Source organism: Micromonospora sp. NPDC047762 (genome assembly GCF_043204655.1).
Lineage (GTDB): Bacteria > Actinomycetota > Actinomycetes > Mycobacteriales > Micromonosporaceae > Micromonospora.
This window is the reverse complement of sequence record NZ_JBIDCQ010000004.1, coordinates 286517-343301: the sequence shown is the minus strand read 5'-3', so window position 1 is coordinate 343301 and position 56785 is coordinate 286517. Positions and strand designations below refer to the sequence as shown.

Sequence of the window (56785 nt, the reverse complement as noted above, 5' to 3'; positions counted from 1 at the left end):
GAGCCGGGCGTCGCTGGCGTACCGGTCGGCGAGGGCCTTATCCGCGGTCTCGTCGCCGTCGTCGGCGGCGAGCAACAACGCGGCGATCTCGTCCACGAGCGTGAGGTCGGCGGTGGTGATGTCCTCGGTCATCGCGCCGAAGCGGTCCCAGAGCAGCAGTTCGTCCTTCTGCCGGTGGGCCAGCTCGATCAGGACGTAGTCGTGGATGAACCAGTCGCCTCGGATCGGCAGCTCCGGGCTGACGCCGTAGCGCTCGGGGTCGATCGTCCCGGCCCGGTACGCCGACCACACCCGCGCCGCCGAGTCGAAGAGCCCTGCCTTCGGGTCGATGTCGTAGCCGTCGAACCCCCAGTCGCCGGCTGGGTCGAGCTCCGGGTCGGCCCAGACCCACCGGTCGCCGTTCCAGTACTCCACCAGCACGTGGTCGTGGTGCCAGTCGGGCGCGAAGTACGAGGCGAAACCGACCCGGCTGCGGCTGGGAATGCCGTGCTGACGCAGCACCGCGACCGAGAGCAGCGTGTGGTCCCGACAGCAGCCCGCCACGCGGTCGACGGCCGGACGCTCCGCCGCGAGGGGCAGCGGAAAGCGGGACTGGTCAGTGTCGAGGATGCGGTCCACCCAGCGGCAGTTCACCTCGTCGAGCCGATCGTCGGGCAACTCGACGCCACCGGCCCGGTAGTGAACGATCACGTTGCGGGCGGTCGCCGCCACGGTGGGAAAGTCGGTCGCCACGGCATCGAGGAGCCCGCTGTGCCGACCCGGGTCGCTGTACGTGGAGTGTTTCCGGTAGTCATCGAGGTCCATGCGACCAGTCTCCGGTCCGCCACCGTGTCAGGGTCAAGGCGCTCTTCCCGACTAGTGTCGACTGCTGTGACGACGCCCGAGATCACCATTGCCACGCCCGCCGACCGCGCCAGAGTTGTCGACACGCTCGTCGCCGCGTTCGTCAAGGATCCGATCCTGCGGTGGCTGTTCCCCGATGAGGAGACCTATCCCCGGTACTGCGCCGCCTTCTTCGGGCACCTCTTCGACAAGCGGGTGCACCAGAAGTCGATCTGGACGATCGGCGGGGGTGCGTCGGTCGCCCTCTGGGACCCGCCGACCGGGCAGCCGGCTGCCGGCACGGCTGCCGGGCCGGCCGCTGCGCACGGGGTGCCGGAGGTTTCTCCGTACCCGGCCGACGTGCTGGCCCGCGTGCAGGGCTACGACGACATCGTGCACGACGCCCTGCCGGCGTTCCCGTTCTGGTACCTCGGTGTCCTGGGCACCCACCCGGACAACGCCGGACGCGGTTGGGGTCGTGCCGTGATGCGGGCCGGGCTGGACCGCGCTGCCGCCGACGGCCTGCCGGCGATCCTGGAGACCAGCAAGCCGGGCAACGTCGAGTTGTACCGCCGGGCCGGCTGGGAGGTGATGAGCTTCCTGCCGGAGCCCGTACCCACCTGGCTCATGATGCAGCAGCCGCCGCGCTGATCAGACGGCGCGCCTCACCCGAGGGTGAGCGGGACCGGTTGCCCTTGGCGTACGTCGAGGACCGCTCGCTTGCCCAGCGGCTGTGCCAGGTTGAGGGTCGCGTTTCGCGGGGAGCCCAGAAGGGGGCACACCTCGCCGCTGTTGTGGTGCTGCGCGATGACGATGACCACGACGGCGTTGGCCGACTCGACCGACTCCGCGTGGTAGTCGGCGCCACAGCGTCCGGTCGCCGGCCCGAAGGCGCCGGTGAAGTCGACGGCCAACTGCGTACCGGCCCCGCTTGTGGTCGCCGACTCGATGGCGATGCCCGGCGGGGAGTTCCATGGTGGTGGTGTCGGGGTGACGGCGCCAGCGCCGCCTGCGTCGACGACCGCCTGGTCGTATCGGGCCAGAGCCTCCCGTGCCTGCTGACGCAGCTCGCCGAGGCTCTCACCGCGGGGTAGCGCGGCGTCGACAGTGGCGTTCGCGTCGGTGTCACAACCAGCAAGCATCGACACCGCCACAACCCCGACGACCCAGTGCCAGCGCGCCATCGACGACCCCTTTGTCCGGCAGAGTGACCGCCAGGATTATCAACCCTCGGCCCGGGACGTTCGGCCCTCCTGCTCGACCTCGGCGTCCGAGCCGGCGAAGATGCGCGCGTAGATCTCGTCGATGACGTCGTTCTTCGCGAGGCTGTAGTCGCGGGGCCGGTGCGCGGTGTCCCGCACGAGGCGGCGCTTGGTCGCGGCGTACCGCTCCCGGTCGTCCGGATGCGAGCGCAGCCAGTCGCGGAAAAGCTGGTGCCGGACCGGTTCCGGAGCACCCTGCGGCCAGACGTGCAGGTTGACGTCCTCGGCGGGGCTGAGCAGCATCCGGTGCCCGTGCCACCAGGGTTCCCGAAGGACAAGCCGGTACCCGAGCCGTTCCAGGGCGGGGAGATAGGTGGCCTCGTCGGCGGTGTCCTCGATGACGAGGTCGACATCGATGACGGGCTTGGCGGCGAGCCCCGGCACCGCCGTCGATCCGACGTGTTCCACCCCGATGATCAGATCACCGAGCGCCTCGGTGAGCGACGACCGGACGTTGACGAACCGCTGCGCCCAGGACGGGTCGTACTCCTCGATGACGACGGACTCCCACGTCCGCGGTGGCTCGCCCACCAGGCCGGCGTCGACCTGTTCGGGGGTGCCGTGGAAGCGCTGCACGACGTTCTGCGGGTACTCGGCCACGTCGACCTCCTCGGGAAGCGAAGTCCGCCAGGCTACGACACGGCGGTCGCTGTGGCCGCACCCGACCGATGCGGGCATCGGATGTCGGGTGGGCGACCGACCCCGCGACCTAACGTCGGTGTTCGAAAGGGAAGGAGGCCCGGGTGCTGGATCGGCTCAACGAGGCCATGACGTACATCGAGCGTCACCTCGACCGGAAGATCGAGGTGGCGGAGCTGGCGCGGATCGCGCTGACGTCGGAGTACCACTTCCGGCGGCTGTTCTCCGCGTTGGCCGGAATGCCGCTGTCGGAGTACATCCGTCGGCGTCGGCTCACCGTCGCCGGTGCGGACGTGCTGGCGGGGGAGCGGACGTTGCTCGACGTCGCTGTGCACTACGGCTACGGCTCGGCGGAGGCGTTCGCCCGGGCGTTCCACGCCGTGCACGGCGTGGGGCCCGGAGAAGCTCGGCGTACGGGGGCAGCGCTGCGTGCCCAGCCCCGGATGTCCTTCCGACTCACAGTCGAAGGGAGCGGCAGCATGGAGTACCGGATCGTCGACAAGGACGCGTTCGCACTGGTGGGGCGCAAGGCCCGGGTCCCGCTGGTGCACGAGGGGATGAACCCGGCGATCGTCGCGTTCATCAGGAGCATCGACAAGGAGACGACCGAGCGGATCGAGGCGCTCTCCGATCAGGAACCGAAGGGGATCGTCAACGTCAGTGACAACCTCGCCGACAGTCGGCAGGAGGGCACCGAGCTCGACTACTGGCACGGGGTGGTGACCGGCACCGAGCCGCCGGAGGACCTGGACGCACTGCCGGTGCAGGCGGGGTCGTGGGCGGTGTTCACCACCTCCGGCGCGTTTCCGCAGGCGGTGCAGTTCCTGTGGCGTGACGTGTTCACCCAGTGGTTTCCGTCCAACCCGTACCGCAGCCGACCTGGACCGGAGATCTCCCGGGTCCGGGTGTCGGCGGACGGAACCCAGGCGGACGCCGAGCTGTGGATTCCCGTCGAACGGGTACCCACCCCTATGTAGAGTTCCGATACAGTGGTCGGATGCGGATGACCATTCCGGTCGCGAAGGTGCTCGCGGCGCTGCTCGCCGACCCCGACGAGCAGCGCTACGGGCTCGACCTGATGCGATTGACCGGCCTGCCCAGCGGCACCCTCTACCCGGTGCTGCACCGGTTGCAGGGGGCCGGCTGGCTGGCCGCCGACTGGGAGGCGATCGATCCCGTCGCGGCCGGGCGGCCGGCCCGCCGCTACTACCGACTGACCGCCGTCGGGGTGACGCAGGCCCGCCAGGCGCTCGCCGACCTGCGGGCCGCTATCCCCGACGGCCGTCGCTCGTGGGGCGGCACCGAGCCCACCGGAGCACCGGCGTGGTGACCCGCCGGGCCGCCGAGCTGCTGTTGGAGTTGGCCGCGCGCCGCTGGCCGGCCGAGGTTCGCGACGACCTGCGCCGCGAGTGGGCCGCCGAGCTGCACGTACTGGCAAAGAGCGGTCACCGGACGAGGATGCTGGGCTTCGCGGTGAGCCTGGCCGCCAGTCGGACCGGCGCCCCGATCGTCGACCGCCGCCTGATACGCGGTCGGATCGGTCGCACCGCCGCCGCCTTGCTGCTCTCCCCGATCGCCTGCGTCGGAATCGTGCTCGCCAGTGCCTTCGCCCTCATGCCGATCGAGCGGATGGTGACCCAGGACTGGTCCCAGCGGGTGCAGAAGCCGATCTGGACGGCACTCACCATCGGGTTGGCGGTGCTGCTGGCGGTGTTCGCCGCGCGCTGGGCCCGGCACACCGCACTCGACGGCCCGCTACGCATCGCGCTCGGCGTGGTGCTTCCCATCGGCGCGGTCGGTGTCGTGTTCCTCTCTGCCATCTCCCCGGACCACCCGGTCACCTTCGTACCCGGGCTGCTGCTCTGGTTGGCCGGCCTGACGCTGGCCCTCTGGGCCGCGGCGAGCCTCGCCTCCCGCAACCGCCTCCGGGTGGCCTGGTGGGTGGGCATCCTCGGCGCACTCGCCGCCGCCGACCTCGCGGTGATTCTCGCCGTCGTCGACGTCATCGCGGCGGGCCGTCGCGCCGGCCCCGTCAGCAGTCCGACGCCACTGGGCGGCGTCGACTGGATCTCCTCACCGCTGTGGCTCCTCGCCACCTGGACGGAATGGAACATCAGCCTGCCCCGACCCACCATCTCGTGGGAGATCTTCCACATCGTCATCAACGAGGTGCGGGCGGAACCCATGCTCTACCTGGCCTGCACACCGTACGCGCTCGCGTACACCATCCGGGCGGCCCGATCGGCCCCCGCCGAGCCGGTCGCCCTCGCGCCGACCCCGGCGTGAACCTCAGTCGGGTACGTCGTCCCACGTCGTACCCGGCTCCAGGTAACCGGCCACCTGCTTCTCGCGCAACGCGTACGCGATGACCAGCAGGGCGTGCTTGTCCAGCTCGGGCAGCCGGTCCAACGGGAACCACCGCACGGCCAACGACTCGTCGTCGTTGACCCGGGCGGTGCCGCCGATCGCCCGGCACAGGAACCCCATGTTCAGGTATTCACAGCGGTCCCCGTTCGGGTACGTGTGCGGGTGCGACACGGCGCTGGACATCCGCACCGGCGCCACGTCCACGCCCGTCTCCTCGCGCACCTCGCGGACCAGCGCGGTGGCCGGCTGCTCGCCCGGCTCGACGAAACCGCTGATCACCGACCACCGCCCGTCGTCGGCGCGTTGACCGAGCAGCAGCTCACCGGCCTTGTTGCGGACCACCGCGCTGACGCTCGGCAGCCAGAGCAGGTCGTGGCCGACGTGCTTGCGCAACCCCAGGATGTAGTCCGGTATCGCCATCCCGCGATCATAGAGGTGCCCACAGCGGGGCTCACCTGCGCATCTTCTGGTGTTCCAGTCCCACGCGTTTCGCCATTTCGGCCCGACGAACGCAATGCATATCTACTGTGGAGATCGTCGGCGACTTGTGCGATCCGGTGGCGGCCGGCCGGTTCGCGGTGCACAGTGATTCCCATGAGCGACAGCGGACGTGGTGGGCAGTTCTACTGGTGCACCCGGCATCACCGGGTCGAGACGGACTCCAACGTGTGTCCGGCGAAGCACGTTCTCGGTCCGTACGACTCGGCGGCCGACGCGGAGAACGCCCTGCAACGAGTGCAGGAGCGGAACGAGGCGTGGGATGCCGAGGACGCTCGTTGGGCCGGGGACGACAGATAGGCGGCGCGGGACGGCTCGCGCCGAGGTTTTCGTGCTCCGCGAGGACGCACGCGAGAGCACGTCCCCCAAGGAGGGAACCACGATGGCCGAAGCACAGCAGGCCACCAAGCGCCCGGCCGCCCGACGCACCACCGCGAAGAAGACCGCCGCGGCGGAGCGGAACACCGCGGCGAGCCGGACCACCCCCGTGCGCAAGTCCACCACGGCTGCCGCGAAGGCACCGGCCCGCAAGGCCGCCGGCGGGGCGGGCCGCGCCCCGGCCAGGAAGACCACCACGGCGGCCACGAAGGCCCCCGCGAAGAAGACCACGACCAAGACCACAGCAGCGGCCAAGAAGGCCCCCGCGAAGGCCTCGACCACCACCCGCAAGACGACCGCCGCCGCCAAGCGGGCCCCGGCGTCCACCGCGCGCAAGACGACCACCGCCGCGAAGAAGACCACAGGCGCGGCGAAGAAGACAGCGAGCGCGGCGAAGAAGACCACCACCGCCGCGAAGGCCTCGGCGCGCAAGACCACCACCGCGGCGAAGGCCCCGGCGCGCAGGACCACCACCGCGGCGAAGGCCCCGGCGCGCAGGACCACCAGCGCGGCGAAGGCCCCGGCGCGGAAGGTGGCGACCACGGCGTCCGCCGCCAAGAAGACAGCGACGAAGAAGACGGCGGCGGCGAAGAAGACCGCGTCGACCCGCCCCAGCGGCGGCGCCCGCAAGGCTCCGGCCAAGAAGGCCCCGGCCGCGAAGGCGTCGGGTACCTCGTCGACCACTGCCCGTAAGGCGGCGGCGAAGAAGGCACCGGCGAAGAAGACCGTCGCGGCCAAGGCCCCGGCCCGCAAGGTGACCGCCCGCAAGTCGCCGGCCCGCCCGGTCGCCGCCCGAGCCACCGCCCCCAGGGGGGCCCGCAGCGCCGCCCGCAAGGCGACCGGCTGAGCGCGGAGCATCCCCTGAGCGGGCGGATTTCCGGCCGGTCACCGGAAGCGGATCACCCGTGGCGCTGTCAGGATTGACCCGTGGTCATCCGACGCGTACTCGCGCCCCGCATCGACTTCGGCGCGTTGCGCCGCGAGCTCGGCCTGCCCGAGGAGTTCCCGGCCGACGCCCAGCGTGAAGCCGACGAGGCGGCTGCGGCACCGCCGCAGCCGCCCGTCGACCGCACCGACATACCGTTCGTCACTGTCGACCCCGCCACCTCGCGGGACCTGGACCAGGCGATGCACCTCGCCCGCCGCCCCGGTGGCGGCTACCGGGTGCGGTACGCGATAGCCGACGTCGCCGCGCACGTCACCCCGGGTGGGGCGTTGGAGGCGGAGACCTGGCGGCGGGGGCAGACCATCTACCTGCCCGACGGCAACGTGCCGCTGCACCCGCGCACCCTCAGCGAGGGTGCGGCCAGCCTGCTGCCCGACGACGACCGGGCCGCGGTGCTCTGGACCATCGACCTGGACGCCGACGGCGGCACCGTCGCCGTCGAGCTGGAACGCGCCCTGGTCCGCAGCCGCGCCAAACTCGACTACACCGGGGTGCAGGCGGCAGCCGAGGCCGGGCGGCTACCCGACCCGATCGCGCTGCTACCGGAGATCGGCGACCGGCTGACCGCCCGTGGGCTGAGCCGGGGCGCCATCAACCTGCCGCTGCCCGAGCAGGACCTGGAACCCGACGGTGAGGGCTGGCGGCTGGTGCTGCGCGCGCCGGTGCCGATGGAAGAGCACAACGCGCAGATCTCCCTGCTGACCGGAATGGCCGCCGCCGACATCATGCTGGCCGGCCGGGTGGGTCTGCTGCGGACGATGCCGGCGCCCAAGCCGGAAGCGGTGCAGCGGCTCCGGGCCGCCGCCGCGCCGCTGGGCGTGCACTGGCCGGACGACGTGGGCCCGGGTCAGGTCATCGCCGGTCTGGACGCCGCCCAGCCGCGCGCCGCCGCGTTCATCGACCAGGCGGCGGAGCTGATGCGCGGTGCCGCGTACACCGCCTTCGACGGGGAGCTGCCGGAGCATCCGGAGCACGGTGGCGTGGCGGCCGCGTACGCCCACGTGACGGCACCGTTGCGGCGGCTGGCCGACCGGTACGCCACCGAGGTCTGCCTGGCTCTGCACGCCGGCCAGGCGGTGCCCGACTGGGCCCGCGCCGCGTTGCCCCGACTGCCCGAGGTCATGGCGAGCACCGACCGGGTCGCCTCGGCGGCGGCTCGCGGCGCCGTCGAATTGGCCGAGGCGGCGGTGCTGGAGCACCGGGTGGGCGAGACCTTCGACGCGGCCGTCCTCGACGTCGACGCCCCGCCCAACGGCAAGTCCCGGCCCCGACCGCCCGGTGGCACCGTCGCGCTGGACGCCCCGCCGGTCCGCGCCCGCTGCCTCGGCCAGCTGCCGCTCGGCGAACGGGTCCGGGTACGCCTGGTCACCGCCGACCCGGCGGCCCGTACCGTCCTGTTCGAGCTGGCCTGACCGGGCCGCCGTCGCGGGCCCGATCCTCCCCGTGGGCGCGGTCGCCCGCCGTGGCTCGGTCCTCGGCGGTGCTCTCGCCCGCCGTGGCTCGTCCTCGGCGGCGCTGTCGCTCACGGCAGCGGGGATTCTCACAGGGCTCGGCGCTGCTGACGGGCCGGGCGGTTTGCGAGGATGAGGCCATGGCATACGACGCGAGCACGCTGCCCGACGTGTCCGGGCTGACGGTCGGCATCATCGGCGGCACCGGCGACCAGGGGCGGGGCCTCGCCTACCGGTTCGCGCGGGCCGGCCAGACGGTGCTGATCGGATCCCGATCGGCTGAGCGGGCCGCCGAGTCCGCTGCCGAGATCGCCGCCCTGCCCGGGGTGCCGACCGGCGGCAGCGTCACCGGCGCTGCCAACGACGAGGTGGCCCGACGCAGCGACGTGGTGATCATCGCGGTGCCGTGGGACGGGCACGCCGCCACCGTCGCCGCCCTCGCCGAGCCGCTCGCCGGCCGGATCGTCGTCGACTGCGTCAACCCGCTCGGCTTCGACAAGCAGGGCCCGTACGCGCTGACCGTCGCCGAGGGCAGCGCCGTGCAGCAGGCCGCCGCGCTGCTGCCCGACTCGCGGGTCTGCGCCGCGTTCAACCACGTCAGCGCCCCGCTGCTGGCCGACCCCGAGGTCGACCGGATCGACCTGGACGTGCTGATCTGCACCGAGGACCGTGAGCTGGTCGACATCGTGGGCGCGCTCGCCGCCCGGATCCCCGGCATGCGGGGCATCTACGCCGGGCGGCTGCGCAACGCCCACCAGATCGAGGCGTTCACCGCCAACCTGATCGCGATCAACAAGCGCTACAAGGCGCACGCCGGTATCCGCGTCACCGACCTCTGACCCCGAGCGGCGGGGTGCCCCGGCGCGGGAGCACCCCGACCCTCGTCGGTACTAGAAGGTGTGTTCGGCGGCGGGGAACTCGCCGCCGCGGACCTCGTCGGCGAAACGGCGGGTGGCGTCGGTGAGAGCACCGGCCAGATCCGCGTACCGCTTCACGAAGCGCGGCGCCCTGCCCGTCCGCAGCCCGGCCATGTCCTGCCAGACCAGCACCTGCGCGTCGGTGTCCGGGCCCGCGCCGATGCCCACGGTGGGGATCGGCAGCTCGTGGGTGATCCGCTTGGCCACCTCGCCGGGCACCATCTCCAGCACCACAGCGAACGCGCCCGCCTCCGCCACCGCCCGTGCGTCGGCCAGCACCTCGTCGGCGGCGTCGCCGCGACCCTGCACGCGGTAGCCACCCAGGGTGTGCTCGCTCTGCGGGGTGAATCCGATGTGCGCCATCACCGGGATGCCGGCATCGACGATCGCGGCAATCTGCGCGGCGTTACGGCGGCCACCCTCCAACTTCACCGCGTGACAGCCACCCTCCTTCATGAACCGGACGGCGGTGCGCAGCGCCTGGGCCGGGCCCTCCTCGTACGAGCCGAACGGCAGGTCACCGACGACCAGCGCCTGCCGGGTCGCCCGCACCACGGCCCGGACCAGCGGCAGCAGCTCGTCGGCGGTGATCGGCAGGGTGGTCTCGTAGCCGAACACGTTGTTCGCGGCCGAATCGCCGACCAGCAGCACCGGAACACCGGCCTGGTCGAAGATCGACGCCGTGTACTGGTCGTACGAGGTGAGCATTGGCCAGCGCTCGCCGCGCTCCTTGGCGGCCATCAGGTCGCGGGTGCGGACCCGTCGGGTGGCCGGGCCGCCGTACAACGCGGTCACCTCGTGCGGAGTGGACTCCACCATCTCTGTCTCCCTTCCTCGAGGCCGCCTGCGCGGTCCCCGGGTTCCGTCGCGATCGTCGCACCGCGAGACGGGCTGACGGCAGGGCCCAGTGCAAGATGTCACTCCACCAGCGCGAGGCCACCCCAGCCGGCCACCCGGGTCCGCGCCGCGCGGCCACCGCGCGGCGGCGCCGGGCCGCGCCACCGACCCGGCACCCCCAGGGGTACGGCTCAGCCGTGCTCGCGCCACCGATTGGTGATCGGCAGACGGCGGTCCCGGCCGAACGCCTTCATGGAGATCTTCGTGCCCGGCGCGGACTGCCGTCGCTTGTACTCGGCGGTATCCACCAGCCGCAGCACCCTGTCCACCACGGCCGGGTCGTGACCCGACTCGATCAGCCCGTCGCGGCCGAGATCGCCGTCGACGTAGCCGATCAGGATCGGGTCCAGGACGTCGTAGTCGGGCAGGCTGTCGCTGTCGAGCTGGCCCGGGCTCAGCTCGGCGCTCGGTGGCTTGCCGATCGAGTTCTCCGGGATCGGGGCCGTCTCACCGCGCCGAGCCGCGTCCGTGTTGCGCCACTTCGCCAGCCGCCAGATCAGCGTCTTCCAGACGTCCTTGACCGGGTTGAAGCCGCCCACCGAGTCGCCGTACAGGGTGGAGTAGCCGACCGCCAGCTCGCTCTTGTTGCCGGTGGTCAGCACCAGGTGGCCCTCCTGGTTCGACAGCGCCATCAGGATCACGCCACGGACCCGGGCCTGGAGGTTCTCCACTGCCACACCGGACAGCGACAGGTTGGCCAGGAAGCCGTCCACCATCGGCTGGATCGGCTCGACGCGGTAGTCCAGGCCGGTGCGCTTGGCCAGGTCGGCCGCGTCCTCGCGTGAGTGCTCGGAGGAGTGCTGGCTGGGCAGCGACACCCCGACCACCCGGTCCGGCCCGAGGGCGTCGACGGCCAACGCGGCCACCACCGCCGAGTCGATGCCGCCGGAGAGACCGAGCACCACCGACGGGAACCGGTTCTTGTTGACGTAGTCCCGCAGGCCGAGCACCAGGGCCTGCCACACCTCGGCCTCGTCGGCCACCGGCTCGATCACACCGCCGGTGGCGGCCGGACCGGTCGGCGTGGCCGGAACGCCGTCCAGCGTGCTGTGCACGATGCGCATGCCGTCCGCGACGGTCTCCGTGGTCGTCGCGGCGGTGGCGGCTGGCAGCTCGACGTCGTGCACGAGTAGGTGTTCGACGAACTGCGGTGCGCGGGTGAGCAGCTCGCCGTCGGCGGTCACGATCATCGAGTCGCCCTCGAAGACCAGCTCGTCCTGCCCGCCGATCATGTTGACGTACGCGACGGTGGCGCCCGCCTCGGCGGCCCGGCGGCGGACCAGCGGGAGCCGGAAGTCGTCCTTGTTCAGCTCGTACGGCGAGCCGTTGATGTTGACGACCAGGCCGACGCCGGCCTGCCGGGCGGCGGCGAACGGACCGCCGGCCTGCCACAGGTCCTCGCAGATGGTCAGCGCAACGTCCACGCCCCCGATCCGCACCACGGTCAGAGTGTCGCCGGGGACGAAGTAACGGTCCTCGTCGAAGACCCCGTAGTTGGGCAGGTGGTGCTTGAAGTAGCGGGCGACGACGGCACCCCGGTGCAGCAGCGCGGCGGCGTTGCGGGCGCCCCGGCCCGGCTCGGCGTCCCCGCTGACCTGCGGCGGACCGTCGGCGTCCAGGTAGCCGACAACGACCGGCAACTCGCCGAGACCGTCGGCGGCCAGGTCGGCGGCCAGCCGCTCTACGGCGGCCCGGGACGCGGCGACGAAGGAACGCCGGAAGACCAGGTCCTCGACCGGGTACCCGGTCAGCATCATCTCCGGGAAAAGCACCAGCTGGGCACCGGCGTCGGCGGCCTGGCGAGTCCAACTGCGGACCAGATCGGCGTTTCCGGCGAGGTCGCCGACGCTCGGGTTGACCTGGGAAAGGGCGAGACGCAGGGTGGGCATGCCTTCATCTTGCCCCAGCCTCGCCGCGACAGTCCGTACCCTCCGACGAGACGGCCGCCACCCGCCGCGACGGGCGCCCGCGAGGCCGCGGCGGCAGGTGCTCGGCCGTCGTGGCGGCCCTCGGTGGTGGTTCGGCCGTCGGTGGTGGTTCGGCCGTCGTGGCGGCAGGGGTGGGCCCCGCGCTCGCCCGGCGGGACACGAGGGGACGGCCGGCGGCAGTTCGCGTAACGTCTGCGTAACCAGGCCCGGGAACACTGGGCGATCAGGTCGGGTTCAGCCCGGCCAAGGCGGACAAAAGAGTGTCGCGAGGGGTTGGGGAAGTGGACCGTCAGCAGGAGTTCGTCCTCCGCACGCTGGAAGAGCGGGACATCCGGTTCGTCCGGCTGTGGTTCACCGACGTTCTGGGCACGCTCAAGAGCGTTTCGGTGGCACCCGCCGAGCTCGAGGCGGCCTTCGAGGAAGGCATCGGCTTCGACGGCTCGGCGATCGAGGGCTTCGCCCGGGTCTTCGAATCGGACATGGTTGCCATGCCCGACCCGACCACCTTCCAGGTCTTCCCCTTCGAAGGCGGGGTCAGCGGCGAGAGCGCCCGGATGTTCTGCGACATCCTGCTGCCCGACGGCGGGCCGTCCTGGGCCGACCCCCGGCACGTGCTGCGCCGCGCGCTGTCGAAGGCGGCCGAGAAGGGCTTCACCTTCTACACCCACCCCGAGATCGAGTTCTTCCTGCTCGAGAACGGTCCGCAGGACGGCACTGTGCCCACCCCGGTCGACACCGGCGGCTACTTCGAGCACACCACCCACGCCGTGGCCCGGGACTTCCGCCGTCAGGGCGTACTCGCGCTGGAACGCATCGGCATCTCGGTCGAGTTCAGCCACCACGAGGTCGCACCCGGCCAGCAGGAGATCGACCTGCGGTACGCCGACGCGCTCACCACCGCCGACAACATCATGACCTTCCGGCACGTGGTCAAGGAGGTCGCGCTCTCCACCGGTGTGCAGGCCAGCTTCATGCCGAAGCCGTTCACCGACCAGCCGGGAAGCGGGATGCACACCCACCTGTCGCTGTTCGAGGGGGAGCGCAACGCCTTCCACGACAGCGGCGACCCGATGAAGCTGTCCAAGGTGGCGAAGTCGTTCATCGCCGGCCTGCTGGTGCACGCCCGGGAGTACACGGCTGTCACCAACCAGTGGGTCAACTCGTACAAGCGGCTCTTCCCGCAGCACCTGCCCGACCGGATCACCGAGAGCCCGGCGTACGTCTGCTGGGGTCACCTCAACCGGTCCGCGCTGGTCCGGGTTCCCGCGTACGGCAAGCCCAACTCGGCCCGGGTCGAGGTCCGCTCGCTGGACTCGGCGACCAACCCGTACCTCGCCTTCGCGGTGCTGCTCGGCGCCGGCCTGAAGGGCATCGAGGAGGGATACGAGCTGCCACCGGGCGCCGAGGACGACGTCTGGTCGCTGACCAGCGCCGAGCGGCGTGCCATGGGCTACGAGGCGCTGCCGGAGAACCTCGCCGAGGCGATCGACGTGATGGCGGAGTCCGAGCTGGTCGCCGAGGTGCTCGGCGAGCACGTCTTCGACTTCTTCCTACGCAACAAGCGGGCCGAGTGGGAGCAGTACCGCCGTGAGGTCACCCCGTACGAGCGGCAGCGCTACCTGGCCCTGTAGACGCAGGGGCTGACGCCGTTGCGCGCTGCCGCTATCGTCTCGATCACCGCGCCGGTACCCCTCCGGGCGGAGAGTCGGGAGGCAAGTCGGTGCTGGAGGATCTGTTCAGCGGTGCCTGGCAGAGCGTCGTTTTCGGGATCGTCGGCGTCGGCCTCATGGCCGCCGGCTTCGGGCTCGTCGACCTGCTCACCCCGGGCCGGCTGCGAGACCTGATCTGGGTCGAGCGCAACGCCAACGCGGGGTTGCTGCTCGCCGCCAACCAGCTCGGCATCGCCGGGATCGTCTTCACCGCGATCCTGACCAGCTACAGCGACTTCGGCAAGGGGATCGCCTCCACCGTGGTCTTCGGACTGGTCGGGTTGGCGATCATGGCGCTGGCCTTCGTGGTGCTGGACCTGCTCACCCCCGGCAAGCTCGGCGAGGTCATCTGCTCGCCCGAGCCGCACCCGGCTGCCCGGGTCAGCGCCGCCACCCACTTCGGGGCCGCGCTGATCGTCTGCGCCTGCATCGCCTGACGGCCACTTCCTGCGTCACCACGCGGGCGGTGCGCCTGCGTTCCGTCGTGCGCGGCCGGTCGTGCGTGGCCGGTCGTTGGCGGCCGGTCGTGCGTGGCTGGTCGTGCGTGGCCGTCGTGCGTGGCCGGTCGTTGGTGGGCCGCTGGGCGTCCGTGGGTGGGCGCCCGTGAGGTGGTCCGTGGCCGGGGTCGTTGGCAGTCGGCCGCTCGTCCGTGGGCGGGCGTCCATGGCCGGTCGTTGGCGGGCGGCCGCTCGTCCGTGGCCGCTCGTCCGTGGCCGGTCGTCCGTGGCCGGGCGTGCGTGGGCCGGCGTCTGTGGGTGGGGCGTTCGTGGGCCGGCGTCTGTGGGTGGGCGTGCAGATCTTGGACACTTTCCGTCATGACCTGACGGAAAGTGTCCAAGATCTCTGGCCGGTGGGCCGCTCGCGGCTGTGGGCGGTCGACGCAGGGCGTCGTACCTCGGCCGTAGCGTGCCGGGTATGAACCGCACCGATCGCCTCTACGCGCTGGTCGAGGAGCTGCGGGCGGTGTCACCACGGCCGCGCAGCGCCCGCTGGCTGGCCGCGCGTTTCGAGGTGAGCAGCCGGACCATCGAACGGGACCTCGGCGCGTTGCAGGAGGCCGGGGTGCCGATCTGGGCTGAGCCCGGGCGCACCGGCGGCTACGTCCTGGACCGCGCCCGCACCCTGCCGCCGGTCAACCTGACCGCCGCCGAGGCGGTGGCGATGGCCGTGGCGCTGCACCGGCTTGCCGGCTCGCCGTTCGCCGGGCCGGCCGCCACCGCGCTGCGCAAGCTGGTGGCGGTGCTGCCGGCCGCCGATGCCGCCGAGGCACACCGCCTCGCCGACCGGGTGCACCTGATCGGCGACGGGCCGGCCGCGCCCGTCCCGGCCACCGTCGCCGACGCGGTCACCGCGCGGCGGGTGCTGCGCATCCGGTACGCCGACCGTGGCGGCGCCGACTCGACCCGTGACGTCGAGCCACTCGGCTACCTCGGTAACTCCCGACACTGGTACCTGGTCGCCTGGTGCCGTCTGCGCGACGAGCTGCGGTGCTTCCGTACCGACCGGATCCTGAGCGTGTGGGCGCTGCCCGACGTGGTGGCCCGGGAGCTACGCCTGACGGATCTCGACATCCCGCACGAGCGGGTCCGCCCGCTGAGTCTGGTCTGAAGCGGGCTCGGCGCTCGGCGGCCTGGTCTGGAACGGGCTCGGCGCTCGGCGGCCTGGTCTGGAACGGGCTCGGCGCTTCGGCAAGGTCTGAAGCGGGCTCGGCTCGACGGCCTGATCCGAGACCCGTCCGCGGCGCGGCGGGCTGGGTCTCGTCACCGAGAAACCCGCCGGTTGATCCGGAAACACCGACAGGACGCTGTCGCCAACGGCCCTGAGACTGCTCCAGACGACGGCCGAGCGGCCGGCACGAAATATTCTGGAGGCAGTAGATGTCCAGGTCCACCACGCCCATCACCTGGTTCGAGATCGGCACCGACCGGCCCGAGGACGCGGAGCGGTTCTACGGAGAGCTGTTCGGCTGGACCTTCGAGGAGCAGGGCTCGCCCAACGGTGGGTCCTACCGCGTGACCGGGGCCGGCGGGGACACCGGGATCGGCGGGGCGATCCGGGCGACCGACGGAACGTCGCCGAACTACGCGGTGTTCTATGCCGAAGTCGCCGACGTGGCAGAGACCTGCCGACAGGCCGAAGCTGCCGGCGGCCGGGTCCTGGTACCAGCGCGTACGGCACCGAGCGGTCTCCGGTTGGCCCACCTACTCGACCCGGCCGGCAACCACCTGGGCGTGTTCACGCCCCCGCCCCCGCAGCCCTGACCCCTTCAAGTCCCGCTGATGCCCGGGGTTGGCCTTGTCCCCGGGGATGGCCTGGCCCTCGGGTGGGTCTGGCCCCGGGTGGGGTTGGCCCTCGGGTGGGGTTGGCCCCCGGGTGGGGTTGGCCCGGGTTGGCTTGGTCCCGGGTTGGGCTGGCCCTCCGGTGGGTCTGGCCCTCGGGTGGGGCTGGCCCGGGTTGGCTTGGTCCCGGGTTGGGCTGGTCCCGGGTCGCTTGGTCCCGGGGGCTTGGCCCTGAGGCCGTCGCCCTGAGCGGGTGCGATGGCCGGGCCAGCCGGGCAGCACCCACGCGCGTGATCGACTCGGATTCCTGATGTCGGGGTGTCCGAGCGCACGGGACACCGCGACATCACGGAAACCGAGTGGATCAAGCTGCGACGGGCCCGATCCGGGGCCGGGCACGACAGGCTGGGCCGGGCACGACAGGCCGGACCGGGCCGGACCGGACCGGACAGGCGGCCCGGGGCCGGACCGGCCTGCCCGTGGCGTACCGAGCCCGGCCCCGGCCTGCTGATGGCTGCCGGGGCCGGGCCCTTCGGGCTACTTGCCGGGCGTACCAGCGCCGTGGTGGCCGCCCATGCCGCGGTGGCCGCCGGGGCCGGGGAAGACGCCGGCCTCGACGGCCTTGGTGATGGCGTCGGCCTGCTCCTGGGTGAGCTTGCCGTCCTTGACCGCCTGGTCCAGGCGCTGCTTGAGTGCGGCCTGACGGTCCTCGGCGGACGGGCGCTGCGGTCGGTCGGCCGGCCGGTGCTGTTCGCGGATCTTCTCCAGTGCGGCGGTAACCTTGTCGGTGGGCACGCCAAGCTCCTTGGCGAGCTCCTCGGCGAACTGGCCCTGCCGGTCGGCCTTCGCACCTGGCGCCGCGTCGGGAGCCGGGGCGGTGCTGGCGCTCGGTGTCGGTGTCGGTGTGTCGGCGGCGAACGCGATCGTCGGGGCCGCGATCCCGACGCCGAGGACGCCGGCGGTGGCCAGGCCGGCCAGCAGGTGCTTCCTGCGGATGGTGCGGGACATGCTGTCCTCCAGAGGTTCGGTCATCCTGCGCTGTCATCACCGACAGTGACCGGGCCGTCTGGGCGGAAGCCGTGGCGACCCTGTCAGCGAGCTGATAATCCCGGGCGGCGGTGGGCGAAATCGGTTGTGTGGTCGCTGGCCGAGCGGTCAGGGTGGACGATCCACCGACGGAAAGGACACTGCGGCATGACCGTCGAGATTCGGGAGATTCCACTTGTCGGGCCGGACGCCGGGCCGTACGGCATCACGCCTGGCCCGGACGGCGCGTTGTGGCTTACGTTGGCCCATGCCGGTGGCATCGCCCGGTTGTCGCCCGACGGCGCGGTCCGGACCTGCCCGCTGGATCCGGCCGGCGGTCGTCCGTTGATCATCACGGCAGGGTCGGACGGGGCGCTCTGGTTCACCCGCTCAGGGGACGACCGGATCGGTCGGATCACCGTCGACGGTGAGCAGCGCACCATCGCCCTGCCGGCCGGCACCGGGCCGGGCGGCATCGCGGCTGGGCCTGATGGCGCGCTCTGGTACGCCGGGATGACCTCCGACACCATCGGCCGGGTGGGGACCGACGGCAGCCACACCGCATTCCCGCTGCCGGTGACCGGCGGGTTCGCCTCGATGATCACTGCTGGCGCGGACCAGGCTCTCTGGTTCACCCTCAACCAGGGGAACGCTATCGGCCGGATCGATCTCGACGGCAGGGTGACGCTGCATCCGCTGCCCACAGTGAAGGCGGGCCCGGTCGGCATCACCGTGGGCGTTGACGGCGCCATCTGGTTCGTGGAGATCGCCGCCGGTCAGCTCGGTCGCCTCGACCCGGATGGCGAGATCGTCGAGTTTCCGCTGCCGGACCGGGCGGCCCGCCCGCACGCGATCGTGGGCGACCCGGACGGCGGCGTGTGGTTCACCGAGTGGGGTGCCAACCGGATCGGTCACCTTGATCCCACCGGAAGGTTCGAGGGCTACGCCCTACCCACCCCCAACGCCGAACCGCACGGCATCACCCGCACCCCCACCGGCATCTGGGCCGCCCTGGAAATCGGAGCAGTAGCCCACCTACCCCTCTGACCCAACCCCGGTGATCAAGAGATTTGCGTCAGGATCCGCCCCGAACATGACGCAAACCTCTTGATCACCGGGCCGGGCTGGGCGCGAGCACCGCCGGGGTTAGTGGACTGCGGGGGTTGCGGTGAGGGTGGCTGTGGTGGTGTCGAGGGTTGCCTCGGTGCCGATGGGGACTGTGAGTTGGTTGGGGCCGTGGCCGATGGGAAGGCCGCCGAGGACCGGCACGCCCAGATCGCCGAGGCGTTCGGTGAGCACGTCGACGATTGTGGTGTCCCACCCGTCGCCGCAGTCGGTGAACTGTCCGACCGCCACCCCGGCCAGTCCGTCCAACGCGCCGGCCCGGCGCAGGTGGGTGAGCATCCGGTCGACCTTGTACGGGGGTTCCTGCACGTCCTCGATCAACAGCACCGCACCGGTCAGGTCGGGCAGGTCGGGCGTGCCGATCGACGCGGCGATCATGCACAGGTTGCCGCCGAGCAGGGTGCCGGTGGCGCGACCCGGGACGCGTACGCCGAAGGTCTCCTCGGTGGGCACCGCGGTGATCGACACCGGTTCGGTGGTCATCAGCGCCGCGTGCAGGGATTCGGCGGAGCGCAGCGGCGTCCGCTCGTCGCGCCAGGCCGCCCCGGGGCCGTGCACCCCGACCAGGCGGGCGCCCCGCCACAGTGCGAACTGCAACGCGGTGATGTCTGAGAAGCCGGCCACCACCTTCGGGTCGCGGCGGACGGCGGCCATGTCGATGGCGTCCACGATCCGTTGGGCCCCGTAGCCGCCGCGGGTGCAGATCACCCCGCGGACGTCAGGGTCGGCGAAGGCCGCGTTCAGGTCGGCGGCACGCAGGTCGTCGGTGCCGGCGAGATAGCCGTGGCGCGCGTACGCGTTCGGTGCCGGCACCGGGCGCAGGCCCCAGCCGGTGAGCAGTTCCATGCCCCTGGCCACCCGCTCCGGCGAGGTCGGCCCGGACGGCGACACCAGCAGCACCGTGTCACCCGGGCGCAGCACGGGCGGGCGTACGGCGGCGGTGTCCTCGCTGATCACAACCGCAGAGCCTAACGACCCGGCCGAGGCGGGAACGCCACCCGGCCGCGCGGCCCGTGCCGGGGCGTGATGCCGTGCGGCGTACCGGCTAGCCTCGACGGGTGGCAACCGCGCTGGTGATCGAGAACGACCCGACGGACGACGCGCGCCGGCTGGGTGAGTGGCTGACCGAGGCTGGGCTGGAGCTGTGGGTGGTGCGTCCGCACGCCGGCGACGAACTCCCCGCCGACCTGGAGGGGTACGCGGCGCTGGTGGTGCTCGGCGGCGACCAACAGGCGTACCCGTTGCCGGACGGCTCGCCCGGCGCGCCCTGGTTTCCCGCCGTGGAGGGCCTGCTGCGCAAGGCGGTCCGGTACCGGGTGCCGACCCTGGCGGTCTGCCTGGGCGCGCAGCTGCTCGCCACCGCACACGCCGGGTTGGTGGAGCGCAGCCCGTCCGGGCCGGAGATCGGCCCCGGCGTGGTCGGGCGGCGCGACGCCGCCGAGAACGACCCGCTGTTCCGGTACGTGCCGCTGATCCCGGACGTGCTCCAGTGGCACGCCGACGAGATCACCGAGCTGCCTCGGGGCGCTACCCTGCTGGCCGCCTCCACCCGCTACCCGCATCAGGCGTTCCGCCTCGGTGACCGGGCGTGGGGGTTGCAGTTCCACATCGAGTGCGACGCCGCGATGATCGCCGACTGGGCCACCGACTCGGTCCAACTCGCCGAGCTGGGCTACGACCCGGAGCTGGTCGTCGCGGCCTGCGCCTCGGTGCTGGCCGACGTCGAGGAGGTCTGGCAGCCGTTCGCCGCCCGGTTCGCCGCGCTGGCCCTCGGCGAGTTGGACGACAGCACGACGCGGCGCGGCCTGCCGCTGCTCGGGCACTGATGAGCCGGCCGACCAGGGCGTCGGGCCGACTGGCCCGGTACGGCTTCGGCACCGCCGAAGGCGATGGTGGCGCGCGCGCCGCGGACCTGCTCGGCCCGGAGGGGCTGCGACTGTGGCGGCCGGTCGAGCAGGAGCCGGTCGACGAGACCGCAGCGGAGCTGCTCTCCGCGCTGTCCCGGGCCGCCGACCCGGACCTGGCGCTGCGCCAACTGCACCGCATCGTGGAGGCCGAGGGCCGCACACTCGCAGGCAGCGCCGAGGGCCGCACCGCAGGCCGCGCCGACCGCCGCCCGCCCGCAGGTGGCGCCGAGGCCAGTACCACCGCAGGCGGCACCGAATCACCGCTGCTCGCGGACGTGCACGCCGATCCCGGACTGCGGCGGCGGCTGATCGCGGTGCTCGGCGCGTCGGCGGCGCTCGGCGACCACCTGGTGGCCCACCCCGAGCACTACCGGGCGCTGCGGACCGCAGCGGACGGGCTCGCCCCGGTCGCCGAGGGGCGGCTGGAGCCGGCCGACGGCGGTAACCCGGTGGCGGCGCTGCGGACCGCGTACCGCCTGGCGTTGTTGCGGATCGCGGCGGCCGACCTGACCGGCGGTCGCGGCCTGGAGCAGACCATGGCCGCGCTCTCCGCGCTGGCCGACGCGACGCTGTCCGCGGCGTACGAGATCGCGGTCGCGGAGCTGGCGGAGGGGACCGAGCGGCCCCGACTCGCGGTCGTGGCGATGGGCAAGTGCGGCGGCGGCGAACTGAACTACGTCTCCGACGTGGACGTCATCTTCGTGGCCGCCGAGGACGCCGACCTGCCCGCCGCGACCCAGGTGGCGACCCGGTTGATCTCCATCTGCGGGCTGGTCGCCTGGCCGGTGGACGCCGCGCTGCGGCCCGAGGGCAGCCGCGGCCCGCTGGTGCGGACCCTCGCCAGCCACCTGGCCTACTACCGGCGGTGGGCGCGCACCTGGGAGTTCCAGGCGCTGCTCAAGGCCCGCCCGGCCGCCGGGGACCTGCCGCTGGCCCAGGAGTGGATCGACCAGCTCGCGCCGCTGGTCTGGCGGGCTGCCGAGCGGCCCGAGGCGGTCGAGGACGTCCGCGCCATGCGCCGCCGGATCATCGACCACATCCCGCCGAAGGAGCTGGAGCGCGAGATCAAGCGCGGTCCGGGCGGGCTGCGCGACATCGAGTTCGCCGTCCAGTTGCTGCAACTCGTGCACGGTCGCGGCGACGAGACGCTGCGTCCGCCCGGCACCATCCCGGCGTTGCGCGCGCTCGTCGCCGGCGGCTACGTCGGTCGGGCCGACGGCGAGGCCCTGCTGCGCGGCTACCGCTTCCTGCGCGGCGTCGAGCACCGGCTGCAACTCCAGGGCCTGCGTCGTACGCACACGGTGCCCGCCGAGCCGGGCGCGCTGCGCTGGCTCGCCGCCGCGCTGGGTTTCACGGCCGCGCCGGGGCGCAGCGCCGTGGAGAGCTTCCGGGCCGAGTGGGTCACCCACGCCACCGAGGTACGCCGACTGCACGCCAAACTGCTCTACCGGCCGCTGCTGGAGTCGGTGGCCCGGGTTCCGGCCGACGGGTTGCGGCTCACCCCGGAGGCGGCCAGGAACCGCCTGGAGATCCTCGGCTTCGCCGACCCGGCCGGGGCGTTGCGCCACCTCCAGGCGCTCACCGGCGGGGTGAGCCGTACGGCGGCCATCCAGCGCACACTGCTGCCGGTGCTGCTCAGCGAGTTCGCCGACGCGCCGGAGCCGGACCGGGGGCTGCTCAACTACCGCAAGGTCTCCGACAAGCTGGGCAGCACCCCCTGGTATCTGCGGCTGCTGCGCGACGGCGGCCCGGTCGCCCGTCGGCTGGCCCGGGTCCTCGCACTGTCCCGGTACGTCGCCGACCTGCTCGCCCGCGACCCGGAGGCGCTGCGGCTGCTGGCCGAGGAGAACGAGCTGGCGCCCCGCGCGTCCGAGGTACTGCGGGAGGGGTTCCTGGCGGCGGCGGCCCGGCACACCGATCCGGTCGAGGCCACCAGCGCGGTGCGCGCGCTGCGACGTCGCGAACTGGTCCGGGTGGCCTGCGCCGATCTGCTCTGCCGGGCCGGCGCGCTCGCGCCCAGCCCCACCCGGGCGGACGGCGCGAACCGGCCCGCCCGCAAACTGTCCGACATCACCGAGGTGGGTACGGCGCTCGCCGACGTCACCGACGCCACCCTGGCCGCCGCGCTGCGGGCCGCTCGGGCCAGCCAACCGGCACCGGCGGGGCTGCGGTTCGCGGTGATCGGCATGGGCCGGCTCGGCGGGTACGAGTCGAACTACCTCTCCGACGCCGACGTGCTCTTCGTCTACGACCCGCCCCCGGGCACCAGCGAGAGCGCCGCCAGCGCGGCCGCGCACGCCGTCGCCGAGGAGCTGCGCCGGCTGCTCGGCGTACCCGCCCCCGACCCGCCGCTGGGCGTCGACGCCGACCTGCGTCCGGAGGGCCGCCAGGGCCCGCTGGTCCGCAGCCTCGCCGCGTACGCCGCGTACTACGCCCGCTGGTCGCGGGTGTGGGAGGCGCAGGCACTGCTGCGCGCCCGGTTCGTCTGCGGCGATGCCGACCTGGGCACCGAGTTCGAGGCGATGATCGAGCCGGTGCGCTACCCGGCCGACGGGCTGACCCGCGAGCAGGTCGTCGAGATCCGGCGGATCAAGGCCCGGGTGGAGACCGAACGGCTGCCTCGTGGCGCCGACCCGGCCACCCACACCAAGCTGGGTCGCGGTGGGCTCGCCGACGTGGAGTGGGCTGTGCAACTCGTCCAGCTCCGGCACGCCGGCGCGATCCCGGAGCTGCGCGGCACGCGTACCCTCGACGCCCTCGCGGCGGCCGAGCGGGCCGGCCTGATCGACCCGGCGGACGCCGCGGAGATGGCCGCCGGTTGGGCCCTGGCCGCGCAGGTCCGCAACGCGTTGATGCTGGTCCGGGGTCGGGCCGGCGACCAGCTGCCCCGGCACGGGGTGGAGTTGGCCGGGGTGGCCCGGCTGCTCGGCCGCGACGACCCGGGGGAGTTCCTCGACGAGTACCTGCGCACCGGCCGCCGCTCCCGCGCCGCTGCCGAACGGGTCCTCGATGCCTGACGCGTCGCCGCCCGCGACCGGGCGGAGCGTCGCGGGCTGGGCGGCGGCGACCGGGGTGGCATTGCTGCTCGCCGTCGCGTTCCTCCTCGCTCCACCGATGGGCACCGACCTCGCCGCCCAGGTGGCGCGTGCCGGGTTCACCGAGCGGTACGGGGCCGCGCCGGTCGATTTCGGCTGGTACGGCGGCGTCAACCAGTACGGCTACAGCCTCTTCACGGCCAGGTTGGGCACCCTGATCGGGGTGCGTCCGCTGGGGGCGGTCGCCGCCGTGGTCGGCGCGGGCGCGCTGGGTTGGCTGTTCACCCGCAACCGGGCCCGCCGACCGCTGCTGGCCGGCGTCCTCGGCGCGGTGGTGCTGGTCGGCAACCTGGCCAGCGGTCGGATCACCTTCGCGGTCGGGCTGGCGTTCGGGCTGCTGGCGCTCTGCGCGGTCAGCGCGGAACGCCCACCGCGCTGGCTCCGGCTGACGCTCGCCGCCGTCTGCGCCGCCCTGGCGACGGCGGCCAGCCCGGTCGCCGGCCTGTTCACCGGGCTGGCCGGCGCGGCGCTGCTGCTCAGCGCCCTGCGCACCGGTGACGGGCCGGGCCGCCGGCTTCCCGGAGGCTGGCGGGCCGACCGACCACTGGCCGAGGGGTTCGTCCTGGCAGTGGCGCCCGCCGTCACGCTCGCCCCGATGGCGTTCGTCTTCGGCAACGGCGGCACCCAGCCGTACTCGGCCGAGTCGATGCGCATCAACGTCGCGCTCGCGGTGCTGGTGGCGGTCGTGCTGCCGCGTCGCCGCCGGGTGCTGCGCGTTGGCGCGGCGCTCACCGTGCTGCTGCTGATCGGGGCGTACTACGTGCCCAGCCCGATCGGTTCCAACGCGCTGCGACTGCCGATGCTGTTCGCCCTGCCCGTGCTGGCCGGGTACGCCGCCCTGCCGGGGCCGTGGCTGGCCGGGTTGCTCGCCGCGACCGTGTGGTGGCAGTCGCCGGTGATGATCAGCGACGTGACCCGGGCCGGCGCCCCGGAGAGCGCCGAAAGTTTCTACCAACCGCTCGTCGCCGAACTCGACAGGCGGCAGCCGGCCGGGCGGGTCGAGGTGGTGCCGCTGCGCGACCACTGGGAGTCCGCGTACCTTCCGCCGACCGTGCCACTGGCCCGGGGTTGGGAACGCCAGGTCGACAGCGACCGCAACGCGCTGTTCTACGACGGCAGCCTGAGCGCGCAGACGTACGAGAAGTGGCTACGGCACGAGGCGGTGAGCTACGTGGTGCTCGCCCCGGACGCACCCGCCGACCGGTGGGGCCGCGACGAGGCCGCGCTGATCCGTGGTGGCCTGCCGTACCTGCGGGAGGTCTGGCGTGACCCGACCTGGCGGATGTACGCCGTGGTCGATCCGACCCCGCTGGTCGGTGCCCCGGGTCGACTCGTCACCGCCGACCGCGGCGCGGTCCGGCTGACCGCCACGCCCGGGGACGTGCCGGTCCGGGTGCGCTGGTCGCGCTGGCTCACACTGAGCGGCCCGGACGGCTGTCTGCGACCGGGCGCGGACGGGTGGACCGAGGTGCGAATCCGCGCCGCCGGCGACTACTCGATCTCCAGTGGGCTGGCACCGACGCGCCACTGCTGACCGTGCCTGCCGTCGGCCTCCCACCGACGGGCTGGCAGCATGTCCGGCGTGCCTTCCCACCTCGCGCGCTGGACCGGCCTGGCCGGCTCGATGCTGCTCGCGCTGTCCGCCTTCCTCGGCGGCGCGTTTCCCGGCGGCCCCCTGCGCAGCACCCCGGTCAGCATCTGGCAGGGGCCCAACGGCCCGCTGATCCTCGCCGCCTGGCTGGTCGGCACCGGCCTGATGGCGTACGCCTGGTGGGCGCTACGTGACGGGGGACCCTCGACGCGCTGGGCCCTGGTCACCGTCGGGCTCTGGCTGCTGCCGTTGCTGATCGCACCGCCGTTCGGCAGCCGGGACGTGTACGCGTACGCCTGCCAGGGCGCCAGCTTCGTCGGCGGCCTCAGCCCGTACGAGCAGGGTGTCTCCGCGCTGCCCTGCCCCTGGCTGGACACGGTCTCGGTCATCTGGCGCGACACCCCGGCGCCGTACGGGCCGCTGTTCGTGCTCGTCGCGGGCGCCGTGGTCAAGGCCACCGGGTCGCTGACCGCCAGCATCGTGCTGTTCCGTGCGCTGTCGCTGGTCGGCGTCGTCCTCACCGCGTGGGCACTGCCGGCGCTGGCGCGTCGGGCCGGTGTGCCGGCGAAGCGGGCGGTGTGGCTGGCGTTGGGTTCCCCGCTGGTCGCCGCGCACCTGATCGGTGGCCCGCACAACGACGTGCTGATGCTCGCCGCGTTGGTCGGTGGGCTGGCCGTGGTGGCGGCGCACCCGGGCCGGCGCGGAATGCTGCTGGTCGGCGGGCTCCTCCTCGGGGTCGCGGTGGCGATCAAGGTGACCGCCGTGGTGGTGGTGCCGTTCGCCGCGCTGGCCGCCACCGCCGGGCCGTACCGGATCCGCACGCTGATCCGCGACGGCGGCTGGGTGGTCGGCGGCACCGTAGCCACAGTGGTCGGCGTGACCGTCCTCGGTGGGCTGGACTTCGGTTGGATCGGCGGGCTGTCCCAGGGTGGCGCCGCCATCGCCTGGACGTCCCCGTCGACCGCGGTGGGGCAGACTGTCGGTTACGTCGCGGCGCTGTTCGGTGGTCACATCGACGCGCTCCCGGTCACTCGCGGAATCGCCGTGGTCCTCCTGGCGGTGCTACTCGTCTGGCTCTGGTGGCGGGCCCGTACCCGCGACCCGCTGTACCACGCCGGCCTCGCGCTCGCCCTCACCGTCGCGCTCGCCCCCGTCGTGCACCCCTGGTACTGGACCTGGCCGCTGTTCGTGCTCGCGGCCACCGCCCAGCGGACCAGATGGTTCACAGTGGTCGCCCTGGTCGCGTCCTTCCTGGTGCTGCCCGACGGCACCGGGCTGCCCCGGTACACCAAGACGGTCGGGGCGCCGCTGATGACGCTGTTGGTGATCGTGCTGGTCATCCGGTTGGTACGGTCGGCTCGGGCGGCCCGTCAGCCGGTCGCCGCCGACTGAGGGAAGGTGCGCCGGTGACCGCTCCCGGTGCCTCTCTCTCCCGGTACGCCGGCCTGTTCGGGGCGGTTCTGCTCGCCGTGGCCGGATACCTCGGTGGGGCACTGCCCGACGCCCCGCTGGGCGTGACACCCGCGTCGATCTGGCGGACCCCGGACGGCCCGGCGACGCTGACCTGCTGGCTGATCGGCACCGTGCTGCTGGTCGGGGCGTGGTGGTCACTGCGCGAGGGTGCGCCGTCGACCCGTTGGGCGTACGTCACCGCCGGGCTGTGGGCGCTACCGCTGCTGCTCGCGCCACCGCTGGGCAGCCGGGACGTCTACTCGTACGCCTGCCAGGGCTGGACGTACGCGCACGGCGTCGACCCGTACACAGTGGGGGTGGCGGCTGCGGGCTGCCCCTGGCTGGACACCGTGGCACCGATCTGGCGGGACACCCCGGCACCGTACGGTCCGGTCTTCGTCCTGCTCGCGGCCCTCGCCGTCGGCCTCGGCGGCGGGCTCACCGGGACCATCGTGGCGCTGCGCGTGATCGCCGTGGCAGGGCTGCTGCTGGCCGCGCTCTGCCTTCCCGCTCTGGCCCGGGCGGCCGGGGTGCCGGCCCGGCGGGCGGTCTGGTTGGCGCTGGCCGGTCCCCTGGTCGGCGTACACCTGGTGGCCGGCTCGCACAACGACGCCGTGATGCTGGGCCTGCTGCTGTGTGGACTGCTGGTAGTGGTCCGGCGACCAGGTCGGCCGGCGGCGCTGCTGCTGGCCGGAACGCTGCTCGGGCTGGCCGTCACGGTGAAGGCCAGCGCCGCGGTGGTGGTGCCGTTCGCGGTGCTGGCCGGGATGCCCGACCAGCACACCGTTCGGGCACTGCTGCGCCACGCTGGATGGCTGGCCGGAGGGCTGCTCGCCGCGCTGCTGGTCACCTCCGCGGTGTCCGGCCTCGGCTTCGGCTGGGTGGGCGGGCTGACCCACAGTGGCGACTCGGAGCAGTGGACGTCGCCACCCACCGCCGTGGGATTCGTGGCCGACTACGCCGGCGCGCTGGTCGGCCGGGACCCGCAGGCGGTGCCGGTGGTCCGAGCGGTCGCGCTGCTGCTGCTCGTCGGGGTGCTGCTGGTGCTCTGGTGGCGGGCCTGGCGAACCCTGCGCGGACTGAACGACGTCGCAGCTCATCGGGGTGGGTCCGTCGACGAGTTCCAGTGTCCCGAGGCGGGACGTTCCGGGGTCGCGGGTCACGAGGTGGCTGCTCGCGTGGGGGCGTCTCCCGGTGGCACACCCTCGGGGTTCGCGCGCCCTGAGCGTGGGTGTCCTCCGGTGGTGCGGTCCCGGGTGGCGCTGCACGGCGCGGCGTTGGCACTGGTCGCCACCGTCGTCCTGTCCCCGGTCTTCCACCCCTGGTACGCGACCTGGCCGCTGGCGCTGCTCGCGCTCACCGCCGCCCGTACGACGTGGTTCGTGCTGCCCACCGCTGCGGCAGCCTTCCTCGCCCTGCCCGACGGCACCAACCTGGCCCGCGTCACCAAGGCACCCGGTGCCCTGGCGATGACCGCCCTGCTCCTGACCGTGCTCCTCCGCACCGCCCGCCGTGGACGCCGTTGATCATGAGGTTGCGGGTGCAGTTCGGACGCAGCGCCTCGCCAACCTCATGATCGTCAGCGTCGGGCGGGACGGGGCCCGGCGGGGCGGGGCGGGGTTGAGGGGGTGGGGGGCTAGGCTCGCGCGCCGCAGGTGGGGCAGGGCTGGGTTGAGGGCTGGGGGGTGGAGGCCCGGCGAGAGCGGAACAGGACGCTCAGGAACAGTACGGCGGGACCGGCGAGCGCGACGGCGACAGCGGTCACTGCCAGCTCCGCGAAGGTGACGGCGCCCTGTGCCGCGCCGAAGTTGTCAGCCAGGCCGGGCACCGCCAGGAAGCCGGCGGGAGTGAGCAGTGTGACGAGCGCCCAGCCGCCGCGGGTGTCCCCGCCCAGTGCCAGCCCCATGGCCAACAGTGCCCCGACGGCCAGCATCAGTCCGCCGACGGACGGCAGGAAGATCTCCAGGGTGGCGCCGTAGTAGCTGCCGACCGCATCCAGGCCCACCAGGAACTCCGTCGCCAGCACCGCCAACAGCGCGGACAGCGCCGGCGCGAGGCGGATCGCCCGGGACGGTCGATCGGGCAGGGCGAGCCCCAGCAGGCCCAGGACCACCTGCGGCAGCAGCACCATCAGCGGCGGTCGGAGTGCGTCGAGCGCCGCGGCCACCGGTGGCAGCGCGATCGTGAGCACCAGCGCGAGGGTGATGGCCCACCGGGCGGCCCGGCTCGGCGCGACGGCGATCACCACCGCCGCCAGCAGCCATGCCGCCCACGTGACGACACCGAGCGAGACGAACGGGCCGACGTGGGGGACGCCCCACTCGGCGGGCGGCGGGTGCAGCTCTGCCGTACCCCAGACACCGGCCAGGGCGCTGGCGGTGACCAGGGCCAGCAGCGCCGCGAGGCGTACCCCGGGGATCAGGTCGGTGACGCCCGCGGCCCGCAGCCGCTGGCGGAGGCCGCCGCGCACCAGGTCCGCGGCGTCCGCCGGCGTCGGCCAGCGTTGGTCAAGGGCGGCCAGGTCGAGGTAGGTGCCGACGATTTCGGCGCCGCGGGCGCGCCGGTAGTCGGCGGGGTACGCGCGCAGCAGCCGGAGGTAGCGGCGTTCCAGGTCGTTCATGCCAAGCCTCCGGCCGTGCGTGGGGTGACCGGGAGGGCGGCGCGAGTCCGCTTGGACAGCCGGGCGGTGGCGGCGTCGACGTTGCGGCGCAGCCGCTCGGTCTCGGTACTCAACGTGGTCTCACCAGCGCGGGAGAGGCGGTAGTAGCGGCGCAGTCGGCCGTCCACCACCTCCTCCCGGTCGACCTCGACGAGGCCGGTGTCGACCAGCCGGTCGAGCGCACCGTAGAGCGTCCCGGGGCGTAGCGACACGCGGTTGTCGGAGAGGGCGGCGACCTCACCGATCAGCCCGTAGCCGTGCATCGGCTGGGCGGCCAGCGCGGTGAGGATCAGGAAGGTCGGTTCGCGCAGAGGCGTGTCCACCGGAGCAATATATCGGACGCGAAGGTATGTCGGGGGGTGGCACACAGCGAGCCGGGCCGGCTCCGCGGTGAGCGGAGCCGGCCCGGCCGGTGTTTCGAGCGACTGCTCAGCAGTCGTAGTACATGGCGAACTCGTGCGGGGTCGGTCGCAGACGCACCGGGTCGACCTCGTTGGCGCGCTTCCAGTCGACCCAGGTGGAGATCAGGTCGGGGGTGAAGACGCCGCCGTCGAGCAGGTAGTCGTGGTCGGCCTCCAGCGAGTCGAGCACTGCCGACAGCGAGCCCGGCACCTGCTTGACGTCGCCCCACTCCTCCGGCGGGAGGTCGTAGAGGTCCTTGTCGATCGGCGTCGGCGGCTCCATCTTGCTCTTGATGCCGTCCAGGCCGGCCATCATCATGGCCGAGAAGGCCAGGTAGACGTTGGCCGACGGGTCCGGGACGCGGAACTCGACGCGCTTGGCCTTGGCGTTGCTGCCGGTCACCGGGATGCGGGTGCAGGCAGAGCGGTTGCGCTGCGAGTAGACCAGGTTGACCGGCGCCTCGTAGCCCGGCACCAGGCGACGGTACGAGTTGATCGTCGGGTTGGTGAAGGCCAGCAGCGACGGCGCGTGGTGCAGCAGACCGCCGATGTACCAGCGGGCCATGTCGGACAGGCCGGCGTAGCCGGTCTCGTCGTAGAACAGCGGCTCACCGTTGAGCCAGAGGCTCTGGTGGGTGTGCATGCCGGAGCCGTTGTCGCCGAACAGCGGCTTGGGCATGAACGTCGCGGTCTTGCCGTTGGCCCAGGCCTCGTTCTTCACGATGTACTTGAAGAGCTGGAGCTGGTCACCGGCGTGCAGCAGGGTGGAGAACCGGTAGTTGATCTCGGACTGGCCGGCGGTGCCCACCTCGTGGTGCGAGCGCTCCACGTTGAAGCCGGTGTCGACCAGGCGGCGCACGATCGAGTCACGCAGGTCGGCGTAGTGGTCGACCGGCGGGACGGGGAAGTAGCCGCCCTTGTACGCGGTCTTGTAACCGCGGTTGCCGCCCGGCTCTTCGCGGCCGGTGTTCCAGGCGCCCTCGATCGAGTCGATGTAGTAGAACGACTGGTGCGCCGAGGTCTCGTGGCGGATCGAGTCGAAGATGTAGAACTCCGCCTCGGCGCCGAAGTAGGCGGTGTCGGCGATGCCGCTCGCCGCCAGGTACGCCTCGGCCTTCTTCGCCACGTTGCGCGGGTCGCGGCTGTAGGCCTCGCGGGTGAACGGGTCGTGGATGAAGAAGTTGAGCGCGAGCGTCTTCTGCGCGCGGAACGGGTCGATGAACGCGGTGGCGACATCCGGGAGCAGGAGCATGTCCGACTCGTGGATCGCCTGGAAACCGCGGATCGACGAACCGTCGAACGCGAGGCCGTCGGTGAAGAGGTCGTCGTTGACGGACTCGACCGGCAGGTTGAAGTGCTGCATCACGCCGGGCAGGTCACAGAAACGAACGTCGACGAACTTCACGTCCTCGTTCTTGAGGTATCGCAGCAGTTCCTCGGGATTGGCGAACACACATCCTCCTGGCACGTCCACGGGGTGGCTAGGCTTCTGGCGACGCTAGGGCCGGGGGGTTGCCCGGCCGTGTCTCCGTTGTTTCTGCCGTGTTACGTCCCTCGCGGAGCGTCAGTGGCGCCCCGTCCACGCCTCCGGCCCGCCAGGGACGCCGTACCGACTGTGCCAGTGTAATGACATCTGATCGCTTTGGCCTGAATCGGCACACAGTGGCGGCGGCACCCGGCAAGCCCTCACCCCGGCGCGGATACCCTTGACCGCTGTGACCAATCCGCACCTCCCGGCAGCGCCGGCCACCGATCCCACCTTCACCGCGCCGAGCCTCGGTCGGCGGTTCGGGGCGCTGATCATCGACTGGGTGCTCTGCCTGCTGGTGTCCAACTTCTTCGCCGACCCGGTACGCGACGGCTGGGCCCCGGTGCTGGTGTTGGTCCTGGTGTACGGCATCTTCCTCGGCCTGTTCGCCCAGACTCCGGGCATGTTCATCACCAAGATCCGCTGTGTGAGCTGGAACGACGGCGGCCGGATCGGCGTGCTCCGGGGGCTGATCCGTGGCCTCCTGCTGGCCCTCGTCGTCCCCGCACTGATCATGGACGAGCACCGACGCGGCCTGCACGACCGAATCGCCGGCTCGGTCATCGTCGACGCCCCCCGCGCCTGACCCGACCCACGCCGAGCCCGCTCCCCGCCTCCCCGCCACCCGGCTCCCGCCGCGCGGCTCCCGGCTCCCGCCGCGCGGCTCCCGGCTCCCGCCGCGCGGCTCCCGGCTCCCGCCGCGCGGCTCCCGGCTCCCGCCACACGGCTCCCGGCTCCCGCCACCACGGCTCCCGGCAAGATCGCGCCCAATCCAGGATGTGATGGCCCCCGCTACGCACGATGCCACTACGTCAGGGACAGCGCCGTGCGTCAGTGATCGGTGCTGGCCCAGGTCGCACGGCGAGTTCCGATCCCAGGGTCGCCACTCCAGAACCCCCCGGGCCCGCGTCGATCTTGCAATTCCTGTCGCCGATATACACGAGATGCCCGCTTATGTCGCAACAGAAAGTGCAAGATCGCGGAGGAGGGGGAGCCCGGCCTCGTCGATCATGGAGTTGTGGTGCCTGGTTTGGTCTGATGCAGGCACTTTGTCACCCACCACAACTCCATGATCGACGAGGGCAGGGGAGGGCGGCGGGCGGGATGGGCGGGGCGCGTTTGACGCCACGACGCGAAAGAGCCGGACCCGTGTGGGTCCGGCTCCTTTACGCGTACACCTGGGGGGTCAGCGGCCCCGCGACTGGCGGAAGGCGCCCGGCGGCCGCATGTTCTTCGGGATCGCGCCCTTGGGCATCTGTGGCCGGGCGGTGAGCGCCTTGAGTCGCTTGTCCAGCGAGTTGACGTCCTTGCCGGAGAGGGCGCGGGGCAGGCGCAGCAGCGTGGTCCGCAGCTTGCGGATCGGCAGCTCGCCTTCCTCCTGCCCGATCACATAGTCGTGCAGGGGAGCGGAGCCGATCACCTTGGACAGCCGCCGCTTCTCCTGGCCGAGCAGGCCGCGCACCCGCTGCGGGTTGCCCTCGGCCAGCAGGATCACGCCCGGGCGGCCGATCACCAGGTGGACCATGTCCATCTGGGTGGTCGAGCTGACCGCCGGGGTCACCCGCCAGTCGCCGCGCATGTTCTCCATGATCTGCGCCGCCGCGCCGGGTTGTCCCTCGGCGGCGTTCATCATCGCCTTGTTGGACCGAAGGTTGAGCACGATCAGCACCGCGAGCAGGATGAACAGGATGCCCAGCGGCAGCCAGATCCAGCCCCAGAGGATGACCGCGACCACGGTGAGCGCGAGCGGGAGCAGCACCGCTGCGGCGACCAACGGCGCGAACCACCGGTCCTGCTTGGCGGTGAACTGGAACACCATCCCGATCTGCTTCAGCCGCTGGCCGAACGAGACCTTCTCCTGGGGCTTTGCCATGCCGCAGAGTCTAGTGGTCGCCGCCGGCCCGGTTGATCCGCGTCCGGGTGCCGGGGCAGCTGAGTACCTTACGTCGCCGTGAGCGCCCTGAGTGGCCGGGTAAGGAGGCTGTGGGCGCGGAAGATGAGGCACCGTGCCCATGCCCGAGTGGGGCCTTCGCGCGAAGAGTCGTCAGCAGAAGACGACGACGCCACGAAGGAGCCCGACATGTTCGGCAACGACGCAGATTTCCTGCTCACCCTGCACCGTACCCACGCCGCCGAGCTGCGCGCCGACGCTGCCGCCGACCGGCTCGCCCGGTCGCTGTCCCGTCCGGTCAGCCGCGGGTGGCTGGGCCGGCGCAGGCAGGCCGGTCGCACCGGCGACGCCCGCCGGTGACCGCGCTCAGCGTGGCTGCCACGTCCACCGCGCCCGGCGTGGCTGCCACGTCCACCGCGCCCGGCGGGCTGGCCGCTCGACCCGATCCGACCCCGCCGCCCGGCCGCCGGCCGATCGGCGGGGCCGGCGGGGTGGGCCGCCATGGCATGCTCGAACACGTGACCGTACGCGCCGCCAGCTCCGTCCTCGTCGGGCGCCACCGCGAGACCGTGGCACTACGAGACGCGCTGGGCCGGGCGCGGGCCGGGGAGCCGACCGCCGTGCTGGTCGGCGGCGAGGCTGGGGTGGGTAAGACCCGGCTGCTGGAGGAGTTCGCGGGCTGGGCCACCGAGGGCGCGGCGCGGGTGCTCGTCGGCCAGTGCCTGGAGCTGGGCGAGGCGGGTCTGCCGTTCGCGCCGTTCGCCGCCGCGTTGCGGGCGGTGCTCCGCGCGGACGGCCCCGAGGTCTTCGCCGGTTACGAGGCGGAGTTCGCTCCGCTCCTGCCGGAGCTGGGCCGTGCCTCCGCGGCGCTGACCACCCCGCGCGCCGTCCCGCTCAACGACGCCCCGCGCGGCTACCTGTTCGACCTGGTCGCCGAGCTGTTCCAGCGGCTGGCCGATGCTCGCCCGCTGGTCCTGATCATCGAGGACCTGCACTGGGCCGACCGTTCCACCCGCGACCTCATCGGTTTCCTCGTCCGGGCGGCGAGGCCGGGCCGGCTGCTGCTGGTCTGCACCTACCGCACCGACGAGTTGCAGCGCGGGCACCCGCTGCGCCCGTTCCTCGCCGAGCTGGATCGGGCCCGGGGTGTGGAGCGGGTCGAGCTGGCTCGCCTGGACCGCGACGGCACCGCCGCGATCCTCGCCGACCTGCTCGGCGCCGAGCCGCCCGCCCGCGCCGTCGACGACGTCCACGACCGTACCCAGGGCAACCCCTTCTTCATCGAGGAGTTGGCCGTCGCCGGTGACCCGATCGGCTGCGCGGCGCTGCCCGAGACGCTGCGTGACCTGCTGCTGGCCCGGGTGGACCGGCTTCCGGAGCCGGCGCAGCGGGTGTTGCGGATCGCGGCCGCCGGCGGCACCCGGTTCGCCCACGACCTGCTCGCCGAGGTCGCCAGGCTGCCCGAAACCGAGCTGGAGGACGCGTTACGCGCCGCCGTCGCAGCCCAGTTGGTGGTGGCCGACCGGGACGGTGACTACGAGTTCCGACACGCGCTGGTCCGCGAGGCCGTCCACGACGAGTTGTTGCCCGGTGAGCACGCCCGGCTGCACGCCCGCTTCGCCGCCGCCATCGAGGCCCAGCCGCACCTCGTCGCCGCCGGCCGGGCCCCGGCCGAGATCGCCCACCACTGGTACGCCGCGCACGACCACCCGCGCGCCCTCGTCGCCGCACGAGCCGCCGCGTGCGCCGCCGCCGACCGCTACGCGTACGCCGAGCAGCGCCGACTGCTGGAGCGGGCGCTGGAGTTGTGGGAACTGGTGCCGGACGCCGCCGACCTGCTCGGCATGGACCATCTGGCGTTGCTGGAGCAGACCCTGGCCGCGGCGGTCACGGCCGGCGACTTCAGCCGGGCCATCACGCTGACCCGGGCCGGCCTGGCCGAGGTGGACACCGACGCCGCACCGCTGCGCGCCGCCCGCCTGCTCAACCAGCGGGGTCGGCTGATGGCCCTGCTCGGCAAGAGTGACGGCCGCCGGGAGCTGGATGAGGCGTACCGGCTGGCCGCCGGCGGCCCCCGTGACGTGGCGCGGGTTCGGCTGCTCGCCGACATAGCCGCGCACATGGTCAAGATCGACCCCGGACACGCGGCCCGGGTGGCTGCCGAGGCTGCCGTGGACGGCAAGGCACTCGGCGAGGACCTGGCGCTGCTGCACACGCGGATCGCCCTGCTCTGCCACGGCGAGCGGGACCTGGAGCGGGGGTTGGCCGAGCTGAGCCAGGCTGAGGCCGTCGTCCGCGAGTCCGGAGACTCCACGGCCCTGGTGCTCGCCCGGGTGTACCAGTCCGACGTGCTCTGCGAGTTGGGCCGCTACGCCGAGTCCGCGGAGGCCGCCGAGGCCGGCGTGGCCGAGGCGCGACGGGTGGGGATCAGCCGCTCCACCGGGGCGTACCTGCTCTCCAACCGGGCTGAGGCGCTCATCGCGTTGGGTCGGTGGGACGAGGCCGAGGCGGTCTGCGGAGAGGCCGCCCGGATCGACCTGTCCGGCGTCACCAGTCTGCACTGGATCCAGTTGGGCGCCGGGCTGCGGCTGGCCCGCGCCCACCCGGGCGCCGACGAACTGGTCGACCGGGCGCTCACCTTCCTCAATCGACCGTACCTGTGGCCGAACCACCGCCTGCCCCTGCACGAGCTGGCGATCGAGGCGGCGCTGGCCGCGGACGACAAGGTCGAGGCGGTACGCGCGGCCCGCGTCGCGGTGGCCGACGAGAGCCTGCCGCGCCTGCCCCGGGAGGGTTGGCCGGTGCTCAGCGCCGCCGCGCGTACCGCGGCGCGGGTGGGTGACCGGGAGTTGGCCGCGGCGGTGGCCGCGCTCGCCACCGACCTGCCGGCGCGGCACCCGGCGGCCCGCGCGCACGCCGCCCAGGTCACCGCGCTGCTCGCGGTCGGCGACCAGGCGCTGCCGGCGTGGCGTGCGGCTGTCGACGCGTGGCGGGCCGACGGGCAGCCCTACCCGTTGGGCAGGGCGCTGCTGGCGCTGGGCGAGGCGACGGCCGCAGCCGGGGAACGCGACGAGGCGGCGACGGCGGTCACCGAGGCCACCGAGATCGGCCGGCGGCTGGGCGCGACCCCGCTGGTCGAGGCGGCCGCCACACTGGCGCGGCGGGTCGGCCTGCGCGCCGGGGGCGGGGCCGGAGCAGACCTGTTGACCGCCCGGGAGCGGGAGGTGCTGCGCCTGGTCGCTGAGGGGCACAGCAACAGCCGGATCGCCGAGCGGCTGTTCATCTCGCCGAAGACGGCGAGCGTGCACGTCTCCCGGATCATCGCGAAGCTGGGTGTGACCAACCGGGTGGAGGCCGCCGCCCTGGCCCACCGCCTCGGCCTGCTCACCGAGGCCGCCGCGCCGGATCAGCGCGGCAGGTAGATGCGCCAGCCCTCGATGGTGACCAGGTCGAGGGTGCCCGGTGTGACTCGCTGCCGTTCGTCGAGCACCTCCGCCAGGGGTGAGCCGGCCGGCGCGACCCAGGCCGGTGCCGCCGCGCTGTCCACCTCCCGCCGGTACGCGGGGTAGCGGTCGAAACCGGGGCGCAGGGTGTCGTCGACGACCGCGCAGACCACCTGCTCCGCGCTGGCGAAGGTGAGCCGGTTGCAGGTCCAGTAGCCGGCGCGCACGTGCCGTACGCCGAGCTGGCGCAGGGTGCTCACCAGGTCGGTGTGCCGGGCCTCGGCGGCCCGGGTCGCCGGGACGGTCTCCGCTGCCCGCCAGGTGGCGTGGGCCGCGGTGCCCAGCGTGGCGGCGAGCACCACCACAGCGACCGACCGGGCCAGCGTCGACCCGACGCCGCGTCGGCCGGTCGCCGCCCGACGCAGCCCGTGCCGGGCCACCGTCCACACCGGCCAGAGCAGCGCCGGCAGGGAGATGAGCAGGCAGGACAGGTAGCGGGAACTCTCCACGGGGGTGAGCCCGGCGGAACTGCTCACCGTGTACGCGCCCAGGGTGGCCACCGCGGCCAGCACGAGCGCCAGCCGTGCCGTTGCGGCCACCCGAGGCGACACCGCGTCGGGGCCCACAGCGGCAGAACCGGCAGGATCGGGTTCGCAGGTGCGCAGGGCCCGCCAGGCGGTGGCGGCGGCGATGGCCAGCAGCAGCGGCAGGGCGAGCGCCCACCACAGTTGCCAGGTGGCGCACTGACCGGGAGCGCAGAAGCCCATGCCCAGCCCGGGGCCGAGCACCAGGCCGCCGTGCAGCCGGTCCGGCCAGCCCGTGCTGGCGTTCGTACCGCTGGCCGCGAGCACGGCACGCAGCGGGTTGCGCCCGGTCAGCAGGCTGTGCAGCAGCAGCGGGGCCGCTCCCAGCACGGCCGCCGCCCCGAGCAGCGCCCCGGCGGCACCCCACAGCTCCCGGCGGCAGAACCCGACGAGGACCGCGCCGGTCGCCGCGACGTACGGCAGCACGAGCGGGTCGACCCAGACCATCAGCCCGGCCAGGAAACCCCACGCGGCCCAGCGCGCCAGCCGCCAACCGGGTCGCCCGGTGTCGGCCGTCCGCCCGTCGGGACGCTCGGTGTCGGCCGTCCGCCGCCCCGGTCGACCGGTGGCGAGATCCACTGCGAGCAGGGCCAGCGCCGCCCCGGCCGCGTTCATCTCGGGGTAACCGCCGCCGGCGATCAGCTGGTTCTTGACGATCCGGTCGGAGCCGAGGGCCAGCAGCGCCACCATCAGCAACCCGAACCACCGGTCCCCGGTCAGCCGCAGCGTCAACCGCCAAGCCAGCAGCAGGAACAGCGCGTACAGGGCCAGCGTGGGCAACCGCAGCCCGAGCAGCGACGGCCCACCGGCGAGGGCGAACACCGGCGCGGCCAGGTACGCCTCCAGCGTGCCCATGTACTGCTGGCCGTAGAACCAGACCGGGAAGCCCTCGCCCCGGGCGATGTGCAGCGCGGCCAGCCCCATGGTGGCCTCGTCGCTGTTCGTCGGCGGGGCGGCGTGCAGCAGAAGCCAGAGCCGGTAACCCACCCCGGCGAGCACCGCCAACCCGGTGAGCCAACCGACCAGGCCGGAACGCGCGCCGGGTCGCGGGCGCGGCGGGTCCGCGCCGCGCGGCTGCTCGCGTACGCCGACGGTCATCACAGGATCATGACACCCGGACGCCGAACGGCCGTGCGGCGCTGCCGGCGGGGTCAGCTGGCGGTGGCGACCGAAGCGGCGGCGCGGGCGTCGATGGCCTGCTTGTAGAGCCGGCCGGCCCGGTACGACGAACGCACCAGCGGCCCGCTCATCACCCCGGCGAAGCCGATCTCCTCGGCCTCCTCGCGCAGCTCCACGAACTCCTCCGGCTTGACCCAGCGGGTCACCGGGTGGTGCCGGGGCGAGGGGCGCAGGTACTGGGTGATGGTGATCAGCTCGCAGCCGGACTCGTGCAGGTCACGCAGCGCCTGCGAAACCTCGGCCCGCTCCTCGCCCATGCCCAGGATCAGGTTGCTCTTGGTGACCAGGCCGTCGGCGCGGGCCTGCCGGATCACGTCCAGCGAGCGGTCGTAGCGGAACGCCGGCCGGATGCGCTTGAAGATGCGCGGCACCGTCTCCACGTTGTGGGCCAGCACCTCGGGACGGGAGCTGAAGACCTCGGCCAACTGCTCGGGGACGGCGTTGAAGTCCGGGATCAGCAGCTCGACGCCGCAGCCGGGCTGCAGGGCGTGGATCTGTCGGACGGTCTCGGCGTACAGCCAGGCACCGCCGTCGGGCAGGTCGTCACGGGCGACACCGGTGATGGTGGCGTAACGCAGCCCCATCGAGACCACCGACTCGGCGACGCGACGCGGCTCGTCGGCGTCGAACTCGGCCGGCTTGCCGGTGTCGATCTGGCAGAAGTCGCAGCGCCGGGTGCACTGGTCACCACCGATGAGGAAGGTGGCCTCCCGGTCTTCCCAACATTCGTAGATGTTGGGGCAGCCGGCCTCCTGGCAGACGGTGTGCAGCCCTTCGCGCGAGACGAGCCCGCGCAACTGGGTGTACTCCGGGCCCATCTTGGCCTTGACCTTGATCCATGGCGGTTTGCGCTCGATCGGCGTCTCGGCATTACGCGCCTCGATCCGCAGCAGACGCCGCCCCTCGGGGGCCGCCGTTGCGGTGCGCGCTGCCTGGCCGGTCGTCGGCGCGGAGTGCTCGATCGTCACGAAAATGAGCCTACGCCGGACGGCGGGTGTCTATGTGCGTCAGGCGACCGGCGTCACGCCCCGAACGTTGTGACGCCGGACACCGGGGTGTCGAAAATGTGCGTCACACGAGCGGGATTCGGGTGCTACGGTCACCGCCAACAGCGACGACGGAGCCGAGTAGCCCCCGACCCGCCAGTGCAGAGAGCCGCCGGTGCTGAGAGGCGGTCTGGCACCGGGGCGCGAAGACCCTCCCGAGCTGCGGGAAGAACGGCCGCGGGCCCCTCGCGCCCAGTAGAGCCCGCCCGGCTGGCCCCGGTCATCAGGCGACGAACGAGGTCCCCGCTCCGGCGGGGGCGAAGGTGTGGTGGCACCGCGAGGTTCCCGCTCGCCCACACCTCCCTGGGGCTGATGCGACGCTTTCGCCACCCCAGGGCGGCGACGGCGTGGCGATCGACCGAGGAGCAGCCCGCCATGCAACGAACCCTGTCCGAGCAACTGCCCGCCAGGATCGGCACGACAGTGCGGATCGCCGGCTGGGTGCACCGCCGCCGACTGCTCAAGTCGGTGGCCTTCCTGATCGTGCGCGACGCCACCGGCCTTGCCCAGGTGGTCGTCACCGACCCGGCCGTCCGCGCCGAGCTGGAGAAACTCACCGAAGAGACGGTCGTCGAGGTCACCGCGACGGCCACCGCGAACGGCACGGCGCCCGCCGGGGTCGAGCTGACCGACCCGACGGTACGTCTCCTCGGGTCGCCCGCCGAGCCGCCGCCGTTCGACCTGTACCGGCCGGCACTCACCGCGAGCCTGCCCACCCAGCTCGACAACGCGCCCACCGCGCTGCGGCACCCCACCCGTTCGGCCGCCCTGCGGATCTCGGCGGCCGCGGTGGCCGGGTTCCGGGCCGCACTCGACGCCCAGGACTTCGTGGAAGTCCACACGCCGAAGGTGGTCAGCTCCAGCACCGAGAGCGGTGCGAACGTGTTCGCGCTGGACTGGTTCGGTCGACCCGCCTACCTGGCCCAGTCACCGCAGTTCTACAAGCAGTTGATGGTCGGTGTCTTCGAACGTGTCTACGAGGTCGGGCCGGTCTTCCGGGCCGAACCCCACGACACGGTCCGGCACCTCGCGCAGTACACGTCGCTCGACGCGGAGCTGGGCTTCGTCGCCGACCACCGGGACGTGATGCGCGTGCTGCGCGACACGGTGGCCGGGATGCTCGGCACCGTGGACGAGCGGGCCGCCGGCGCACTGGCGACGCTCGGCGTCTCGCCGCCGCAGGTGCCGGCGGAGATCCCGGCGGTGCACTTCACCGAGGCGCTGACGATCGCCGGCGCGCCCGCCGACGAGCCGGACCTCGCGCCCGCCCACGAACGGGCGCTGGGGGAGTGGGCCCGGCGCGAACACGGGTCGGACTTCCTGTTCGTCACCGGCTATCCGATGGCGAAGCGACCCTTCTACACCCACCCGGACCCGGCGCGGCCCGCGTACTCGAACGGTTTCGACCTGCTGTTCCGGGGTCTGGAGCTGGTCACCGGCGGGCAGCGGTTGCACCGGCACGCCGACTACCTGGCGGCGTTGGCGGCCCGGGGTGAGCCGGTCGAGCCGTACGTCGGCTACCTGGACGCGTTCCGGCACGGCATGCCGCCGCACGGTGGCTTCGCCATCGGCCTGGAACGGTTCGTGGCCCGGCTGGTCGGCGCGGCGAACGTCCGCGAGGTCACCGCGTTCCCCCGTGACCTGCACCGGCTGACCCCGTAGGTGGGAGCCCTGCCGGCCCACTCGATCCGTGGAGCGGGCCGGCAGCGGCTCAGGCGGGGCCGAGGAGGTCCCAGAGGTTGCCGGCAACGTCGCGGAAGACGGCGACCCGGCCGTACGGTTCGGTGCGCGGCGGTTTGACGAACTCGACGCGCTTCTCGACCATCCGGCGGTAGGTGGCGTCGAAGTCGTCGACCTGGAGGAAGAACCCCACCCGGCCGTGGGTCTGGTCGCCCACCGCGGCCTCCTGCCGCTCGCCGTCGGCACGGGCCAGCAGCAAGCCGGTGCCGCCGCCCGGCGGACGGACCACCACCCAACGCTTCGGCCGCCCGTCATTGGTCAGCGACGGGGCGTCCTCGGCCAGCTCGAAGCCGAGCACCCCGGTGAAGAAGGCGATGGCCGGGTCGTACTCGGTGATGACGACGGTGACGAGATCAATCTGCACCGACCGAGGGTAAGCCGCCAGTCGGTCACCCGACGCGCGGCCGACTCTCAGATCGCGACAAGGGTGGAGAGCCGGCGCTCGACCACCGGCAGCACGTCCGCGACGCTGATCGGCCGACCAAGCTCGGCGGTGAGCGAGGTGACGCCAGCGTCCCGGATGCCGCACGGCACGATCCGGTCGAAGTACGTCAGGTCGCAGTCGCAGTTGATCGAGAAGCCGTGCAGGGTGACGCCCCGGGCCACCCGGATGCCGATGGCCGCCACCTTGCGGGCCGGCCCCCGGTCGTCCTCGGGCACCCAGACCCCGCTGCGCCCCTCGACCCGGCCGGCGGTCAGCCCGAACTCCGCGCACACGTCGATGAGCAGCTCTTCGGTCCGGCGCACGTAGGCGACCACGTCCACCGGGTCGGGCAGGCGCAGGATCGGGTAACCGACGAGCTGCCCCGGCCCATGCCAGGTGATCTTGCCGCCACGGTCCACGTCGACGACCGGGGTGCCGTCCATGGGCCGGTCCCACGGTTCGGTGCGCTTGCCCGCCGTGTAGACGCTCGGGTGCTCCAGCAGCAGCACCGTGTCGCCGCGCTCGCCAGCCACCACCGACTCGTGCAGGCTCCGCTGCTCGTCCCAGGCGGCCTGGTAGTCGAGCAGACCGGCACGGACGGCCGTCAGGCCGGGGGTCGTCGTTGTCACGGCAACCAGCCTAGTCCCGTCCGGGGCGATCATCCCTGGTGAGCCGCCTCACGAGGACCACGTCAAGCCGCTCGGCGGCTCGTTGTCACGCCGGAGCAGGGCCCGTCGCAGCGCGGTGGCGGCGGACCCGGCGGACGATGAGAGCGATCACGAGCAGCGTCGGCACGGCCAGCGTCAGGTAGACCCAGAGCGGGGCGGCGAAGGGTGACGGTTGGGGTTCCGGCCCACCGAACGCGGCCCGGGTCAGCAGGTCGCCCGGCACCATCAGGTTGGTCGACCCGACCGGCGTGGTCACCAGCACCTCGCGACCGCCCTCGGGCGACAGCGCGGCGAGAGTGGCCTGCCGGTCCGTGGCCGCCTCCGTTCTGCTGACGTACCGCAGGAGCGGGTCGTCGCCGCGCCAGCCGACGATCCCGCTGACCGACGTGCCGGCCGGCAGGGCCTGGCCGACCGCCTGACCGGTGGCCGTGTCCAGGAACTCGATTCGCCAGCTGCGCGCCGCCAGCTGCTCGGCCGTGCACCTGGGCCCGGCGCAGCCGTCGAAGGCGAGCAGGGCGAGCCGCCGGCCGTCCGGATGCCAGGCGGCGGGGCCGGCCAGCATCCGCCGGTCGCCCAGGTCGACCTGCCAGCGAGGACCGCCGCCGGTCGGGTCCAGGACCACAAGTCGCTGGCGCTCGGCGAGCCGGGCAGGCACGTCCGGCGAGCCGGTGACCGCCACCAGGTCGCCACCGGGTGACCAGGCCGCCTCGTTGTGGGCGGCGAAGGTGCCGGCCTCGACCACCTGCTCGGTGCCCTGGTACGGGTCGACGACGAGCAGGTCGTCGGGCTTTTCCGGGTCGTTGAGCTGCTGATTGTCCGGCCCGTAGCTGATGACGTGATCGTCGTTGTTGCGGGTGCCGAGCACGCGTCGCCCATCCGGTGACCAGGCGAACGGGTGCAGCCCGGGTTTCACTGTGCGGCGCTGCCGGCCGGTGGTGAGGTCCAGCAACTCGCCGGACTGCGGCCGCAGGTAGTGGCGCCCGTCGGGGGAGAGCAGCCCGTGCCCCTCCGCCATGCCGATCGGGATGAGCCGGTAGGCGCCGTCCCGGGCGACAAGCACGCCGGTCGACTCGAAATAGCGGGTGCGGTCGGTGAAGAACACCAACGCGGCCGGACCGGCCGGTCGTTGCCCCACGGTGGCCTGCCACAGCCACGGATCGCGCACCCGGCTCGGCACCACCCCGGCCGTGCTGTCGGTGAGAGCGCTGCTCGCGGCCGCGGCGGGGCGGTCAGTGGCCGTGGCCGCTGGCGCGCTGAGCGCCACGAGCCCCAGCGCGAGCCCGACAACGGTGGCACGCCGCAGTCGCCCGCCGGTCGATTCCATCGGCCCATTAGACGCGATGACGGCCGGTCGTGATGCCCCGACCGGCCGCGTCGCGGACTACCGATCGGTGGGCGGGATGCGCCAGAGCCAGACGTCGTCGACCCGTTGCGGCTCGCCGAACAGGGCGATGCCGGTACGTCGCAGCGCCTCCTCGTCGACCTCGAACTTCGCGCCGTGCACCTGGTCGGCGAGCACCACCGTCTCGATGCGCCAGTGCCGCAGGTCCGACTGGACCTCCCGGATCGTGCCGTCGGTGATGATGGGGACCAACCCGGTGCGGCCGGCCTGGTCCATCAACGCGCTGAGCGTGCGCGGCACCGGACCGATCCGGCCCCGCCCGTCCGGCCCACCGGGCCCGAGGAAGAAGCCGCCCGGGATGGCGAACTCGCCCTGCCGGTGCGACAGCGCGTACGCCTGCCACCGCTGACCGTCCGGGTAGATGTCCACGGTCAGCGGCACCGGGGTCAGCACCCCGTCGGGCGAGACGTAGTCCCGCCAGGTGCCGGAGGTGATGAACCGCGGGATCGGCTCCCGCTCGTCGGTCAGCAGCGGGGTGGGCAGCAGCGGCACCAGGGCCGCCGCGAAGCCGAGCACCCAGGCCAGCTCCGTGGGGCGGTACCGGGGTGGCGCGGCACGCAACTGGTCGACGGTGTACGCCAGCACCAGCCCGATCACCGGCGCGACCACCAGCGCCAGCCGGGCGGGCAGCGCGGCGTTCACCACCGGCAGTTGTCCGAGCAGGTCGAACGGCATGGGGAGGTCGGTGCGTCGCCCGTCGACCTTGGCGATCGGGCCGAAGGAGAGCACCGAGAAGATCAGCGCCAGAACGCCCAGCGCCCAGAGGGTGGCCCGGCGGCTCGGGTCGGCCCGCCGCCAGAGCGTGACGAAACAGACCACGGTGAGCACCAGCAGCGGAATGCCGAAGAACGAGTTCTCCTCGGTCGGGTTCGGCGCCAACGAGGTGCCCAACCCGGCCTCGCCGGCCAGCGAGCGGCGTGGGAAGGCGGCGAACGCCGCGATGTCCTCGGAGTGGATCACCGGGTCGAAGCCGGTGCCGTGGAACCGCTGCGGCCCGGCGAAGTGCAACCACAGGGGGTACGACAGCAGCACGCCGGCGACCACGGCGGTCACCCCGAGCCCGCGCACGAAGGTGGGCAGCACGGCACGGGCCTCCGCCCGGTTGGCCGGGTGCAGCGCCCAGATGGCGACGAACACCCCCAGCGCCAGCGCGGTGAAGAAGAGCCCTTCGGCGGCGATCGAGAAGGCCACCGCCACCAGCACGCCGAGGATCACCCCGTCCCGAAGCCAGTGCCCGGCGCGGCGTAGCGCGAACAGCCGCCAGATCAACAGCGGCACCAGCCAACCGGCGGTCCAGTTCAGGTGCGCGTTGGCGTGCGACACCATGCCGGGGGAGTAGGCGATGAACAGGGCGCCGACCCCGGCGGCCAGCCGGCTGCGGACCAGGTGCCGGGAGAGCAGCCAGTACCAGACCAGCGCGGTGGCGAGCAGGTTCAGGGTGAGGATCACCAGGAACGTCGCCGGCGGCCCGATCAGGTACGTGAGCGGGGCGAAGACCACCGCGTACACGGTGATCGTCGTGTTGACCGCGAGGTTCACGCCGTCCGGGACGTTGATCAGGTAGGTGAAGAGCGGGTTGTCCCAGTGGGTGACCGAGTGCCCGCCGAAGGCCAGCAGCCATTCGAACAGCGCCTGGTCACTGGAGTTGACGGTGATGGTGCGGGTGTTCGGGTCCCGCCACAGCCCGCTTGTCACCCAGACGGCGAGCGCGAGCGCCACCAGCACGACGATCAGGTCGGCCCGGCGGTCCCGGACGGTGCGCTGCGGTGACGCGGGGGCGGGCCCGGTGGCCAGCGACGGGGAGGACGGCACGCAGCGGACGTTACCAACCGGACCTGGACGGTCCGGTCAGACCGGCGGTTGTCGTCGGTTCTGGTACGGCGTCGGCGGGCGGGGTTCGGCGTACACAGCGTTCGTCGTGAATGTGTGAGTCCACCCCATGTCATAGCGGCGACACATCGTCGTAACGTCTCGGCAACTCGACAGTGACCCAGTTCACAGTCCGCCCCTTCCAGGAGGCCGCCGTGCGCCGCTCCTCGTCCACCCTCACCAGGCTGCTCGGTGCGGTCGCCGGGCTCGCCCTCGCCGTCACGGGCGCGGTCGCCGTCGCCGCACCCGCTCAGGCCGCCACTCTCACCCAGGTCACCGGGTTCGGCTCCAACCCCGGCAACCTCGCCATGTACGCCTACCGGCCGGACAACCTGCCGGCCAACTCCCCGGCCGTCGTCCTGCTGCACGGGTGCACCCAGAACGCCTCCGGCTACTTCGCCGGCTCGGGCTGGCAGAAGTACGCCGACCAGTGGAAGTTCGCCCTGATCGTCGCCCAGCAGCCCAGTGGCAACAACGCCAACTCGTGCTTCAACTTCTTCGAGGCCGGGGACACCACCAGGGGGCAGGGCGAGGCGCTGTCGATCAAGCAGATGGTCGACCACGCCAAGGCCAACTTCGGGGTGAACGGTTCCCGGGTCTACGTCAGTGGGCTCTCCGCAGGCGGGGCGATGAGCGCCGTCATGCTGGCCACCTACCCGGACGTCTTCGCCGCCGGATCGATCATCGCGGGAATCCCGTACCGCTGCGCCACCAGCATGGTCAACGCGTTCAGCTGCATGAACCCGGGTGCGGACAAGACCCCGGCCGCGTGGGGCGACCTGGTGCGGGGCGCGTACTCCGGTTACACCGGTCCGCGCCCCCGGGTGGCGATCTGGCACGGCACCTCGGACACCACAGTCACCCCGCTCAACGGCACCGAGTCCCGCGACCAGTGGACCAACGTGCGAGGCGTGTCGCAGACCCCGACCAGCACCTCGTCGCTGCCCGGCAACACCAGCCTGGAGGTGTACGGCAACGACGACGTACGCCTTTACCGGATCTCCGGAATGGGCCACGGCACCCCGGTCGACCCGGGCTCGGCGGCCGAGCAGTGCGGCACCGCGGGCGCGTACTTCCTGGACACCATCTGCTCGACGTACCGTGACGCGCTCTTCTTCGGTCTGAACGGCGGCGGGACCAACCCGACCCCGACCCCGACGGCCACCCCCACGCCGACGCCGACCGCCACCCCCACGCCGACCCCGACGGCCACCCCGACCACGCCGCCGACCTGCGTGACGGCCAGCAACTACGCGCACGTGGCGGCCGGTCGGGCGTACCAGTCCGGCGGCTACGCCTACGCCAACGGCTCCAACCAGCGGATGGGCCTCTACAACACGTTCTACACCAGCACCCTCAAGCAGACCGCCCCCAACCACTGGGTAATCGGCTGCTGACCCCACCCGCCCGCCTCTGTTGATCAAGAGGTTTGCGTCATCCGGGAGCCGGATTCTGACGCAAGTCTCTTGATCAACAGGGTGGGGAGGGGGTGGGGTCAGGGGGTCAGGGCTGCTTTCAGGGCAGTGTCGAGAGTGGGGTGCTGGTAGGGGTAGGCGGCTCTGGTCAGGACTCCGGGGAGGACCCGGGTGCTGGTGAGGGCCTCGTGGGAGAAGCCGCCGAGGGCCACCTTGAGCGCCAGTGCGGGAATCGGGATGACCGCCGGCCGGTGCAGTTGCCGAGCCAGCTCGCGGGTGAACTCGGCGTTGGTGACCGGGTTCGGCCCCACCACGTTGACCGGGCCGGCGATGTCGTCGCTGTCGAGCAGGAAGCGGACAGCGTCCAGCCAGTCGGCCATCGAGATCCACGGCAGCCACTGCCGGCCACTGCCCAACCGGCCGGCGATGCCGAGCTTGAACGGCAGCAACTGCGGCTTGAGCAGGCCGCCATCGCGGTGCAGCGGCAGGCCGGTACGCAGCCGGACCACGCGTACGCCGGCGTCCTCGGCCGGACGGGTCGCGGCCTCCCACACCCGGCAGACGTCGGCCAGGAAACCTTCGCCGGCCGGGGCGTCTTCCTCGACCGCCCGGTCGCCCGTGTTGCCGTACCAGCCGACGGCGGATGAGTTGAGCAGCACCCGGGGTCGGCCCGTGGCGGGGAGCCCGGCGATTGTGGTCGCCAGCGTGGTGGTGGTGTCCACCCGGCTCGTGCGGATCAACCGCCGGTAGTCGTCGTTCCAGCGTTTGTCGCCGACGCCCGCGCCGGCCAGGTTGACCACGGCGTCGGCCTCGGCGACCACGGCCGGATCGAGCTGCCCGGCGGCCGGGTCCCATCGCTGCTCCTGCGGCCCGCCCGGCGCTCGACGGACCAGCCGGGTGACCTCGTGTCCGTCGCGGACGAGCAGGTCGGCCAGCCGGGTGCCAAGGAAGCCGGACGTGCCGGCCAGAAGGATCCGCATACCCCCATCTTCGTCCAAACCCCCGCCCCCGGACGCATCTGGAGCCCTCCACCCCTCGCCGATCTTGCACTTTCGGTTGCCGTTCTGCCCTGCTACGCCCTTTTTGTCGACACAGAAAGTGCAAGATCGACGGCGCGAGAGGGCGAGGCCGGGGGCGGGGTTAGGGGTGGGGGCGAGGGGTGGGTTAGGGGGTGCGGAGGTCGGTTAGGAGGCGCTCCACCTCGGCGTAGGACTCGGCGCTCAGGGGGCCCAGCTCCAGGGTGGTGAGGTTCTCGTCGGCCTGGGCGACCGTGCGCAGGCCGGGGATCGGCACGGTACGGGGGCTGCGCGCCAGCAGCCAGCCCAGCGCGCCCTGGGCCAGGGTGCGCCCGTCGGCGGTGAGCGCCGCGCGGACCTGGTCGACCCGGGCCGCCCAGCGTGGCGTCGGCCGGCCCTCGGTGAACCATTCCAGCCACTCCGGTGCCCGTCCGCGCACATCGTCCGCCCCGACCGCCCGGGTCGACCCGGTGAGCAGCCCCATCGCCAGCGGGCCGCGGTTGAGGCTGGCCAGGTCGTGCTTGTCGCAGACCGCCAGCACCGCCGCGTTGTCGCGCAGCACCGACTCGTCGTGCTGGATCGCGGCGCAGTGCGGGCCGGCGGCCGCGAACGCCTCCGCCGAGGCCGGGTCGTCGGTGCTCCAGCCGTACGCCCGGATCTTGCCCTGGTCGACAAGGGCCTCCAGGGTGTCGACCAGATCGAGCGCGGCGGGCACCGGCAGTGCGTTGATGTGCAGTTGGTAGAGGTCGACGTGGTCGGTGCCGAGCCGGCGCAGCGAGTCTTCCAGGCTGCGCACCGCGAAGGCCGGGCTGGCGTCGGTGCCGAGCGCCCGCCGGGTGCTCTCCTCGCTGACGTTGCCGAACTTGGTGGCGATGACCACGCTGTCCCGCCGCCCGGCCAGGGCTCGACCGAGGATCCGCTCGCTGTGCCCGGCGCCGTAGTTGCTGGCGGTGTCGAACAGGGTCACCCCGAGATCGAGCGCCCGGTGGATGGTGCGGATCGACTCGTCGTCGTCCACCTCGCCCCAGCCGAACGGCTGCCCGTCGTCACCCCAGAGCGGGCCGCCGATGGCCCAGCACCCCATTCCGATCGCGCTCACCGCGATGCCGCTGCGTCCCAGCGTCCGTGTCGTCGTCATGGTCACCAGCCTCCAACCTGGAGCGCGCTCCAGGTCAAGCGCTACCATCTCGCGAGATGAGCGGTTACGCCCCTTCGGAGGCCGCCCGCCGCAGCGGCTTCAGCCTGGACACCCTGCGGTACTACGAGAAGATCGGCCTGCTCGCGGACGTTGAGCGCACGGCGGGCGGGCAGCGGGTCTTCACCGACGACGACCTCGGCTGGCTGGTGCTGTTCCGCTGCCTGCGGGACACCGGGATGCCGATCGCGCAGATGCGCCGCTACGCGCAACTGGCCCGCGACGGCGAGCACACCACCGACGAGCGGCACGAGTTGCTGTGCCACCACGCGGCGCGGGTCGAGGAGCAGATGCGCCTGCTTCAGCGCCAGTACGACCACCTCCGGGAGAAGATCCGCTTCTACGAGCGGCTACCCCCGGTCGCCCCGGGCTCGGAGGCCGAGCAGGCCGGCTAGGGGGAACCGTGCGCGCTCAGGCCGGCTAGCCGGAACCGGGCGCGGACAGGCCGAGCAGGTCCGCTGTCGTTCCGGGTCGACCGGTGAGCGCGTTCAGGGCGGTGACCAGCCGCTTCTCCTCGTAGCGGAAGTGCGACTCCAGCAGGGCGGCGAGCCCGGCCAGCTCGGCGCGTACCTGGGCGACCGGCACCGCCGCGTCGCCGCCCAGCAGTGCCTCGACCCGTTCCAGGATCCCCGCCACCACCTCGTGATCGGTGATCAGGTTGTCGATGACCGGGCGCAGCTCGGGGGCCTCCTCGGCCAGCAGCCGGAACGCGCCCGCGTCCTCACCGGTGTGGTGTCGGCCGAGCGCGGCGCAGAAGGTGAGGCAGTGCGCGCGCAGGTCCCGCGACGGGGTGTCGAGGCTTGCCTGCAGTCGGGCCAGCTCCGCGCTGAGCCAGAGGTGAATCTCGATCATCTGATTGCCGACGGCGGCGAGCCGGCCGGCCGGTGAACTAGTTGGGTGCACGTGTCGTCCCATGCTGTCCCCGCGCCTCCATGCCCACGGCGGCCTTCGGGCCGGGTGCACTGCGACGCTGGGCCGAAGTCTAGGGCCGGCCGGCCACGCCTCCCAAACCCGGGAATCACGGAGTGGTCGGTTCGTCGGTCTCCTCGACGTCGTGCCAGCGCGCCCGCCAGGCGGCCTCATGGGCCTCGTGGCTGGTCCGCTCCTGGAAGACGACGGCCCGCAGGGCGTGCCGCGACTGCGCCATCACCACCACCTCCACGGCCACCAGCGCCACGCAGATCACTGTCGCGAGGATGAGCGCGCCCAGCGCCGGCAGGTGCTGGCCGACCGGAAGGGCAGCCGTGAGAACCACTATGACGCCGATGCGGGTCCAGGTGACGGTGTGCAGGGTGCGCAACTGGAAGAGCAGGTTGACGGCGAAGTAGCAGATCAGACCGCCGAAGAACATCGGTATCGCCGGTCCCTCGATCTTCTCGGCGATCCCGCCGGCCGGGTCGGTGATCTTGTGGAGGATCTGCTCGTTGCCGATCGAGAAGAGGATCACCCCGGCGATCATCGGCAGGTACGCGTACGCGTACGCGTCGCGGGCCATCGCCACCCGAGGGCCGCCCTCCGCCGCGTGCAGGGCGATCCGGGCGGCCGGCCCGATGAAGTCGAAGTGCGCCCACCAGAGGGCTGCGGTGACCACGATGCCGAGCGCGGCGGCGGCCACCGCCGGCCAGGTGACCGGCTTGCCGAGCAGGTTACCGCCCACCCCCGTCGAGATGATCGACTCGCCCAGCGCGATGATCAGGATGAGGTCGTAGCGCTCGGTCCAGTGCTCGGCGCTGGTCACCCCCCAGCCCCAGGTCCCGACGATGAAGCCGGTGGCGTACTGCACCACCACCACGGCGATCCACAGCCCGTCGCGGACCAGGGCGGCCCGGTCGGGGTCGGTGATCTGCGGCGGGATGAGCGCGGCGGCCAGCAGCAGCACGATGCTCACCGCCAGCTCCGGAGCGAAACGCCGCAGTTGCCGCCGCTCCTGCGGGCTGTCCCGCACCACGTGCTGATAGAGGATCCAGTGGATGCCGCGGACCACGACGTAGCTGATCGCCACCAGCATCGGGCCGGCGGCGCTCCCCTTCGGGTCGCTGAACGCCTGCGGGAGCGCCAACGCGAACGCGAACAGGGCGACCATCGCGATCACCATGAGCACCGGGACGTAGCCCTCGCCGAGCCGGACCCGGGTGGCGACCAGGCTGTGCACCACCCAGATCCACCAGAGCACGGCGAGCACCAGGCTGGCGTGCAGCAGTTGCCGACCGGAGATGTTCGCGGCGGTGGCCCGGGTGATGATGAAGAACGAGAAGACGAAGACCAGGTCGAAGAAGACCTCGAACTTGTCCACCCGGGCGCCCGGGGCGATCGGGACGGCCGGTCCCAGCTGTCCACGCCGCCGGTAGCCGCCCACGATCCCACTCTGGCAGCGTCCGGGCTGGTCGGAGGCCCGAACGGCGAGGGTGACGGGCTCGGCGTTACCTCCGGCCCGGGTCGGGGAAACACCGGGGCCACGGCCTTCCGCAGCGGGCCGGTCGGTCCGCCCACCCCGGACAAGGATGGACAATGACGACCAAAAACCCGATCACCACTTCGTTCGCCCATCACTCCACAGCGATGGACGTGATCCGGGGCGTGGACCTCGCCGGGCGGCGGGCGGTCGTCACCGGCGGGTCCTCCGGGATCGGCGTGGAGACCGCCCGCGCCCTGGCCAGCGCAGGCGCGGAGGTCACCCTGGCCGTCCGGAACCCGGACGCGGGTCAGCAGGCCGCCAACGACATCACCGGCACCACCGGCAACGACCGGGTCCTGGTCGCCCCGCTCGACCTCGCCGACCAGGGTTCGATCGCCGATTTCGTGGCCAACTGGGACGGCCCCCTGCACATCCTGGTCAACAACGCCGGGATCATGGCGGCACCGCTGTCCCGCACACCGCAGGGCTGGGAGATGCAGTTCGCCACCAACCACCTGGGGCACTTCGCGCTCGCCAACGGGCTCCGCCCGGCACTCGCCGCCGGCGACGGGGCCAGGATCGTCTCGGTCAGCTCCGCCGCCCACCTGCGCTCACCGGTGGTCTTCGAGGACATCCAGTACGACAAGCGGGAGTACGAGCCGTGGCAGGCGTACGGGCAGTCCAAGACGGCGAACGTGCTGTTCGCCGTGGAAGCGACCCGACGCTGGTCCGACGACGGCATCTACACCAACTCGCTGATGCCCGGCGCGATCCAGACCAACCTGCAGCGCTACGTGAGCAAGGAGGAACTGGACCGGATGCGGTCGGGCAACGCGGCGGCCTGGAAGACCGTCGAGCAGGGCGCTGCCACCTCCGTGCTGGTCGCCGCGTCACCGCTGCTCGACGAGGTGGGTGGGCGCTACTTCGAGGACTGCCAGGAGGCCGCCCCCGCCCAACCGGGCCAGCGGACCGGGGTCGCCGACTACGCGCTGGACCCGGAGGCCGCCGAACGACTCTGGCAGGTCTCCACCGCCCTGCTCAAGAGCTGAGCACCAGGACGGGAAGGGCGCCCCGGTCGATGACCGGGGCGCCCTCTCGTCGTTCAGCGGATCAAGCCAGGCCCAGCTCCGACTCGAAGTTGCCGGCCTCCAGCCGCTCCTTGACAGTGGTCAGGAAGCGGGCCGCGTCGGCGCCGTCGATCAGCCGGTGGTCGTAGGACATGGCCAGGTAGACCATCGACCGGATCGCGACGACCTCGCCCAACTCCGGGTCGTTGACCACGACCGGCCGCTTGACGACGGCACCGGTGCCGAGCATCGCCGACTGCGGCGACGGCACGATCGGGGTGTCGAAGAGCGCACCCCGGCTGCCGGTGTTGGTCAGCGTGAAGGTCGCCCCGGCCAGCTCGTCCGGGCTGATCTTGTTGGTCCGGGTCCGCTCGGCCAGGTCGGCGACCCGCTTGGCGATGCCGCCCAGGTTGAGGTCGCCGGCGTTGTGGATGACCGGCGTCAGCAGACCCCGCTCGGTGTCCACGGCGATGCCGAGGTGCTCGGCAGCCGGGTAGGTGATCGTGCCACCCTCCAGGTCCATGCTGGCCTGGACGATCGGGTGGGTCTGCAGCGCCTCGATGGCGGCGAGCGCGAAGAACGGCAGGAAGGACAGCTTCACGCCGTGCCGCTGCACGAACGAGTCCTTCGCCTGCGCCCGCAGCTTGGCGATCCGGGTGACGTCCACCTCGACCACCGTGGTGAGCTGCGCCATCTCGTGCAGCGACTCGTGCAACCGCTTGGCGATGGCCTTGCGGATCCGGGGGAGCTTCTCGGTGGTGCCCCGCTTGCCGCTCGGCTGCGGCTTCGCGGCCGGGGTGGCCGCAGCCGCCGACGGTGCGGCCGACGGCGCCGGTGCGGCGGCGGGAGCGGCCTTGGCGGCCTTCGCCTTCTCGGCCGCCTCCAGCACGTCCTGCTTGCGGATCCGACCACCCACACCGGTGCCGTTGAGCGCGGCCAGGTCGACGCCGTGCTCACCGGCCAGCTTGCGCACCAGCGGGGTCACGTACCCGGCGGCCTCCTCGCCGGCACCCGGCGCCGGAGCGGACGGACGTGCCGGCGCCGAGGTCGACGCGGCCGGCTGCGCGGCCTGCTCGGTCTTCGCCGGCTGCGCCGAGCTCTCGGTCTCCGCGGCGGGCTCGCTGTACGAGGCGCCCTGCGTCGGCTCCTCGACCTTCGGCTCCGGCTTCGGCTCGGCCTTCGGCGCCGGCTTGGCCTCCGCCTTCGGCTCGGGCTTCGGCTCGGGCTGCGCCTGGGCGGGGGCCCCGCCGGCAGCGCCGATGATCGCCAGGTCGGCGCCGACCGCTGCGGTCTCGTCCTCGGCGACCTTGATCTCCAGCACCGTGCCGGCGACCGGCGACGGGATCTCGGTGTCCACCTTGTCGGTGGAGACCTCCAGCAGCGGCTCGTCGACCTCGATGGTCTCGCCGACCTGCTTCAGCCAGCGGGTGACCGTACCCTCGGTGACGCTCTCGCCCAGGGCGGGCATCTTCACCGCGGTGCCCTCGCCCGACGAGGCGGCGGCCGGAGCCGGAGCCTCGGCCGGGGCCTCGTCCTGGGCCACCTCGTCCGCGGTGCCCTCGGCGGCGGCCGTCGGCTCGGCGGCCGGCTCGGCCGACTCGGCCGGGGCCTGCTCCTGCGGGGCTGCCTCGCCGCCGCCGGTCGACTCGCCCTCACCGGCGATGACGGCCAGCTCGCTGCCGACCTCGGCGGTCTCGTCCTCGCCGACCACGATCCGGCTCAGCACGCCGGCGGCGGGTGACGGGATCTCGGTGTCGACCTTGTCGGTGGAGACCTCGAGCAGGGGCTCGTCGACCTCGACCGTGTCGCCCTCCTGCTTGAGCCAGCGAGTGACGGTGCCCTCGGTGACGCTCTCGCCGAGCCGGGGCATGGTGACCGATACCGGCATGTTCTGAGACTCCTTCATTCCCCTGGTGGGATCTTCGCCCGTCGCCGGACGCCGCGGTTGTGGATGATCAGGCGTGCGCGTGCAGCGGCTTGCCGGCGAGGGCCAGGTGCGCCTCGCCCAGGGCCTCGTTCTGGGTCGGGTGGGCGTGCACGAGCTGGGCGACCTCCGCCGGGTACGCCTCCCAGTTGTAGATGAGCTGCGCCTCGCCGATCAGCTCACCCACCCGGGCGCCGATCATGTGTACGCCGACGACCGGGCCGTCCTCGACCCGGACCAGCTTCACGAAGCCGGTCGTCTTGAGGATCTGGCTCTTTCCGTTGCCACCCAGGTTGTAGTTGTACGTCTTGACCTTGTCGGCGCCGTACTGCTCCTTGGCCTTGGCCTCGGTGAGGCCCACCGACGCCAGCTCCGGGTCGCAGTACGTGACGCGCGGGATGCCGACCTCGTCGATCACGGCGGGGTTTTGGCCGGCGATCTCCTCGGCGACGAAGATGCCCTGCTGGAAGCCGCGGTGCGCGAGCTGGAGGCCGGGCACGATGTCGCCGACCGCGTAGACGTTCGGCACGCTGGTGCGCAGCCGCTCGTCGGTCAGCACGAAGCCGCGGTCCATCTTGACGCCCTGCTCCTCGTACCCGAGGTTGGCGGTGTTCGGGCCGCGACCCACGGCGACGAGCAGCAGCTCCGCCTCGACGGTCTCGCCGCCCTGGATGGTCAGCTTGACGCCGCCCTCGGTCTTCTCGACCTTCTCGAACGGCTTGCCGACCTTGAAGTTGATCTTCCGCTTGCGGAACGCCCGCTCCAGCGCCTTGGACGACTCCTCGTCCTCGGCGGCGACCAGCCGGGGCAGCGCCTCGACGATCGTCACGTCCACGCCGAAGGACTTCCACACGCTGGCGAACTCGACGCCGATCACACCGCCACCGAGCACGATCACCGACGACGGCACCCGGTCCATCGTGAGGGCGTGGTCGCTGGTGATGATCCGCTCGCCGTCGACCTCCAGGCCAGGCAGGCTCTTCGCGTACGAGCCGGAGGCCAGGACGATGTTGCGGCCGGTGTAGCGCTTGCCGTCCACCTCGACCACGTTCTTACCGACCAGCTTGCCGGCACCCTCGACGATCGTGATGCCCTTGTTGCCCTTCAACATGCCCTGCAGGCCCTTGTAGAGGCGGGCGATCACGCCGTCCTTGTACGAGTTGACGCCGGCCATGTCGATGCCGATCAGCTCGGCCTTGACCCCGAACTGCTCCGACTCACGGGCCTGGTCGGCGATCTCGGCGGCGTGCAGCAGAGCCTTCGTCGGGATGCAGCCGTTGTGCAGGCAGGTGCCGCCGAGTTTGCCCTTCTCGACCAGCGCGACCTTCAGGCCCAGCTGGACGGCGCGCAGCGCGGTCGCGTAGCCGCCGCTGCCACCTCCGAGAATGACAATGTCGAAGGTCGCTTCGTTCGGCTCGCTCACGTCCAACTCCCAGGTCGCGTCGCTGCATCGGGGGTCACAGAGGTGTAACACGGACACACCCCACCTCGGTCATCTTGTCACCACTGGGCACAGGGTGCGTACCGAGGTGCCCAACGACACGTCATCGACACGTACCCTTGGCACCGTTGTCGATGACGCTCGGTGGGGGAGAGAACCGGTGGGCTTGTTCCGGCGCCGCAAACAGGCGGCTGTGCCGAGCCATGACCGTGCTGCCAGTCGTGGGGATCTGGACCATTTGGAGAACTTCATCCGGAGTCGGCGCGGCGTCGAGGCGTACATCGAACCCCGTACGACGGTGACCGAGACCACCGTCATCCTGATCGCCGACGACGGGGAGTGGACCCGTCGGCGCATCGACGGCCCGGACGGAGCCCGGCGCTTCGCGTACCGGATGGGCATCCCGGTCTACGACGTCCGGCTGATGGGCTACCCGCAGCGGATGCGTGACTTCAACGAACGCCGCAAACGTCGCCCCGAGCGGTAGTGAAAGGGGCCCCCGGCGTCGACCGGGGGCCCCTCGCTTTCCGTTCCGTCAGCCGTTGGCGGCGACATCCTCGACGAGCTGCACCAGCGTGCGGACCGGAACGCCGGTGCCGCCCTTGGTCCAGTAGCCGGTCGGCTCGCCCGAGTGGTAGCCCGGCCCGGCGATGTCGATGTGCGCCCACGCCACGTCGTCGGTCACGAACTCACGCAGGAACACGCCGCCCTGCAGCATGTGACCGGCCCGGTCCATCCCGGCGTTGACCTGCGAGATGTCCGCCACGTCCGACTCCATGCCCTTACGGACGTCGTCGGGCAGCGGCATCGGCCAGGCTGGCTCGCCGACGGCGTCGCCGGCCACCTTCACCCGGTCGCACAGCTGCGGGGTGCCCATCACGCCGGCCATCCGCTTGCCCAGCGAGATGACCTGGCCGCCGGTCAGGGTGGAGGTCTCGAACAGGTAGTCGGTGCCGTCCGCGCAGGCACGGGCCATGGCGTCGCCCAGGATCATCCGGCCCTCGGCGTCGGTGTTGAGCACCTCGACCCGCTTGCCGTTGAACATGGTGATCACGTCACCCGGCCGGTAGCTGGTGCCCGACGGCATGTTCTCCGCCATCGGCAGGTACGCGCTGACCGCCACCGTCGGCTTCAGCGCGGCGATCGCCAGCATGGCCGCGCCCACCGCGGCGGCGCCCGCCATGTCGGACTTCATCTCCCACATACCCT

At 72.4% G+C, this 56785-nt stretch carries 51 protein-coding genes (2 of these 51 cut by a window edge); 26 read left to right on the top strand and 25 right to left on the bottom strand.

Going from position 1 to position 56785, the window contains the following annotated elements:
- Positions 1–804, bottom strand: partial view of a transglutaminase domain-containing protein gene (locus ACGF3C_RS15535; protein WP_357222150.1) — the 5' portion only. Its footprint begins 81 nt before the window's first position; 804 of the gene's 885 nt are visible here — the first part of the coding sequence; the start codon lies at positions 802–804; its stop codon lies beyond the left edge, outside the window.
- A 66-nt stretch (positions 805–870) separates the two neighbouring features.
- On the opposite strand from ACGF3C_RS15535, the gene ACGF3C_RS15530 reads away from it, so the two are divergent.
- The gene (locus tag ACGF3C_RS15530) at positions 871–1473 is read left to right on the top strand and encodes a GNAT family N-acetyltransferase (RefSeq protein WP_357222148.1); all 603 of its coding nucleotides are present in this window, start codon (positions 871–873) and stop codon (positions 1471–1473) included.
- A 14-nt stretch (positions 1474–1487) separates the two neighbouring features.
- On the opposite strand, the gene ACGF3C_RS15525 is transcribed toward ACGF3C_RS15530, so the two are convergent.
- Entirely contained in the window at positions 1488–2006 is a 519-nt protein-coding gene (locus ACGF3C_RS15525; RefSeq protein ID WP_357222146.1) for a hypothetical protein, read from the bottom strand.
- A gap of 39 nt (positions 2007–2045) precedes the next feature.
- Positions 2046–2684 (bottom strand): GrpB family protein, encoded by a 639-nt coding sequence (locus ACGF3C_RS15520; RefSeq protein ID WP_357222144.1) that lies wholly within the window; start codon positions 2682–2684, stop codon positions 2046–2048.
- A gap of 143 nt (positions 2685–2827) precedes the next feature.
- Here ACGF3C_RS15520 and ACGF3C_RS15515 point away from each other — a divergent pair, with 143 nt between their 5' ends.
- From ACGF3C_RS15515 to ACGF3C_RS15505, 3 genes are read left to right on the top strand one after another with little or no spacing between them, the layout of a single operon-like run.
- Entirely contained in the window at positions 2828–3700 is an 873-nt protein-coding gene (locus ACGF3C_RS15515) for an AraC family transcriptional regulator (RefSeq protein WP_357222142.1), read from the top strand.
- Positions 3701–3720: 20 nt separating this feature from the next.
- Positions 3721–4053 carry a helix-turn-helix transcriptional regulator gene (locus ACGF3C_RS15510; RefSeq protein WP_357222140.1) on the top strand — a complete coding sequence of 111 codons (333 nt, stop codon included), beginning with the start codon at positions 3721–3723 and terminating at the stop codon, positions 4051–4053.
- Positions 4047–5009, top strand: a complete 963-nt coding sequence (locus tag ACGF3C_RS15505) for a hypothetical protein (protein ID WP_393222344.1) — start codon at positions 4047–4049, stop codon at positions 5007–5009. Before ACGF3C_RS15510 ends, ACGF3C_RS15505 begins: the two co-directional genes overlap by 7 nt.
- Before the next feature lie 3 nt (positions 5010–5012).
- Here ACGF3C_RS15505 and ACGF3C_RS15500 read toward each other — a convergent pair whose 3' ends face one another.
- Positions 5013–5510: an NUDIX domain-containing protein gene (locus tag ACGF3C_RS15500; protein ID WP_393222341.1), complete on the bottom strand. Its 498-nt coding sequence runs from the start codon at positions 5508–5510 to the stop codon at positions 5013–5015.
- A gap of 174 nt (positions 5511–5684) precedes the next feature.
- On the opposite strand from ACGF3C_RS15500, the gene ACGF3C_RS15495 reads away from it, so the two are divergent.
- From ACGF3C_RS15495 to npdG, 4 genes are all read left to right on the top strand, one after another.
- Positions 5685–5888 carry a hypothetical protein gene (locus tag ACGF3C_RS15495; protein ID WP_091409533.1) on the top strand — a complete coding sequence of 68 codons (204 nt, stop codon included), beginning with the start codon at positions 5685–5687 and terminating at the stop codon, positions 5886–5888.
- A gap of 82 nt (positions 5889–5970) precedes the next feature.
- Positions 5971–6813, top strand: coding sequence for a histone (locus ACGF3C_RS15490; protein WP_393222338.1), 843 nt, complete (start codon positions 5971–5973; stop codon positions 6811–6813).
- 80 nt (positions 6814–6893) lie between these two features.
- Complete coding sequence (locus ACGF3C_RS15485; protein WP_393222335.1) at positions 6894–8324, top strand: RNB domain-containing ribonuclease; 1431 nt, start codon at positions 6894–6896, stop codon at positions 8322–8324.
- A gap of 179 nt (positions 8325–8503) precedes the next feature.
- The gene (gene npdG / locus ACGF3C_RS15480; RefSeq protein ID WP_357234475.1) at positions 8504–9202 is read left to right on the top strand and encodes an NADPH-dependent F420 reductase; all 699 of its coding nucleotides are present in this window, start codon (positions 8504–8506) and stop codon (positions 9200–9202) included.
- A gap of 51 nt (positions 9203–9253) precedes the next feature.
- Here the strand turns inward: npdG and panB are convergent, their stop codons facing one another.
- Positions 9254–10099, bottom strand: a complete 846-nt coding sequence (gene panB / locus ACGF3C_RS15475; RefSeq protein WP_357234478.1) for a 3-methyl-2-oxobutanoate hydroxymethyltransferase — start codon at positions 10097–10099, stop codon at positions 9254–9256.
- A gap of 209 nt (positions 10100–10308) precedes the next feature.
- Complete coding sequence (locus ACGF3C_RS15470) at positions 10309–12066, bottom strand: NAD+ synthase (protein WP_357234639.1); 1758 nt, start codon at positions 12064–12066, stop codon at positions 10309–10311.
- 320 nt (positions 12067–12386) lie between these two features.
- Between ACGF3C_RS15470 and glnA (ACGF3C_RS15465) the strand changes: the two genes are divergently transcribed.
- From glnA (ACGF3C_RS15465) to ACGF3C_RS15450, 4 genes are all read left to right on the top strand, one after another.
- Positions 12387–13736 carry a type I glutamate--ammonia ligase gene (gene glnA / locus ACGF3C_RS15465; RefSeq protein WP_355008887.1) on the top strand — a complete coding sequence of 450 codons (1350 nt, stop codon included), beginning with the start codon at positions 12387–12389 and terminating at the stop codon, positions 13734–13736.
- 89 nt (positions 13737–13825) lie between these two features.
- On the top strand, positions 13826–14251 hold the full coding sequence (locus ACGF3C_RS15460) for a DUF350 domain-containing protein (RefSeq protein WP_355008888.1): 426 nt from the start codon (positions 13826–13828) through the stop codon (positions 14249–14251).
- A 478-nt stretch (positions 14252–14729) separates the two neighbouring features.
- Positions 14730–15422, top strand: a complete 693-nt coding sequence (locus ACGF3C_RS15455; RefSeq protein ID WP_357233068.1) for a WYL domain-containing protein — start codon at positions 14730–14732, stop codon at positions 15420–15422.
- 269 nt (positions 15423–15691) lie between these two features.
- Positions 15692–16075 carry a VOC family protein gene (locus ACGF3C_RS15450; RefSeq protein WP_357207162.1) on the top strand — a complete coding sequence of 128 codons (384 nt, stop codon included), beginning with the start codon at positions 15692–15694 and terminating at the stop codon, positions 16073–16075.
- Between the two features lie 555 nt (positions 16076–16630).
- On the opposite strand, the gene ACGF3C_RS15445 is transcribed toward ACGF3C_RS15450, so the two are convergent.
- Positions 16631–17101, bottom strand: coding sequence for a hypothetical protein (locus tag ACGF3C_RS15445; protein WP_393222856.1), 471 nt, complete (start codon positions 17099–17101; stop codon positions 16631–16633).
- Positions 17102–17287: 186 nt separating this feature from the next.
- On the opposite strand from ACGF3C_RS15445, the gene ACGF3C_RS15440 reads away from it, so the two are divergent.
- The gene (locus ACGF3C_RS15440) at positions 17288–18166 is read left to right on the top strand and encodes a virginiamycin B lyase (RefSeq protein WP_393222328.1); all 879 of its coding nucleotides are present in this window, start codon (positions 17288–17290) and stop codon (positions 18164–18166) included.
- A gap of 99 nt (positions 18167–18265) precedes the next feature.
- On the opposite strand, the gene ACGF3C_RS15435 is transcribed toward ACGF3C_RS15440, so the two are convergent.
- Complete coding sequence (locus ACGF3C_RS15435; RefSeq protein WP_393222325.1) at positions 18266–19201, bottom strand: LD-carboxypeptidase; 936 nt, start codon at positions 19199–19201, stop codon at positions 18266–18268.
- Positions 19202–19302: 101 nt separating this feature from the next.
- On the opposite strand from ACGF3C_RS15435, the gene ACGF3C_RS15430 reads away from it, so the two are divergent.
- The 5 genes from ACGF3C_RS15430 to mptB (ACGF3C_RS15410) are packed head-to-tail and all read left to right on the top strand — an operon-like array spanning position 19303 to position 27815.
- Positions 19303–20070, top strand: a complete 768-nt coding sequence (locus ACGF3C_RS15430; protein ID WP_357234081.1) for a type 1 glutamine amidotransferase — start codon at positions 19303–19305, stop codon at positions 20068–20070.
- Positions 20070–23168 carry a bifunctional [glutamine synthetase] adenylyltransferase/[glutamine synthetase]-adenylyl-L-tyrosine phosphorylase gene (locus ACGF3C_RS15425; protein ID WP_393222321.1) on the top strand — a complete coding sequence of 1033 codons (3099 nt, stop codon included), beginning with the start codon at positions 20070–20072 and terminating at the stop codon, positions 23166–23168. The genes ACGF3C_RS15430 and ACGF3C_RS15425 overlap by 1 nt, the downstream gene beginning before the upstream one ends.
- A complete protein-coding gene (locus ACGF3C_RS15420) occupies positions 23161–24780 on the top strand; it encodes a hypothetical protein (protein WP_393222318.1) in 1620 nt (539 codons plus the stop codon). The genes ACGF3C_RS15425 and ACGF3C_RS15420 overlap by 8 nt, the downstream gene beginning before the upstream one ends.
- A gap of 39 nt (positions 24781–24819) precedes the next feature.
- Complete coding sequence (mptB, locus tag ACGF3C_RS15415; RefSeq protein ID WP_393222315.1) at positions 24820–26229, top strand: polyprenol phosphomannose-dependent alpha 1,6 mannosyltransferase MptB; 1410 nt, start codon at positions 24820–24822, stop codon at positions 26227–26229.
- Positions 26230–26243: 14 nt separating this feature from the next.
- Positions 26244–27815 carry a polyprenol phosphomannose-dependent alpha 1,6 mannosyltransferase MptB gene (mptB, locus tag ACGF3C_RS15410; protein WP_393222312.1) on the top strand — a complete coding sequence of 524 codons (1572 nt, stop codon included), beginning with the start codon at positions 26244–26246 and terminating at the stop codon, positions 27813–27815.
- Positions 27816–27925: 110 nt separating this feature from the next.
- Here the strand turns inward: mptB (ACGF3C_RS15410) and ACGF3C_RS15405 are convergent, their stop codons facing one another.
- The 3 genes from ACGF3C_RS15405 to glnA (ACGF3C_RS15395) all read right to left on the bottom strand — a co-directional run bounded on the left by ACGF3C_RS15405 (position 27926) and on the right by glnA (ACGF3C_RS15395) (position 30802).
- On the bottom strand, positions 27926–28909 hold the full coding sequence (locus ACGF3C_RS15405) for a hypothetical protein (RefSeq protein WP_393222309.1): 984 nt from the start codon (positions 28907–28909) through the stop codon (positions 27926–27928).
- A complete protein-coding gene (locus ACGF3C_RS15400; protein WP_393222306.1) occupies positions 28906–29271 on the bottom strand; it encodes a PadR family transcriptional regulator in 366 nt (121 codons plus the stop codon). The genes ACGF3C_RS15405 and ACGF3C_RS15400 overlap by 4 nt, the downstream gene beginning before the upstream one ends.
- Before the next feature lie 106 nt (positions 29272–29377).
- Positions 29378–30802, bottom strand: a complete 1425-nt coding sequence (gene glnA, locus ACGF3C_RS15395) for a type I glutamate--ammonia ligase (RefSeq protein WP_355007781.1) — start codon at positions 30800–30802, stop codon at positions 29378–29380.
- Between the two features lie 262 nt (positions 30803–31064).
- Between glnA (ACGF3C_RS15395) and ACGF3C_RS15390 the strand changes: the two genes are divergently transcribed.
- Positions 31065–31463: an RDD family protein gene (locus tag ACGF3C_RS15390; RefSeq protein ID WP_357231084.1), complete on the top strand. Its 399-nt coding sequence runs from the start codon at positions 31065–31067 to the stop codon at positions 31461–31463.
- A 600-nt stretch (positions 31464–32063) separates the two neighbouring features.
- Here the strand turns inward: ACGF3C_RS15390 and ACGF3C_RS15385 are convergent.
- The gene (locus ACGF3C_RS15385; protein WP_145779624.1) at positions 32064–32750 is read right to left on the bottom strand and encodes a DUF4191 domain-containing protein; all 687 of its coding nucleotides are present in this window, start codon (positions 32748–32750) and stop codon (positions 32064–32066) included.
- Between the two features lie 207 nt (positions 32751–32957).
- Between ACGF3C_RS15385 and ACGF3C_RS15380 the strand changes: the two genes are divergently transcribed.
- Positions 32958–33128, top strand: coding sequence for a hypothetical protein (locus ACGF3C_RS15380; RefSeq protein WP_167362519.1), 171 nt, complete (start codon positions 32958–32960; stop codon positions 33126–33128).
- Positions 33125–36190, top strand: a complete 3066-nt coding sequence (locus ACGF3C_RS15375) for an AAA family ATPase (protein ID WP_393222300.1) — start codon at positions 33125–33127, stop codon at positions 36188–36190. The genes ACGF3C_RS15380 and ACGF3C_RS15375 overlap by 4 nt, the downstream gene beginning before the upstream one ends.
- On the opposite strand, the gene ACGF3C_RS15370 is transcribed toward ACGF3C_RS15375, so the two are convergent.
- Positions 36175–37893, bottom strand: a complete 1719-nt coding sequence (locus ACGF3C_RS15370) for a hypothetical protein (RefSeq protein ID WP_393222297.1) — start codon at positions 37891–37893, stop codon at positions 36175–36177. The genes ACGF3C_RS15375 and ACGF3C_RS15370 overlap by 16 nt on opposite strands.
- Before the next feature lie 53 nt (positions 37894–37946).
- Complete coding sequence (lipA, locus tag ACGF3C_RS15365; RefSeq protein WP_355007777.1) at positions 37947–38942, bottom strand: lipoyl synthase; 996 nt, start codon at positions 38940–38942, stop codon at positions 37947–37949.
- A 453-nt stretch (positions 38943–39395) separates the two neighbouring features.
- Here lipA and aspS point away from each other — a divergent pair, with 453 nt between their 5' ends.
- Positions 39396–40682 (top strand): aspartate--tRNA(Asn) ligase, encoded by a 1287-nt coding sequence (gene aspS / locus ACGF3C_RS15360; RefSeq protein ID WP_357229541.1) that lies wholly within the window; start codon positions 39396–39398, stop codon positions 40680–40682.
- 49 nt (positions 40683–40731) lie between these two features.
- On the opposite strand, the gene ACGF3C_RS15355 is transcribed toward aspS, so the two are convergent.
- The 4 genes from ACGF3C_RS15355 to ACGF3C_RS15340 all read right to left on the bottom strand — a co-directional run bounded on the left by ACGF3C_RS15355 (position 40732) and on the right by ACGF3C_RS15340 (position 45066).
- Positions 40732–41124: a VOC family protein gene (locus ACGF3C_RS15355; protein WP_357229544.1), complete on the bottom strand. Its 393-nt coding sequence runs from the start codon at positions 41122–41124 to the stop codon at positions 40732–40734.
- A 47-nt stretch (positions 41125–41171) separates the two neighbouring features.
- Positions 41172–41813, bottom strand: a complete 642-nt coding sequence (lipB, locus tag ACGF3C_RS15350) for a lipoyl(octanoyl) transferase LipB (RefSeq protein ID WP_357229547.1) — start codon at positions 41811–41813, stop codon at positions 41172–41174.
- A gap of 85 nt (positions 41814–41898) precedes the next feature.
- On the bottom strand, positions 41899–43176 hold the full coding sequence (locus ACGF3C_RS15345; protein WP_393222292.1) for a hypothetical protein: 1278 nt from the start codon (positions 43174–43176) through the stop codon (positions 41899–41901).
- Positions 43177–43233: 57 nt separating this feature from the next.
- Positions 43234–45066 carry a DUF2079 domain-containing protein gene (locus ACGF3C_RS15340; protein WP_393222289.1) on the bottom strand — a complete coding sequence of 611 codons (1833 nt, stop codon included), beginning with the start codon at positions 45064–45066 and terminating at the stop codon, positions 43234–43236.
- Between the two features lie 212 nt (positions 45067–45278).
- On the opposite strand from ACGF3C_RS15340, the gene ACGF3C_RS15335 reads away from it, so the two are divergent.
- Positions 45279–46520 (top strand): PHB depolymerase family esterase, encoded by a 1242-nt coding sequence (locus ACGF3C_RS15335; RefSeq protein ID WP_393222853.1) that lies wholly within the window; start codon positions 45279–45281, stop codon positions 46518–46520.
- Between the two features lie 98 nt (positions 46521–46618).
- Here ACGF3C_RS15335 and ACGF3C_RS15330 read toward each other — a convergent pair whose 3' ends face one another.
- Entirely contained in the window at positions 46619–47518 is a 900-nt protein-coding gene (locus ACGF3C_RS15330) for a TIGR01777 family oxidoreductase (RefSeq protein ID WP_393222286.1), read from the bottom strand.
- A 184-nt stretch (positions 47519–47702) separates the two neighbouring features.
- On the bottom strand, positions 47703–48692 hold the full coding sequence (locus ACGF3C_RS15325; protein ID WP_357229556.1) for an aldo/keto reductase: 990 nt from the start codon (positions 48690–48692) through the stop codon (positions 47703–47705).
- Positions 48693–48748: 56 nt separating this feature from the next.
- Here ACGF3C_RS15325 and ACGF3C_RS15320 point away from each other — a divergent pair, with 56 nt between their 5' ends.
- A complete protein-coding gene (locus tag ACGF3C_RS15320; RefSeq protein WP_393222283.1) occupies positions 48749–49144 on the top strand; it encodes a MerR family transcriptional regulator in 396 nt (131 codons plus the stop codon).
- 25 nt (positions 49145–49169) lie between these two features.
- On the opposite strand, the gene ACGF3C_RS15315 is transcribed toward ACGF3C_RS15320, so the two are convergent.
- Positions 49170–49664: a hemerythrin domain-containing protein gene (locus ACGF3C_RS15315; RefSeq protein ID WP_357232974.1), complete on the bottom strand. Its 495-nt coding sequence runs from the start codon at positions 49662–49664 to the stop codon at positions 49170–49172.
- 103 nt (positions 49665–49767) lie between these two features.
- Positions 49768–51105 carry a low temperature requirement protein A gene (locus ACGF3C_RS15310; protein ID WP_357232972.1) on the bottom strand — a complete coding sequence of 446 codons (1338 nt, stop codon included), beginning with the start codon at positions 51103–51105 and terminating at the stop codon, positions 49768–49770.
- A gap of 152 nt (positions 51106–51257) precedes the next feature.
- On the opposite strand from ACGF3C_RS15310, the gene ACGF3C_RS15305 reads away from it, so the two are divergent.
- Positions 51258–52193, top strand: coding sequence for an SDR family NAD(P)-dependent oxidoreductase (locus ACGF3C_RS15305; protein WP_357232970.1), 936 nt, complete (start codon positions 51258–51260; stop codon positions 52191–52193).
- 61 nt (positions 52194–52254) lie between these two features.
- On the opposite strand, the gene sucB is transcribed toward ACGF3C_RS15305, so the two are convergent.
- Entirely contained in the window at positions 52255–54099 is a 1845-nt protein-coding gene (sucB, locus tag ACGF3C_RS15300; protein ID WP_393222278.1) for a 2-oxoglutarate dehydrogenase, E2 component, dihydrolipoamide succinyltransferase, read from the bottom strand.
- A gap of 67 nt (positions 54100–54166) precedes the next feature.
- Entirely contained in the window at positions 54167–55558 is a 1392-nt protein-coding gene (gene lpdA / locus ACGF3C_RS15295; RefSeq protein ID WP_355007762.1) for a dihydrolipoyl dehydrogenase, read from the bottom strand.
- Positions 55559–55736: 178 nt separating this feature from the next.
- Between lpdA and ACGF3C_RS15290 the strand changes: the two genes are divergently transcribed.
- Positions 55737–56063 carry a hypothetical protein gene (locus ACGF3C_RS15290; RefSeq protein ID WP_355007761.1) on the top strand — a complete coding sequence of 109 codons (327 nt, stop codon included), beginning with the start codon at positions 55737–55739 and terminating at the stop codon, positions 56061–56063.
- 48 nt (positions 56064–56111) lie between these two features.
- On the opposite strand, the gene ACGF3C_RS15285 is transcribed toward ACGF3C_RS15290, so the two are convergent.
- Positions 56112–56785, bottom strand: the 3' end of a protein-coding gene (locus ACGF3C_RS15285; protein ID WP_357232545.1) for a leucyl aminopeptidase. It continues 901 nt past the right edge of the window; the window shows 674 of its 1575 coding nt (coding positions 902–1575); its start codon lies beyond the right edge, outside the window — the gene reads right to left on this strand; the stop codon is at positions 56112–56114.

Excerpts from the sequence above, each read along its gene's own strand:
- ACGF3C_RS15345 (WP_393222292.1), bottom strand. The coding sequence starts at position 43,176 with ATGGAATCGACCGGCGGGCGACTGCGGCGTGCCACCGTTGTCGGGCTC.
- ACGF3C_RS15425 (WP_393222321.1), top strand. The coding sequence starts at position 20,070 with ATGAGCCGGCCGACCAGGGCGTCGGGCCGACTGGCCCGGTACGGCTTC.
- ACGF3C_RS15495 (WP_091409533.1), top strand. The coding sequence starts at position 5,685 with ATGAGCGACAGCGGACGTGGTGGGCAGTTCTACTGGTGCACCCGGCAT.
- ACGF3C_RS15330 (WP_393222286.1), bottom strand. The coding sequence starts at position 47,518 with ATGCGGATCCTTCTGGCCGGCACGTCCGGCTTCCTTGGCACCCGGCTG.
- ACGF3C_RS15525 (WP_357222146.1), bottom strand. The coding sequence starts at position 2,006 with ATGGCGCGCTGGCACTGGGTCGTCGGGGTTGTGGCGGTGTCGATGCTT.
- ACGF3C_RS15315 (WP_357232974.1), bottom strand. The coding sequence starts at position 49,664 with ATGGGACGACACGTGCACCCAACTAGTTCACCGGCCGGCCGGCTCGCC.
- ACGF3C_RS15470 (WP_357234639.1), bottom strand. The coding sequence starts at position 12,066 with ATGCCCACCCTGCGTCTCGCCCTTTCCCAGGTCAACCCGAGCGTCGGC.
- sucB (WP_393222278.1), bottom strand. The coding sequence starts at position 54,099 with ATGCCGGTATCGGTCACCATGCCCCGGCTCGGCGAGAGCGTCACCGAG.
- mptB (WP_393222315.1), top strand. The coding sequence starts at position 24,820 with ATGTCCGGCGTGCCTTCCCACCTCGCGCGCTGGACCGGCCTGGCCGGC.
- ACGF3C_RS15440 (WP_393222328.1), top strand. The coding sequence starts at position 17,288 with ATGACCGTCGAGATTCGGGAGATTCCACTTGTCGGGCCGGACGCCGGG.
- npdG (WP_357234475.1), top strand. The coding sequence starts at position 8,504 with ATGGCATACGACGCGAGCACGCTGCCCGACGTGTCCGGGCTGACGGTC.
- aspS (WP_357229541.1), top strand. The coding sequence starts at position 39,396 with ATGCAACGAACCCTGTCCGAGCAACTGCCCGCCAGGATCGGCACGACA.
- ACGF3C_RS15445 (WP_393222856.1), bottom strand. The coding sequence starts at position 17,101 with ATGTCCCGCACCATCCGCAGGAAGCACCTGCTGGCCGGCCTGGCCACC.
- panB (WP_357234478.1), bottom strand. The coding sequence starts at position 10,099 with ATGGTGGAGTCCACTCCGCACGAGGTGACCGCGTTGTACGGCGGCCCG.
- ACGF3C_RS15420 (WP_393222318.1), top strand. The coding sequence starts at position 23,161 with ATGCCTGACGCGTCGCCGCCCGCGACCGGGCGGAGCGTCGCGGGCTGG.
- ACGF3C_RS15380 (WP_167362519.1), top strand. The coding sequence starts at position 32,958 with ATGTTCGGCAACGACGCAGATTTCCTGCTCACCCTGCACCGTACCCAC.
- ACGF3C_RS15500 (WP_393222341.1), bottom strand. The coding sequence starts at position 5,510 with ATGGCGATACCGGACTACATCCTGGGGTTGCGCAAGCACGTCGGCCAC.
- ACGF3C_RS15385 (WP_145779624.1), bottom strand. The coding sequence starts at position 32,750 with ATGGCAAAGCCCCAGGAGAAGGTCTCGTTCGGCCAGCGGCTGAAGCAG.
- ACGF3C_RS15405 (WP_393222309.1), bottom strand. The coding sequence starts at position 28,909 with ATGAACGACCTGGAACGCCGCTACCTCCGGCTGCTGCGCGCGTACCCC.
- ACGF3C_RS15305 (WP_357232970.1), top strand. The coding sequence starts at position 51,258 with ATGACGACCAAAAACCCGATCACCACTTCGTTCGCCCATCACTCCACA.
- ACGF3C_RS15455 (WP_357233068.1), top strand. The coding sequence starts at position 14,730 with ATGAACCGCACCGATCGCCTCTACGCGCTGGTCGAGGAGCTGCGGGCG.
- ACGF3C_RS15450 (WP_357207162.1), top strand. The coding sequence starts at position 15,692 with ATGTCCAGGTCCACCACGCCCATCACCTGGTTCGAGATCGGCACCGAC.
- ACGF3C_RS15370 (WP_393222297.1), bottom strand. The coding sequence starts at position 37,893 with ATGACCGTCGGCGTACGCGAGCAGCCGCGCGGCGCGGACCCGCCGCGC.
- ACGF3C_RS15510 (WP_357222140.1), top strand. The coding sequence starts at position 3,721 with ATGCGGATGACCATTCCGGTCGCGAAGGTGCTCGCGGCGCTGCTCGCC.
- ACGF3C_RS15320 (WP_393222283.1), top strand. The coding sequence starts at position 48,749 with ATGAGCGGTTACGCCCCTTCGGAGGCCGCCCGCCGCAGCGGCTTCAGC.
- ACGF3C_RS15490 (WP_393222338.1), top strand. The coding sequence starts at position 5,971 with ATGGCCGAAGCACAGCAGGCCACCAAGCGCCCGGCCGCCCGACGCACC.
- ACGF3C_RS15325 (WP_357229556.1), bottom strand. The coding sequence starts at position 48,692 with ATGACGACGACACGGACGCTGGGACGCAGCGGCATCGCGGTGAGCGCG.